This is a genomic window from Variovorax paradoxus (genome assembly GCF_000834655.1).
GTDB lineage: Bacteria > Pseudomonadota > Gammaproteobacteria > Burkholderiales > Burkholderiaceae_C > Variovorax > Variovorax paradoxus_F.
This window is the reverse complement of sequence record NZ_JXQQ01000015.1, coordinates 57,304-99,165: the sequence shown is the minus strand read 5'-3', so window position 1 is coordinate 99,165 and position 41,862 is coordinate 57,304. Positions and strand designations below refer to the sequence as shown.

General features: G+C 65.1%; 43 protein-coding genes and 1 pseudogene. 27 read left to right on the top strand and 17 right to left on the bottom strand.

Translation table 11 applies throughout. The features are described 5' to 3' along the window. Together RT97_RS08005 and RT97_RS08000 are read right to left on the bottom strand one after the other, a co-directional pair. Positions 1 to 391: pseudogene (locus RT97_RS08005) on the bottom strand (hypothetical protein); the annotation flags it as partial. A 3-nt stretch (positions 392 to 394) separates the two neighbouring features. After that, positions 395 to 706 carry a phosphopantetheine-binding protein gene (locus RT97_RS08000; protein ID WP_042578247.1) on the bottom strand — a complete coding sequence of 104 codons (312 nt, stop codon included), beginning with the start codon at positions 704 to 706 and terminating at the stop codon, positions 395 to 397. A gap of 101 nt (positions 707 to 807) precedes the next feature. Between RT97_RS08000 and RT97_RS07995 the strand changes: the two genes are divergently transcribed. Further along, complete coding sequence (locus RT97_RS07995; protein WP_042578246.1) at positions 808 to 2,325, top strand: helicase HerA-like C-terminal domain-containing protein; 1,518 nt, start codon at positions 808 to 810, stop codon at positions 2,323 to 2,325. Positions 2,326 to 2,355: 30 nt separating this feature from the next. Here RT97_RS07995 and RT97_RS07990 read toward each other — a convergent pair whose 3' ends face one another. Beyond that, complete coding sequence (locus tag RT97_RS07990) at positions 2,356 to 2,997, bottom strand: DUF1109 domain-containing protein (protein ID WP_042578245.1); 642 nt, start codon at positions 2,995 to 2,997, stop codon at positions 2,356 to 2,358. Then, positions 2,994 to 3,584, bottom strand: a complete 591-nt coding sequence (locus RT97_RS07985) for a sigma-70 family RNA polymerase sigma factor (RefSeq protein WP_042578244.1) — start codon at positions 3,582 to 3,584, stop codon at positions 2,994 to 2,996. The genes RT97_RS07990 and RT97_RS07985 overlap by 4 nt, the downstream gene beginning before the upstream one ends. A 112-nt stretch (positions 3,585 to 3,696) precedes the next feature. Between RT97_RS07985 and RT97_RS07980 the strand changes: the two genes are divergently transcribed. From RT97_RS07980 to RT97_RS07930, 11 genes are all read left to right on the top strand, one after another. After that, positions 3,697 to 4,116, top strand: a complete 420-nt coding sequence (locus RT97_RS07980) for a hypothetical protein (RefSeq protein WP_042578243.1) — start codon at positions 3,697 to 3,699, stop codon at positions 4,114 to 4,116. A 26-nt stretch (positions 4,117 to 4,142) separates the two neighbouring features. Next, a complete protein-coding gene (locus tag RT97_RS07975) occupies positions 4,143 to 4,610 on the top strand; it encodes a DUF6152 family protein (RefSeq protein ID WP_042578242.1) in 468 nt (155 codons plus the stop codon). 94 nt (positions 4,611 to 4,704) lie between these two features. Next, positions 4,705 to 6,045, top strand: coding sequence for a GTP cyclohydrolase II (locus tag RT97_RS07970; protein ID WP_042578241.1), 1,341 nt, complete (start codon positions 4,705 to 4,707; stop codon positions 6,043 to 6,045). After that, a complete protein-coding gene (locus RT97_RS07965) occupies positions 6,042 to 7,451 on the top strand; it encodes a URC4/urg3 family protein (RefSeq protein ID WP_042578240.1) in 1,410 nt (469 codons plus the stop codon). Before RT97_RS07970 ends, RT97_RS07965 begins: the two co-directional genes overlap by 4 nt. A gap of 40 nt (positions 7,452 to 7,491) precedes the next feature. Next, complete coding sequence (gene upp, locus RT97_RS07960) at positions 7,492 to 8,121, top strand: uracil phosphoribosyltransferase (RefSeq protein WP_042578239.1); 630 nt, start codon at positions 7,492 to 7,494, stop codon at positions 8,119 to 8,121. Positions 8,122 to 8,286: 165 nt separating this feature from the next. Next, positions 8,287 to 9,288 (top strand): BMP family protein, encoded by a 1,002-nt coding sequence (locus RT97_RS07955; RefSeq protein ID WP_042578260.1) that lies wholly within the window; start codon positions 8,287 to 8,289, stop codon positions 9,286 to 9,288. Positions 9,289 to 9,296: 8 nt separating this feature from the next. Beyond that, positions 9,297 to 10,244 carry a 5'-methylthioadenosine/S-adenosylhomocysteine nucleosidase gene (locus tag RT97_RS07950; protein ID WP_042578259.1) on the top strand — a complete coding sequence of 316 codons (948 nt, stop codon included), beginning with the start codon at positions 9,297 to 9,299 and terminating at the stop codon, positions 10,242 to 10,244. 136 nt (positions 10,245 to 10,380) lie between these two features. Then, on the top strand, positions 10,381 to 11,955 hold the full coding sequence (locus tag RT97_RS07945; protein WP_042578238.1) for an ABC transporter ATP-binding protein: 1,575 nt from the start codon (positions 10,381 to 10,383) through the stop codon (positions 11,953 to 11,955). Further along, on the top strand, positions 11,955 to 13,019 hold the full coding sequence (locus RT97_RS07940; protein ID WP_172672172.1) for an ABC transporter permease: 1,065 nt from the start codon (positions 11,955 to 11,957) through the stop codon (positions 13,017 to 13,019). The genes RT97_RS07945 and RT97_RS07940 overlap by 1 nt, the downstream gene beginning before the upstream one ends. 130 nt (positions 13,020 to 13,149) lie before the next feature. Continuing rightward, positions 13,150 to 14,073: an ABC transporter permease gene (locus RT97_RS07935; RefSeq protein ID WP_042578236.1), complete on the top strand. Its 924-nt coding sequence runs from the start codon at positions 13,150 to 13,152 to the stop codon at positions 14,071 to 14,073. A gap of 1 nt (position 14,074) precedes the next feature. Then, positions 14,075 to 14,527, top strand: a complete 453-nt coding sequence (locus tag RT97_RS07930; RefSeq protein WP_042578235.1) for a hypothetical protein — start codon at positions 14,075 to 14,077, stop codon at positions 14,525 to 14,527. A 17-nt stretch (positions 14,528 to 14,544) separates the two neighbouring features. Here the strand turns inward: RT97_RS07930 and RT97_RS07925 are convergent, their stop codons facing one another. Then, entirely contained in the window at positions 14,545 to 14,931 is a 387-nt protein-coding gene (locus tag RT97_RS07925; protein WP_042578234.1) for a hypothetical protein, read from the bottom strand. Positions 14,932 to 15,031: 100 nt separating this feature from the next. On the opposite strand from RT97_RS07925, the gene RT97_RS07920 reads away from it, so the two are divergent. Further along, positions 15,032 to 16,312, top strand: a complete 1,281-nt coding sequence (locus RT97_RS07920) for an amidohydrolase family protein (RefSeq protein ID WP_042578233.1) — start codon at positions 15,032 to 15,034, stop codon at positions 16,310 to 16,312. Positions 16,313 to 16,316: 4 nt separating this feature from the next. Then, on the top strand, positions 16,317 to 16,820 hold the full coding sequence (locus RT97_RS07915; RefSeq protein ID WP_042578232.1) for a GNAT family N-acetyltransferase: 504 nt from the start codon (positions 16,317 to 16,319) through the stop codon (positions 16,818 to 16,820). A gap of 66 nt (positions 16,821 to 16,886) precedes the next feature. Here RT97_RS07915 and RT97_RS07910 read toward each other — a convergent pair whose 3' ends face one another. The 9 genes from RT97_RS07910 to icd form a co-directional block, all read right to left on the bottom strand. Continuing rightward, positions 16,887 to 17,450: a GNAT family N-acetyltransferase gene (locus RT97_RS07910; protein ID WP_253278178.1), complete on the bottom strand. Its 564-nt coding sequence runs from the start codon at positions 17,448 to 17,450 to the stop codon at positions 16,887 to 16,889. Next, the gene (locus tag RT97_RS07905) at positions 17,437 to 17,877 is read right to left on the bottom strand and encodes a DUF3574 domain-containing protein (protein WP_052810604.1); all 441 of its coding nucleotides are present in this window, start codon (positions 17,875 to 17,877) and stop codon (positions 17,437 to 17,439) included. The genes RT97_RS07910 and RT97_RS07905 overlap by 14 nt, the downstream gene beginning before the upstream one ends. Positions 17,878 to 17,895: 18 nt before the next feature. Beyond that, complete coding sequence (locus RT97_RS34005; RefSeq protein ID WP_052810603.1) at positions 17,896 to 18,633, bottom strand: CatB-related O-acetyltransferase; 738 nt, start codon at positions 18,631 to 18,633, stop codon at positions 17,896 to 17,898. Between the two features lie 26 nt (positions 18,634 to 18,659). After that, positions 18,660 to 20,099 carry an exodeoxyribonuclease I gene (gene sbcB / locus RT97_RS07895; protein WP_042578230.1) on the bottom strand — a complete coding sequence of 480 codons (1,440 nt, stop codon included), beginning with the start codon at positions 20,097 to 20,099 and terminating at the stop codon, positions 18,660 to 18,662. After that, positions 20,100 to 21,545 (bottom strand): cardiolipin synthase, encoded by a 1,446-nt coding sequence (cls, locus tag RT97_RS07890; RefSeq protein WP_042578229.1) that lies wholly within the window; start codon positions 21,543 to 21,545, stop codon positions 20,100 to 20,102. Positions 21,546 to 21,660: 115 nt separating this feature from the next. Continuing rightward, positions 21,661 to 23,982: an ATP-dependent Clp protease ATP-binding subunit ClpA gene (gene clpA, locus RT97_RS07885; RefSeq protein WP_042578228.1), complete on the bottom strand. Its 2,322-nt coding sequence runs from the start codon at positions 23,980 to 23,982 to the stop codon at positions 21,661 to 21,663. A 67-nt stretch (positions 23,983 to 24,049) separates the two neighbouring features. Then, complete coding sequence (gene clpS / locus RT97_RS07880; protein WP_013541678.1) at positions 24,050 to 24,409, bottom strand: ATP-dependent Clp protease adapter ClpS; 360 nt, start codon at positions 24,407 to 24,409, stop codon at positions 24,050 to 24,052. Positions 24,410 to 24,754: 345 nt separating this feature from the next. After that, positions 24,755 to 27,340 (bottom strand): SIR2 family protein, encoded by a 2,586-nt coding sequence (locus tag RT97_RS32430; RefSeq protein WP_080898223.1) that lies wholly within the window; start codon positions 27,338 to 27,340, stop codon positions 24,755 to 24,757. Between the two features lie 908 nt (positions 27,341 to 28,248). Next, complete coding sequence (gene icd / locus RT97_RS07870; protein WP_042578226.1) at positions 28,249 to 29,508, bottom strand: NADP-dependent isocitrate dehydrogenase; 1,260 nt, start codon at positions 29,506 to 29,508, stop codon at positions 28,249 to 28,251. A 218-nt stretch (positions 29,509 to 29,726) separates the two neighbouring features. Between icd and RT97_RS07865 the strand changes: the two genes are divergently transcribed. From RT97_RS07865 to RT97_RS07855, 3 genes are all read left to right on the top strand, one after another. Next, entirely contained in the window at positions 29,727 to 30,050 is a 324-nt protein-coding gene (locus RT97_RS07865; RefSeq protein ID WP_042578225.1) for a hypothetical protein, read from the top strand. A gap of 147 nt (positions 30,051 to 30,197) precedes the next feature. Then, a complete protein-coding gene (locus RT97_RS07860; RefSeq protein ID WP_042578224.1) occupies positions 30,198 to 30,386 on the top strand; it encodes a hypothetical protein in 189 nt (62 codons plus the stop codon). Between the two features lie 95 nt (positions 30,387 to 30,481). Next, a complete protein-coding gene (locus RT97_RS07855; RefSeq protein ID WP_042578223.1) occupies positions 30,482 to 30,943 on the top strand; it encodes a DUF192 domain-containing protein in 462 nt (153 codons plus the stop codon). 79 nt (positions 30,944 to 31,022) lie between these two features. Here the strand turns inward: RT97_RS07855 and RT97_RS07850 are convergent, their stop codons facing one another. Continuing rightward, positions 31,023 to 31,604, bottom strand: a complete 582-nt coding sequence (locus tag RT97_RS07850; RefSeq protein WP_042578222.1) for a superoxide dismutase — start codon at positions 31,602 to 31,604, stop codon at positions 31,023 to 31,025. Positions 31,605 to 31,643: 39 nt separating this feature from the next. After that, positions 31,644 to 32,972, bottom strand: coding sequence for an exodeoxyribonuclease VII large subunit (xseA, locus tag RT97_RS07845; RefSeq protein WP_042578221.1), 1,329 nt, complete (start codon positions 32,970 to 32,972; stop codon positions 31,644 to 31,646). Between the two features lie 313 nt (positions 32,973 to 33,285). Between xseA and RT97_RS07840 the strand changes: the two genes are divergently transcribed. From RT97_RS07840 to adk, 6 genes are all read left to right on the top strand, one after another. Continuing rightward, a complete protein-coding gene (locus tag RT97_RS07840) occupies positions 33,286 to 33,918 on the top strand; it encodes a MotA/TolQ/ExbB proton channel family protein (protein WP_042578220.1) in 633 nt (210 codons plus the stop codon). A gap of 100 nt (positions 33,919 to 34,018) precedes the next feature. After that, the gene (locus RT97_RS07835; RefSeq protein ID WP_042578256.1) at positions 34,019 to 34,444 is read left to right on the top strand and encodes an ExbD/TolR family protein; all 426 of its coding nucleotides are present in this window, start codon (positions 34,019 to 34,021) and stop codon (positions 34,442 to 34,444) included. Then, positions 34,445 to 35,476 carry a tetraacyldisaccharide 4'-kinase gene (gene lpxK / locus RT97_RS07830; RefSeq protein WP_042578219.1) on the top strand — a complete coding sequence of 344 codons (1,032 nt, stop codon included), beginning with the start codon at positions 34,445 to 34,447 and terminating at the stop codon, positions 35,474 to 35,476. It abuts the gene before it with no gap. After that, entirely contained in the window at positions 35,457 to 35,639 is a 183-nt protein-coding gene (locus RT97_RS07825) for a Trm112 family protein (protein ID WP_007836935.1), read from the top strand. The genes lpxK and RT97_RS07825 overlap by 20 nt, the downstream gene beginning before the upstream one ends. Positions 35,640 to 35,647: 8 nt before the next feature. Beyond that, a complete protein-coding gene (gene kdsB, locus RT97_RS07820) occupies positions 35,648 to 36,421 on the top strand; it encodes a 3-deoxy-manno-octulosonate cytidylyltransferase (protein WP_042578255.1) in 774 nt (257 codons plus the stop codon). 124 nt (positions 36,422 to 36,545) lie between these two features. Beyond that, a complete protein-coding gene (gene adk, locus RT97_RS07815; protein ID WP_042578218.1) occupies positions 36,546 to 37,202 on the top strand; it encodes an adenylate kinase in 657 nt (218 codons plus the stop codon). Positions 37,203 to 37,228: 26 nt separating this feature from the next. Here adk and RT97_RS07810 read toward each other — a convergent pair whose 3' ends face one another. After that, positions 37,229 to 38,191 (bottom strand): asparaginase, encoded by a 963-nt coding sequence (locus RT97_RS07810; RefSeq protein ID WP_042578217.1) that lies wholly within the window; start codon positions 38,189 to 38,191, stop codon positions 37,229 to 37,231. 73 nt (positions 38,192 to 38,264) lie between these two features. Here RT97_RS07810 and lexA point away from each other — a divergent pair, with 73 nt between their 5' ends. The 4 genes from lexA (at position 38,265) to RT97_RS07790 (ending at position 41,723) form a co-directional block, all read left to right on the top strand. Further along, complete coding sequence (gene lexA, locus RT97_RS07805; RefSeq protein WP_007836939.1) at positions 38,265 to 38,948, top strand: transcriptional repressor LexA; 684 nt, start codon at positions 38,265 to 38,267, stop codon at positions 38,946 to 38,948. Positions 38,949 to 39,086: 138 nt separating this feature from the next. After that, complete coding sequence (locus RT97_RS07800) at positions 39,087 to 39,452, top strand: hypothetical protein (protein WP_042578216.1); 366 nt, start codon at positions 39,087 to 39,089, stop codon at positions 39,450 to 39,452. Between the two features lie 101 nt (positions 39,453 to 39,553). Then, the gene (locus tag RT97_RS07795) at positions 39,554 to 40,561 is read left to right on the top strand and encodes a D-2-hydroxyacid dehydrogenase family protein (protein WP_013541706.1); all 1,008 of its coding nucleotides are present in this window, start codon (positions 39,554 to 39,556) and stop codon (positions 40,559 to 40,561) included. Between the two features lie 4 nt (positions 40,562 to 40,565). Beyond that, complete coding sequence (locus tag RT97_RS07790) at positions 40,566 to 41,723, top strand: MFS transporter (protein ID WP_042578215.1); 1,158 nt, start codon at positions 40,566 to 40,568, stop codon at positions 41,721 to 41,723. Positions 41,724 to 41,862 lie beyond the last annotated feature (139 nt).

Here is a 41,862-nt window from a genome sequence, read left to right as displayed (position 1 = left end):
GCGTCGTGTAGGAAAGCATGTGCCCCTTGAGCGGATGCACGCGCTGCGCGAACTGCGTGATCAGCGGCAGCCCGCGTCCGCGCAGCGTGGAGCCGAACCAGCCGCACAGCGCGCCGTTGATGCCCACGTGCTGCAGCACATAAAGGCGGTTCGGGTCGCCCGCCTCACCCAGGAAGACGAGCGCGAAGCCGCCGATGCCCAGCGCCAGCGCCGCGGCAAAGCCCCAGCGACCGAACCAGCTGGCCGCGAAACCCATGGCCGCGAGCCAGAGCGGGCCGAGCAACACCACCACCGCCCACGGCTCGGTGGCGTGGAACAGGGTCATCCAATGAGAGAGGCCGGCATAGGCCACTCCCACCAGCAGCAGGAGCGCCAGTCGCCATCGTGACATGGGTCAGGAAGCGCTGCGATGCTGGGCGACGTGGGTCGCGAGCGTGCGCAGCGACTGGAAGATTTGCTGGTTGCGCTCGTCGTCCGAGCGCAGCTGGAAGCCGTAGCGCCGCGAGACTTCGAGCGCGACTTCGAGGATGTCGATGGAGTCGAGACCCAGGCCTTCGCCGTATAGCGGATCGGTGGGGACGATGTCCTCGGGTGCAACCTCGAGATTGAGTGCGTTCACTAGCAGTACGGCGAGTTCTTTTTCAATCGGCGACTGTTCGGACGCATCGCCAGTGGCGGGAATGGGGGGCTGAGCAGTCGATGACAAAAAAACCTCCTGAAAACTTTTTCCTGAACCTTCGTGCGGCCGTGGATTATAGGAGTGCTGCTTGATTAGACTGCCCGCTTCGATACGACCCGGAGCCCTCCATGGCAGACCCCCTTCTGATCGCCCGCCACGACAGCACCGAGTGCGCGCTCCTCCCCAGCCTCGCCAACCGCCATGGCCTGATCACCGGCGCGACCGGCACCGGCAAGACCGTCACCCTGCAGACCATCGCCGAGAAGCTCTCCAGCATCGGCGTGCCGGTGTTCATGGCCGACGTCAAGGGCGACCTGACCGGCATCAGCCAGAAAGGTGCCGTCGGCGCCAAGCTGGCAGCCACGCTGAAGGAGCGCGGCATCGAGGTGCCCGAGCCCTCCGCCTGCCCCGTCACGCTGTGGGACGTGTTCGGCGAACAGGGCCACCCGGTGCGGGCCACCGTCTCCGACATGGGTCCGCTGCTCCTGGGCCGCATGCTCGACGTGAACGAAACCCAGGCCGGCGTGCTGAACCTGGTGTTCAAGATCGCCGACGACAACGGCATGCTGCTGCTCGACCTGAAGGACCTGCGCGCCATGCTGCAGTACGTGGGCGAGAACGCGAGCCAGTTCACCACCCAGTACGGCAACATCAGCGCGGCCAGCGTGGGCGCCATCCAGCGCGGCCTGCTGCAGATCGAGACCCAGGGCGGCGACAAGTTCTTCGGCGAGCCGATGCTCAACATCGCCGACTTCATGCAGACCGTGGGCGGCAAGGGTGTGGTCAACGTGCTGGCCGCCGACAAGCTGATGAATTCGCCGCGCCTGTACGCGACCTTTCTCCTGTGGATGCTGTCGGAGCTGTTCGAGCAACTGCCCGAAATCGGTGACCCCGACCAGCCGAAGCTGGCCTTCTTCTTCGACGAGGCCCACCTGCTCTTCAACGAGGCGCCCAAGGCGCTGGTGGAGCGCATCGAGCTCGTGGTGCGGCTCGTGCGCTCCAAGGGCGTGGGCGTGTATTTCGTCACCCAGAACCCGCTGGACATTCCCGATACGGTGCTGGCCCAGCTGGGCAACCGCGTGCAGCACGCGCTGCGCGCCTTCACCCCGCGCGACCAGAAGGCCGTGAAGGCGGCTGCCAGCACCATGCGCCAGAAGCCGGGCCTCGATATCGAGACCGCCATCACCGAACTTGCGGTCGGCGAGGCGCTCGTGAGCTTCCTCGATGAGAAGGGCCGTCCGAGCGTGACCGAGCGCGTGTTCGTGTTGCCGCCGGGCAGCCAGCTCGGCCCGATCACGCCCGACCAGCGAAAGGCGCTGATCGCGAACTCGCTCGTCGCCGGCGTGTACGAGAAAACGGTGGACCGCGAATCGGCCTACGAAAAGCTCAAGGGCCGCGCCGAGTCCGCGCCCGATGCGCCAGCGGGCAAGACGCCCGTCGGCAAGGCCGGCGCCGAGGAAGCCGGCTCCGGCATGGGCGGCATGCTCAACGACATGATCTTCGGCAGCACGGGACCCCGCGGCGGCAAGCGCGACGGCCTGGTGCAGACCATGGCCAAGTCGGCGGTGCGCACCATGGGCACCTCGGTGGGCAAGGAAATCCTGCGCGGCGTGCTCGGCGGGATCTTCGGCAGCAAGAAGCGCTGAGGAAGCGCTGAGCGGCCGGCGCCGCCCGCCCTACCAGCGCAACAGGCGCGGGCCCAGTACGGCGCCCACCAGCACCGGCACCGCGATCCCGCTCACGTACCAGACCGCCAGGAACGGCGCGGTGAGTTCCATGCAGTGCAGCGCGTAGACCGCCGCGCCGACGCCGCCCGCCAGCGCTCCCGCCGCGGCGCCCGCCAGCGCGGGCCGCGTGGGCGCGAGCCCCTTGAGCGCCACCAGCGTGGCTGCAAAAACCGGCAGCGCCATCAGCCCGATGCTCGCCGCGCAGATGCGCCACGAATGTCCCATGAGCGAGGGCATCTGGTCTTCGGCAGGCATGGTGAACCAGGCAACCACGGCCAGCACCCAGATGCCGAGCACCGGCAGCGCCGCGCCGAACCAGGCGTGCCGCACGCGAACGCCCGGCCGCGCGAGCCGCTGCACCATCACAAAGCCGGCGGCCGCTATGCACAGCGGAAACAGCACCTTGACCCAGAACATCGGCCAGAACATGGCCTGCACCAGGTCGCGCCGCAGCCCGTACTCGGCGAAGAGGATGACGAACGACAGCGGCACGCCCAACAGCAGCGCCATGCCCAGGCGCCGGCTCGTCGCGCGTCGGGGCGCAGCGACGGGGCCGTTCGCGAGCATCGCGACCAGTTCGTCGGTCTTCATGCGGCGGCACTCCAGTGGTGGCCGAACCGGGCGGCCAGGGCTTTGAGCCCGCGGTGGATGCCGACCTTCACCGCCGACTCCGACATGCCCGTCAGGCTCGCGGTCTCGGCAACCGAGAGTCCCTCGATCTTCACGTGCACGATCGGCAGGCGCTGGCGTTCGGGCAGCGTCTGGAGCAGGCCGCCCAGGTCGCGCCTGGCATCGCTTGCTTCGGTGGCCGACTCGGCGAACACCGCCAGGTCGTCGTCCAGCGGGTCATGCAAATCTTCGCGGACCGACTTGGCGCGCAGCAGGTCGATCATCTTGTAGCGCGCGATGGCATGCACCCAGGCCGTCAGCGGCTGGTCGCTCTGGTAGGTGTGGCGCTGGTTGTGCATGGCGAGCAGGCATTCCTGGACGAGATCTTCCACTTCATCGGGCCAGCCAAAGAGACGTTTGCCCAGAAAGGCGCGCAGGTGCGCGCTGAGTTTCTGCAGGAATTCGCGGTAGGCCTTTGCGTCGCCGGCCAAGCCCCGAAGGAACAGGCTCCGCAGCGCCGCTTCGGCGTCGCTCGTCTGCTTCCTGCTACCTTCAGTGGTTCGTGCCATCGGGCTGGCTGGTTACAGCCTGGTCGAAAAATAGTGCGTTGGATTGTGCCGTGACACGGAAAGTGCCAGCGCCCGCAAGCCCTTGGCCCGCACCTTGGGCTAAGCTGCGCCGATGTTGAGCGGACTCGTCTCTCACCCCTGGGCCTATCCGGCGCTGGAGGTGGCACACATCGTCGGCATTGCACTGCTGTTCGGCGGGCTCTTCGTGTTCGAGCTGCGCGCCTTGGGCGTGGGGCGCGAACTGCCGGCGCCGCTCTTGGCGCGCCTGACGCTGCGCCCCGCCCTCGCCGGCTTCGGCCTGTGCGCGGTCACCGGACTCACGATGTTCTCGGGCCAGCCCGACGAGCTGCTGGCCAACACCGCCTTTCGCGTCAAGATGCTCCTCGTTGCGCTGGCCGGCGCCAACGCGGCGCTCTTTCACTTTCGCAGCGGCGTTGCGGCCCTGGACCGGTTCGCCAGGGTGCAATGCCTTCTCTCCTTGGGGTTTTGGCTCGCTGTCATCATCTGCGGGCGCTGGATCGCTTACCTCTGAACTTTCTGACACCGAAGGAGACCGAGATGATGCAAAGACGCCTTTTCGTTGCCGCCTCGACGAGCCTCGCATTGCCCGCCTGGGCGCACCATGGATGGAGCAGCTTTGACCAGGAGCGCCCGCTCTACCTGGAGGGACGCGCGACGAAGGTCATGTGGCGCAACCCGCATGGCGAACTGGAACTCGAGCTGCCCGAGAACCCGACGCTCCCCGCCGACCTGAAGCAACGTGCATTGCCGAAGCAGTCGACCGCCGTCGACGGCCCCGCGCTCCTGGCCAAGGCGCAATTGCCGACGCGGCGCGACCGCAAATGGCAGGTCGAGCTCGCGCCCCTCACGCGGCTGCAGGCCTGGGGCGTCGACGAGATCAAGCCCGGCACCCAGGTGGGCGTGCTCGGCTTCACCTTCACCGGCGAGAAAGGCGAGGCGGTGCTGCGCGCCGAGTACCTGTTCGTCGGCGGCAAGACCTACGGCCTGCGCTCCTCGCCGGCCTGAGCATCGCGTGCCGTTCGACGAGTCCGTGGCATGGTCCGCCCCGGCTTGCCAGCCGCACGCGTGATCGGTACATTGCATTTTTTGAGGGCCTGCAATGTCTGTAGATAGCACCGAGATCCCTTCCGCACTCCCGGCTGGCGCCACACCTTCTTCTCCTGCCTCACCTCTCCAGCCTTTTCCTGCGCTGCACCCCTCCTCCTCGACCGGCCACATCCGCCTGACCTCGCATGCCGGCGGCTTCGGCGCACTGCCCATCCAGTGGGGCGCGGCCACGGCCACCGAGCGCGGCCCCGTGGTCGGCACCACCACCAAGCGCGCGCACCGCAACGTCATCGGCACGCACAGCGGCTCGTACAGCGTGTACCGCGCGCTCGCGGTCGCATCGGGCGCCTTGAAGCGCGAGCACAAGGCCGACCTCACCAACACCTCGCCCACCGACGTGATCGGCCCCTATCCGCAGTGGGGCGAACCTGGCCGCATCGTCTCGCTCGACCCCTGGGGGGCGCTGGTGGCCGATGCGTTCTCGACCGAACTGGCCGCGGGCTACGACATCCGCCCGACCATCGCGATCACCAAGGCCCACGTGATCCTGCCCGAGGTGATCGAGGCGCTGCAGAGCGGGCGCCTGAAGGCCGACGGCCACTTCCTCACATCGGGCGGCGCCGCGATGGTGACCAAGGCGGCCATCGAACCCGTGTGGTACCTCCCCGAGGTGGCGCGCCGATTCGGCTGCTCCGAGACCGACCTTCGCCGCACGCTCTTCGAGGAGACCGGCGGCATGTACCCCGAACTCGTCACGCGCTCCGACCTGGAGGTGTTCCTGCCGCCCATCGGCGGGCAGACGCTCTACATCTTCGGCAACCCGCGCGACCTGGCCAACCCCGATGTGGAACTCACCGCGCGCATCCACGACGAGTGCAACGGCTCGGACGTGTTCGGCTCGGACATCTGCACCTGCCGCCCCTACCTCACGCACGCGATCGAAGAGTGCATCCAGGGCGCACAGCGCGGCGGCGTGGGGCTCATCGCCTACTCGCGCAAGGAAGGCCGGGCGCTCGGCGAAGTGACCAAGTTCCTGGTCTACAACGCCCGCAAGCGCCAGGTCGGCGGCGACACGGCCGACCAGTACTTCGCGCGCACCGAGTGCGTGGCCGGCGTGCAGGACATGCGCTTCCAGGAGCTGATGCCCGACGTCTTCCACTGGCTGGGCATCCGGAAGATCCATCGGCTCGTGTCGATGAGCAACATGAAGTTCGACGCGATCACCGGCTCGGGCATCGAGATCGGCGAGCGCGTGAACATTCCCGATGAACTGATCCCGGCGGACGCCCGCGTCGAGATGGACGCCAAGATGGCCGCCGGCTACTTCACGCCCGGCCCGGTGCCGGACGCCGAAGAACTGAAAAAGGCCAAGGGCCGCGGACTCAGCGAATGACGACAAGCCACAACACCGACCCCAACATGCCCGTCGACGGTTCCGGCAGCCTCGCGCCCGGCGGCGCCGGCAAGGTCGACCCCTCGATCGAATTCACCGTGGACACCGGTCACCCGGCCGGTGCGGCCTCGCTGCTGCGCACCACCGCCGCCATCCGCCAGCGCGCGGGCGCCCTGCTGGCGCGCGCGCGCCGCGGCGAATCGCAGTGGTTCCGCATCGGCAACGACGACGCGCTCGAAGACGCGGCACGCACCGTGGCCGAGGTCACGCGCGAGCGCTATCCGTGGGACACCATCCCGTACCACAGCCGTTGGCGCCACTTCGAGGCCGGCGGCACCGACCGGCTGAAGCAGCTCGACCAGCTGCTCGGCAAGGAGATCGATGCCCGCCAGCGCGCTCGCGCGCACATCGACCTCGTGCTGGTGAGCGTGCTGCTCGATGCCGGCGCCGGCCCCGACTGGCACTACACCGAGTCGGCCACCGGCGAGCGCTACACGCGCTCCGAGGGCCTGGGCGTCGCGAGCTTCCATGCCTTCACGAGCGGGCTCTTCTCGTCCGACCCCGCCCGTCCGCTGCAGGCCGATGCGGCCGGGCTCAAGGGTCTGGTGACCGACCGCCTGGGCGACGCCTTCCAGGTGAGCGAGGTCAATCCGCTGGTGGGCCTTTCGGGCCGCGCCACGCTGCTGCGCCGGCTCGGCGAGGCGATGAGCGAGCAGCCCGAGACCTTCGGCGACGACGGTCGGCCCGGCCGACTGTTCGACGCGCTGGTCGGCCCCTACGGCCCGGCCGCGCCGCCCACGGCCGAGATCACCGCGCACCAGATCCTCTCGCTGCTGCTGGAGATGCTCTCGCGCATCTGGCCTTCGGCCAACGCGGTCGACAGCATCGCCATCGACGGCAGCGACAGCGCCGGCGGCATCGGCTCGGGCGATCCCGCGCTCGCGCTGGGCGACTGCTGGCGCCACAGCGCGGTGCGCGGCCCCGGGCTCACCAACGGCTGGATGCCCTTTCACAAGCTCTCGCAGTGGCTCACCTATTCGCTGCTCGAGCCCTTCGAGTGGGCGGGCGTGAAGGTGCGGCACCTCGATGCGCTCACCGCCCTGCCCGAGTACCGCAACGGCGGCCTGCTGATCGACAGCGGCGTGATCGTGCCGAAGGACCCAGCCTTCCTCACCCGCCGCTGGAAGGCCAGCGACGAATTCATCGTCGAATGGCGCGCGCTCACCGTGGCGCTGCTCGACGAGGTGGCGCCGCGCGTGCGCAAGGTGCTCGACCGCACCGAGGAAGAGCTGCCGCTGGCTTGCGTGCTCGAAGGCGGCACCTGGGCCGCGGGCCGGGCGCTGGCACAACGCTTGCGAGACGGAGCACCACCGCTGCTGATCGAGAGCGACGGCACCGTCTTTTAGACTCCCGGGTTCACATTCAGCAACGCCAGAAAAAATTCCAATGAGCAACGTCCACCTCGTCGACCACCCCCTCGTCCAGCACAAGCTCACGCTGATGCGCCGCAAGGACGCCTCCACCAACAGCTTTCGTCGGCTCCTCAATGAGATCAGCATGCTCATGGCCTACGAGGTCACGCGCGACATGCCGATGCAGGACATCGAGGTCGAAACCCCGCTGGAGACCATGCAGGCCAAGGTCATCGACGGCAAGAAGCTGGTGCTGGTGTCCATCCTGCGTGCCGGCACCGGCATCCTGGACGGCATGCTGACCGTGGTGCCCGGCGCGCGCGTCGGCCACATCGGCCTCTACCGCGACCCCAAGACGCTCACGGCCGTCGAGTACTACTTCAAGATGCCCGGCGAAATGGAGAACCGCGACGTGATCGTGGTCGACCCGATGCTGGCCACCGGCAACTCCGCCGTGGCCGCGGTCGAGCGCCTGAAGGAGCTGAACCCGAAGTCGATCAAGTTCGTGTGCCTGCTGACCTGCCCCGAAGGCGTGGCGACGATGCAGATGGCGCACCCGGATGTGCCGATCTACACCGCGGCGATCGACCGCGAACTCAACAGCCACGGCTACATCCTGCCGGGCCTGGGCGACGCGGGCGACCGCATCTTCGGCACGAAGTAAGGCTCGCCCCCAGGCTGCGCGGCACTTCGTGTCCGCTTCGCCTTCCCCCTACCGGGGGCAACACCAGAGGCCCGGCGGAGCCGGTTCCTCGGTGTTTCCCGAAGGGAGCGGCGATCGGGCATGGCGCTTGCAGCGCTTGAATTTTTTACGACCCAGGAGAAGACCGTGACAGCACGCCGTCAATTGATCATTCGTTCCGTCGCCATTGCCGCAGCGCTCGCTGCAGGCGCGCCGGGCATCGCGCTCGCGCAGGCCAAGCTCAAGGTGGCGGCGGTGTACACCGTGCCGTTCGAGCAGCAATGGGTGGGGCGCATCCACAAGGCGCTCAAGGCGGCCGAGGCGCGCGGGGAGATCGAATACAAGGCCACCGAGAACGTCAGCAACGCCGACTACGAGCGCGTGATGCGCGAATACGCCACGGGCGGCAATCAGCTGATCCTGGGCGAGGTGTTCGGCGTGGAAGCCGCGGCGCGCAAGGTCGCGAAGGACTTTCCGAAGGTCGCCTTCCTGATGGGCTCTTCGCTCAAGCCGCAGGCGCCCAACTTCAGCGTGTTCGACAACTACATCCAGGAGCCGGCGTACCTGAGCGGCATGGTGGCCGGCGGCATGACCAAGAGCAACCGCATCGGCATGGTCGGGGGCTTCCCGATTCCCGAGGTCAACCGCCTGATGAACGCTTTCATGGCGGGCGCCAAGGAAACGAACCCGAAGGTGGAGTTCAGCGTGAGCTTCATCAACAGCTGGTTCGACCCGCCCAAGGCCAAGGAAGCGGCCTTCGCGATGATCGACAAGGGGGCCGACGTGATGTATGCCGAGCGCTTCGGCGTCTCGGATGCCGCCAAGGAAAAGGGCAAGCTCGCGATCGGCAACGTGATCGACACGCAGGGCCAGTACCCCGACACGGTGGTCGCCTCGGCCCTGTGGAACTTCGAACCCTCGGCCGACCGCGCGATCAAGCTCGTGAAGGAAGGCAAGTTCGCCGCAGAAGACTACGGCGTCTATTCGCAGATGAAGCACAAGGGCTCGGAGCTCGCGCCGCTCGGCACGTTCGAGAAGAAGGTGCCCGCCGACATCGTCGCCAAGGTGAAGGCCAAGCAGGCCGACATTCTCTCGGGCAAGTTCACCGTGAAGGTGGACGACGGCCAACCCAAGTCCACCGCAAAGTGAACAAGCCGATGACGATGCGCTGGCGCACTCTTGTCGCAGCCGGTGTGCTGGCCCTCGGGCTCACGGGCTGCGTCGGTGTCTACAAGGGCGCCGGCGCCAGCATCGACAGCAGCACGCGGCTGGACGACACGCCGCGCATCGCGGTGATCTCCGCGTTCGAGCCCGAGCTCAAGCTGCTGCTCGCGCGCCTGCAGGGCCCCGCGAAACACAGCGCGAACGGCGTCGAGTTCACCACCGGCACGCTCGAAGGCAAGCCGGTCGTGCTGTTCCTCTCGGGCATCAGCATGACGAACGCGACGATGAACACGCAGCTCGTGCTCGATCGTTTTCGCGTGACGGGCATCGTGTTCAGCGGCATCGCGGGCGGCGTGAACCCGTCGCTGCACGTGGGCGACGTGACGGTGCCCGCGCAATGGGGCCAATACCTCGAAGTGCTGATGGCGCGCGAAACCGCGCCCGGCAAGTACACCGCGCCGCCCTTCATCAAGGACGCCACCTTCCCCAACTTCGGCATGGTGCATCCGCGCCCGGTCGAGGTCCGTTCGGCGGCGAAGCCCGGCATCGAGCGCAAGTTCTGGTTCGAAGTCGATCCGAAGATGCTCGAGGTGGCCCGCAGCATCCGCACGGTCGACCTGGCCAACTGCAGCGCCGGCAAGTGCCTCACGCGCAAGCCCCAGCTCGTGATCGGCGGCAACGGCGTCTCGGGCCAGGCCTTCATGGACAACATGGCCTTCCGCCAGTACACGTTCAAGACTTTCCAGGCCAACGTCCTCGACATGGAAACCGCGGCGGTGGGCATGGTGGCCTACAGCAACGGCGTGCCCTACATCGCCTTCCGCTCGCTCAGCGACCTCGCGGGCGGTGGCGGCGGCGAGAACGAGATGGGCACCTTCATGGGCATCGCGGCCGACAACTCGGCCAAGGTGATGCTGGCGTTCCTGGCTGCATGGAAGTGATCCGGCCTTTGCTCCCTCCCCTTCCGGGGGAGGGCTGGGGTGGGGGCACGCGGCCTTCGATCGATCACCGTGGGGTTGCGGGCGCCGCTTGCCCCCATCCCAGCCTTCCCCCATTAGGGGAAGGAGCAAGACCTTCATGACTCCTACGACCGTGCTTCGCCTTCAAGGCATCACCAAGCGCTTCGGCACTCTCGTCGCCAACGACGCGATCTCCCTCGACCTGCAGGCCGGCGAAGTGCTCGCGCTGCTCGGCGAGAACGGCGCGGGCAAGTCCACGCTGATGTCGATCCTGTTCGGCCACTACGTCGCCGACGAAGGCGGCATCGAGGTGTTCGGCGCGCCGCTGCCGCCCGGCAACCCCAAGGCGGCGCTGGCCGCGGGCGTGGGCATGGTGCACCAGCACTTCACGCTGGCCGACAACCTCACCGTGCTCGACAACGTGATGATGGGCACCGAGCCGCTGTGGCGCCCGGTGTCGCGCCGTGCCGCGGCGCGCGCCAGGCTGCTCGAAGTGGCGCAGCGCTTCGGCCTGCCGGTACAGCCGGACGCGAAGATCGGCAGCCTCTCGGTCGGCGAACGCCAGCGCGTGGAAATCCTCAAGGCGCTGTACCGCGGCGCGCGCATCCTGATCCTGGACGAGCCGACGGCCGTGCTCACGCCGCAGGAGAGCGAGGCGCTGTTCGCCACGCTCGCGCAGATGGTGGCGCAGGGCCTGTCGGTGATCTTCATCAGCCACAAGCTGGGCGAGGTGCTGCGTGTGTCGCACCGCATCGCCGTGCTGCGCGGCGGCAAGCTCGTGGCAGAAGCACGCACGGCCGACACCACGCAGGCGCAGCTCGCGCTCTGGATGGTCGGCCATGCGGTCGACGCACCGCAGCGGCGGCCCGCCAAATCGGTCGGCGACGCGGTCTGCGTGCTCGACCATGTGAGCACAGCGTCCGCCAACGACGGCGGGCAGGACCGGCTGCGCGACGTGTCGCTCACGCTGCGCGCGGGCGAAATCACCGCCATCGCGGGCGTCTCGGGCAACGGCCAGGTCGCGCTGGCCGAACTGCTCTGCGGCACGCGCCGCGCCGTCTCCGGCACCGCCCAGTTGATGGGCCGCGCACTGCCGCCCTCGCCTGCCCGCCTGGTGCAGCGCGGCGTGGCGCGCATTCCCGAAGACCGGCATGCGGTCGGCGTGGTGGGCGACCTGCCGGTGTGGGAGAACGCAGTGTCCGAGCGGCTGCGCAGCCCGGTGTTCTCGCGCTGGTCCGTGTTCGTGCGGCGTGCGGCCGCCCGGCTGCATGCCCGGCGCATCGAAAAAGCATTCGACGTGCGCGGCGCAGGGCTCATGGCCCCGGCGCGCTCGCTCTCCGGCGGGAACATGCAGAAACTGATCCTGGGGCGCGCGCTGCTCGCCCCCGAGCACGCGGAAGACGCGGACAACAAGAAGTACCCCACGCGCGCGCCGCGCCTGATCGTCGCGCACCAGCCGACCTGGGGCCTGGACATCGGTGCCGTCGCCTACGTGCAGCAGCAGCTCATCGCCGCGCGCGATGCCGGCGCTGCGGTGCTGGTGATTTCCGACGACCTGGACGAAGTGCTCACGCTCGGCGACCGCGTGGCCGTGATGCACGGGGGGCACCTCGGCGAAGCGCGCCCGGCTGCGGCCTGGACGCGCGAAGCCATCGGCCTCGCGATGGCTGGCGCCACGAAAGGCGCCCCATGATGCGGCTCGAACGACGCCACGAAACCTCGCGCGCCGCGCTGGTGCTGGCGCCCATCGGCGCCGTGCTCTTCACGATGGTCGTGAGCGCGCTGCTCGTGCTGTGGGCCGGCGCGCCGGTCGGGCGCACCTACGCGCTGCTGCTCCAGGGCGGCTTCGGCTCGGTGTTCGCGTGGAGCGAGACGCTCACGCGCGCGATCCCGCTGATCCTCACCGGCCTCGCCGCAACGGTCGCCTTCAAGGCGCGGCTCTTCAACATCGGCGCGGAGGGGCAACTGTTTGCAGGAGCCCTTGCCGCCGTGGCCGTGGGCGGCATGCACGGCGGCACGGGCTTCGAACTCTCGCCCTGGGCGCTGTTCCCGCTGATGATGCTGGCCGCCGCCGTGGCGGGCGCCCTGCTGCTGCTGGGCCCGGCGCTCATGAAGAACAAGCTCGGCGTGGACGAGGTGGTGACGACGCTGCTCATCAACTTCATCGTGCTGCTCGGCGTCTCCGCGCTGCTCGACGGGCCGATGAAGGACCCGACCGCCATGGGCTGGCCGCAGAGCGTGTCGCTGCAGTCCGACCTCGAACTGGGCAAGCTCATCGCCCAGACGCGGGTGCACACCGGGCTGCTGTGGGCGGTGTCGCTGGCGGTGATCGTGTGGGCGATCTTCAAGTACACGGTGCTGGGCTTCGACATCCGCGCGGTCGGCGCCAATGCGCGCGCCGCCGCGTTCGCCGGCGTGCCGGTCACGCGCACCGTGGTGATGGTCGCGCTGCTCTCGGGCGCGCTGGCCGGGCTGGCCGGCGCCATCGAGGTGGCGGGCCGCACGAGCTACGTCACGCTCGACATGTCGCCGGGCTACGGCTACACCGGCATCGTGATCGCGATGCTCGCCGGGCTGCATCCGCTGGGTGTGATCGCCGCGGGCGTGTTCGTGGCCGGCGTGCTGGTCGGCGCCGACACCATGAGCCGTGCGGTGGGCGTGCCGACCTACATCGCCGACGTGATCGTCGCGGCCTCGCTGATCGCGGTGCTGGTGGCGACGCTGCTGACGCAATACCGCGTGCGGATGACGAAATGACGGCCTCCGCATCTTCGGTCTTGCTCCTTCCCCTTCCGGGGGAAGGCCGGGATGGGAGCATTGGCCTCCAGTGCGAGCGCCGCGTGCCCCCACCCCAACCCTCCCCCGGAAGGGGAGGAAGAAATTTCCAATGACGGATCTGCTGGACATTCTTTCCAACCCCGCCTTCTGGGTCGCGGTGCTGCGCATCGCCACGCCGCTCATCCTCGGCACGCTCGGCGTGCTGCTGTGCGAGCGCGCGGGCGTGCTCAACCTGGGCATCGAAGGGATCATGGTCGCGGGCGCCTTCACCGGATGGCTCGCGGTGTACGCCGGTGCGCCGCTCTGGGTCGGCGTCGGCGTGGCGGCGCTCACGGGCATGGTGTTCGGGCTGCTGCATGCCTTTCTCACCGTCGGGCTTGCGCTGTCGCAGCACGTCTCGGGGCTGGGCATCACGCTGCTGGCGACGGCGCTCAGCTATTTCGGCTACCGCGTGAGTTTTCCGAAGGTGAACACCCCGCCGACCATCACGCCGTTCGCGCCGATGGAGTGGCTGCCCGTCCCCATCCTCAACGCGCAGACCGCGCTCACGCTGTTCGCGCTGCTGCTCGTGCCGGCAGTCGGCTGGGTGCTGTACCGCACACCGCTCGGCCTGGCGCTGCGCATGGCCGGCGAGAACCCGCAGGCGGCCGAGAGCCAGGGCGTGTCGGTCGCGGCCACGCGCACCGGCGCCATCGTCGCGGGCTCGGCGCTGATGGGCATGGCGGGATCGTTCCTCACGCTCTCGGCCTTCAACGCCTTCTTCTTCAACATGGTCAACGGCCGCGGCTGGATCTGCGTGGCGCTGGTAGTGTTCGCCTCGTGGCGGCCCGGCAAGGCCCTGCTGGGGGCGCTGCTGTTCGCGTTCTTCGATGCGCTGCAGCTGCGGCTGCAACAATCGGGCGACGCCGTGCTGCCCTACCAGCTCTACCTGATGCTCCCCTACCTGCTGTCGATCCTCGCGCTCGTGCTGGTGGCGCGCAAGGCCAGCTATCCACAGGCGCTGATGAAGCCGTACCGCAAAGGGGAACGTTGAGATGATGAAGACGACTGCTGCAACCCTGCTCGCCGCCCTGCTCTCGCTCGGCGCGACCGGCGCCCATGCGCTGGGCAGCGACTACAGCTACGACACCTTCAAGACACCCGATGCGGTCACCTGGGTGCAGCTTTGCGGCACCTGGGGCAAGGATCACCAGGGCACCTACCGCGTGGTCCATGCGGACCAGTACGCGCAATCGTTCCTCTACGTGCAGTGGATGGCGCGCGATGCCAACGGCGGCCTCCATGCCGAGCACACGGTCGCCATCGCCGAACTCGACAACGACCACGCCGAGATCGCGCTCACCGACATCACCTGCCGCGCCACGCCGCGCGGCATCGTGGTGACGGCGAAGGCGTCGTCCGGGCATGACGACAAGCTGCGGCGAGTGACGATAGAGGTCGGCCCTGCGGCGGGCCAGTACCGTTATCGGGCGCAGCGCACGCGCTGAAGGAAGCCCGGGCGGGCTCAGCGCTTGAACGACGTCGCCAGGCCGTCGATGAACGTGCCGTACTTGCCGCAAGGAACGCCCTTGCGCGCGATGTGCTCCTTCGCCTTCTTGTCGGCCATGCCCATGACCTCGAAAAGCAGGGCGTCCTGCTCTTTCTCGGACGCAAGGCCACGCCGCTTCCCCTCCGTCCGCACGGCGTCGATCGACGCCCGGAAGAGCGGTTCGTGCTGCCCCTGCCAGGCCTTGAGGACAGGGCGGGTCGGGACCTTCTGCCTTTCGCAGTGATCGGACGCGAGGGACGCGTACTCGAAGTAGAGGAGGTTTTCCGTCGCAGCGCCGAGGGTCAGCGCGAAGCACATCGGCGCGCTGGCAAGCAACGCGGTCAGAACAAGGGCGGCTTTCATCGGGACCTTTGAAGTGTGGCGCGGGGATTCTCACGGAATCTCGCATGCCAAGCGCCATCGAGAAGGAAAATAGCGCTCACCCGATCTCACCGACCCCACGATGCTCGACCTCCTCATCACCAACGCCACCCTCCCCGACGGCCGCACCGGCATGTCGATCGCCGTGCAGGACGGACGCATCGCCGAAGTCACCGAAGGCCTGGCCGCCCCCGCGCAAGAAACCATCGACGCGCAGGGCCTGCTCGTCGCGCCGCACTTCGTCGATCCGCACTTCCACATGGACGCCACGCTGAGCTACGGCCTGCCGCGCGTCAACGAGAGCGGCACGCTGCTCGAAGGCATCGCGCTGTGGGGCGAGCTCAAGCCGCTGCTCACGGCCGATGCGTTGATCGAACGCGCCCTGGCCTACTGCGACTGGGCCGTGGCCAAGGGGCTGCTCGCGATCCGCACGCACGTGGACACCAGCGACCCCAGCCTGCTCGCCGTCGATGCGCTGCTCGAGGTCAAGCGACAGGTGGCGCCCTACATCGACCTTCAACTGGTCGCCTTTCCGCAGGACGGCGTGCTGCGCTCCCAGGGTGGCGTGGAGAACCTCACCCGCGCGCTCGACAAGGGCGTGGACGTGGTCGGCGGCATTCCGCACTTCGAGCGCACCATGGCCGACGGCGCCGCCAGCGTGAAGCTGCTGTGCGAGATGGCGGCCGAGCGCGGCAAGCTGGTGGACATGCACTGCGACGAGTCCGACGATCCGCTCTCGCGCCACATCGAGACGCTGGCCTTCGAGGCGCAGCGCCTCGGCCTGCAGGGCCGCGTGACCGGCTCGCACTGCACCTCGATGCATTCGATGGACAACTACTACGTGAGCAAGCTGCTGCCCCTGGTCGCGCAGAGCGGCGTGGCGGTCATTGCGAATCCGCTCATCAACATCACGCTGCAGGGCCGCCACGACACCTACCCCAAGCGCCGCGGCATGACGCGCGTGCCCGAGCTCATGGCCGCCGGCGTGAACGTCGCCTTCGGCCACGACTGCGTGATGGACCCCTGGTACGGCATGGGCTCGGGCGACATGCTCGAAGTGGCGCACATGGGCCTGCACGTTGCACAGATGACGAGCCAGGCCGGCATCCGCCAGTGCTTCGAAGCGGTGACGACGAACGCCGCGCGCGTGATGCACCTGGAGGGCTACGGCATCGCCGCAGGCTGCGACGCGAGCTTCGTGTTGCTGCAGGCGCGCGATGCGGTCGAGGCGATCCGCCTGCGCGCGACGCGGCTCAAGGTGTTCCGCAAGGGCAAGCTGCTGGCGGAAACGCCCGCCGCTACGGCTGGGCTGCACCTGCCGGGCCGGGCGCAGGCGACCAGCTGGATGACTCCCAAGGCTTGAGCCCATGCAGGGCTTCGCATTCCGGCCGATGCGGGCCTCGGACCTGCCGCTGCTGTGCGAATGGCTCGGCCGCCCGCATGTGGCCGAGTGGTGGGGCGCCGCGCCTTCGCAGGCCGAAGTCGACGAAGACTACCCGCCGATGCTGTCTCCGAAATCGACCGACCGTGCGTACATCGCCCTGCTGGACGGTGCGCCGATCGGCTACATCCAGTCCTATGTCGTCATGGGTTCGGGCAACGGCTGGTGGAGCGATGAGCTCGATCCGGGTGCGCGCGGCATCGACCAGTTCCTCGCGCATGCCGACCAGTTGAACCGCGGGCTGGGCAGCGCGATGGTCCGCGCATTCGTGGACCTGTTGTTCGAAGACGCGGCCGTGACGAAGGTGCAGACAGATCCTTCACCGGCCAATCACCGCGCGATCCGCAGCTACCGGCGCGCCGGCTTTCACGCCCAGGGCGAAGTGACAACGCCGGACGGCCCGGCACTGTTGATGGTGCGAGCCCGATGAATCGTCGCTGGAGACAAGCAGTCTGAAAGTGCACGGCGCGTGCCGTTGCGCCGCCATGGCGCCAGATCAGCCCCGCCCTGCCCCTCGGAGATCGCACCACATGTGCACCTTGGCCAGCAGAGAACCATCGACCGCAATGGCCAGCGGCTCGACACCGAAGACCTGGAAGCCGCAGTTGTCGTACAGCGTCTGTGCCGGCGCGTTGCCCTCGGTCACCGTGAGCTGCACCAGCCGCAACCCGCCGTGCGCACGCGCATGGTCGAGCACGGCATCGACCAGCCGGCGGCCGAAGCCCGCGCGACGTGCCGACGCCTTCACCGACATGCCGAACAACGTGGCCTTGTGGCGCGCCCGTTCGCGGTCCTCGAAGCTCAGGCCGGCGGCGCCGGCCAGCGCGCCCATATCGTCGAATGCACCGAAGACCACGCTCGGCGCATCTGCCTCGGCGCCCAGGCGCTTCTCCCACCAGCTCAATGGCAGGCCTTCGCGCTCGCCGACCGTGGAGGTGAAGGCACTGGGATGCGTCGCGTAGGCGTCGAGCATCAGGGCGCGGTAGGCGGCGGCGTCCGCGGCGGTCAGTCGGCGAACGAGGTTGCGGTCTTTCAGGGCGTTTTCTTCAGAAGCGGACACAGACGGATTGCCTTTCCTGCAGCACGGCCTCCTGGCCGAAATTCTTGCGGTACGTGTCGATGATGTTGGCGATGGCTGCGTCGTCCTTCGCGGTGCGCGGATGCAGCAAGACCACGAGCTTCAAGGGTTCGCGCACCACGCCGCCCGAGGCGCCGCGCCATTGGCCGACGGCATCGAGCACCGTGAGGCCCTGCGGGAATGCGGGGGTCACGGTGGCGTCGAGGAAGCCAGCCCACTGCGCGTCCGACACCTGCCCGCCTGCCGGTATGGCGCGGCCGAAGAAGAGTGTGTCGCGCTCGAAGGCATCGAAGCCGGGTCCGCAGGACTTGTCTGAGATCGCGCCGGGAGGCAAAGCACCGCAGCCCGCGAGCGCGCCAATCATGAAGGCGGACGCTACCGACCGGGCGCGGGAAGAAACGCTTGTCATGGCGTGCGCCCTCGACGTTCAACCCAGCCGGAAGACGAGCGGCGCAGGCGCGCCTTCTGTTTCCGGCGTACCGAAATCGAGCAGCCGCCATCCCGGCTCCCACCGCTGCACGCGCCCCTCGGCGATGGCGGCTTCGAGCACGGTCTGGGCTTCTTCGGGCTGCTGCCAGTTGAGCGCCAGGGCCCGCAGGTCCCAGTCCCACCACGGGCAGGCCCGGATGCGTTCGATGAGCGCATCCGGAAAGCGCTGGCGAATCACCCGCGCGGGCACGCCGCCGACGATGGTGAACGGCGCCACGTCCTTGGTCACGATGGCCCCGGCGCCGATCACTGCGCCATCGCCGATGGTCACGCCGCCACGGATGCTCACGCGCGAGCCGATCCACACGTCATGCCCGATGTTCACGCTCGTGTGCGACCAGAAACCGCCGACCGGTTGATGGCGGTACGGCGCCGGAAAATTCGGGGCAAAGCTCAGCATGTGCGTGGTGAACCAGTCGGAGGGGTGGTCCGACAGCACCTGCACGCCGTCACCGATCGAGCAATAGCGTCCCACATGCACCGCATTGAGTGCGCCGCCCGGCGAGAGCGTGGTGTACGCCCCCAGCGACCCACCGATGACGCGCACCGCATGCCAGATGCGTACCGGCGTCTCGAAGCGGAACGGGATCGACAACTGCACACCCGCCGAGAGAAACATCCCATGCGCCTCCAGGCCGGTGGACAGCTCGGGGGTGATGGTCAGGTTCTGGTCCATGGGATGGCGGTGGTGTGCTTGAAGGATCAGGCCTCGGGCGCGATGGCTTCGGCGTATTCGTAGAGCGCGCCGAGGATTTCTTCGCCGCGCTCGTCCGCGGTCTCGGAGAGCGCATCGACTTCGCTGAACAGTTGCTCGATGGTGCGCGCCCCACCCTCGCCATGGAAGAGGCGCGCCACGCGCAGCGCCTCCCAGCGTTCGGCTTCTTCAGGCGCGAGCGATTCGGGCCAGTTGCGCGCGCGGTAGCGGAACACGATCTCCTCGAGGCGGCCGTCGTCGAAGCCGGTGCGGTCCTTGGCAAGCTCGCCGGCCGAGAGGCCTCGAAGCTGGTTCAGGCGCCGGCGATCGGCGTTGCCGACGAAGCCGCCGTAGAGGTCCTCATCGACGTCGGGCGTGGCCTCCTTCGGCCGCGCGTACACCTGCGACCAGATGGCGCTCATGTCGGGCAGGTCGCGCGCGATGGCGGCGTGGCGCATGGCGGCGTCGAGGTCCACACCCCAGCGCTCGGCCATCGGCGCCGCGAGCGTGCGCAGGTTGCCGACCACCATCGGCGATTTGTTGAGGTGGATGCCTTTCACCGGCAGGCGCACCACGCCTTCGGGCAGGTCGGCGGTGCGGGTGAAGAGGCGCAGGCGCAGGGTCTCGACATCGATGTCCCGCAGCTCGCTCGGGTCGTGGGCGAGGTCCCAGGCGAGCAGCTCGTTCTTGTTGGTGGGGTGGCTCGCGAGCGGCCACATCACGGCGAGGCAACCGCGCTCGACCGGGAACATGCCCGAGACGTGCAGGAACGGCTTGGCGGTCTCGCGCATCGCAGGCAGGCCGAGTTCGCTCGCCACGCGGTCCTTCCTGTGCAGGCCGAAGGCGAAGTCGAAGAGCTTGGGCTGCCTGTCGCGGATGAGCCGCGCGAGCGCAATGGTCGCGCGCACGTCGGAGAGCGCATCGTGCGCGGACTCGTGCAGCAGGCCGTTGGCGCGCGCCAGGTCTTCGAGCTTGAAGCTCGGCTTGCCGTCTTCCTTCTTCGGCCACTCGATGCCTTCGGGACGCAGCGCGTAGGTCAGGCGCACCACGTCGAGCAGGTCCCAGCGGCCGCAGTCGTTCTGCCACTCGCGCGCATACGGATCGATCAGGTTGCGCCAGAAGAGGAAGCGCGTGACCTCGTCGTCGAAGCGGATCGTGTTGTAGCCCACCCCGATGGTGCCGGGCTGGGAGAAGGCGCGTTCGATCTGCGCGGCGAACTCGTGCTCGGGGATGCCGCGTTCCAGGCAAACCTGCGGCGTGATGCCGGTGATCAGGCAGGCCTCGGGGCTGGGCAGGTAGTCCGGCGCGGGCTTGCAATAGATCATCAGCGGCTCGCCGACCTCGTTGAGTTCGGCATCGGTGCGGATGCCGGCAAACTGCGAGGGCCGGTCGCGACGCGGCACGGCGCCGAAGGTTTCGTAGTCGTGCCAGAGGAAGGTGTGGTTCATTCAGAGCAAGGGTGAAAACAGGCGCGCAATGGAATCGCCGAGGCGGCGCCAGAAATTCTGCGACCGGTTGGCGCGCACCGCGCCGGAACTGTGCAGGTCGGTCTCGAACTGCGCAGCCAGCGGCCGGGCCAGCGCAGGACCGTAGACCACCGCGCAGACCTCGAAGTTGAGCCGGAAGCTGCGGTTGTCGAAATTCGCGGTGCCGATCATCGCGCAATGCTCGTCGACCACCAAGGTCTTGGAGTGCAGCATGCGCGCCTTGTACTCCCAGACCTTGACGCCCGCGGCGATCAGCTCGTCGAAGTACGAGCGCGCGGCGGCGCTCACGATGGCCGAGTCGCTGCGGCGCGGCACCAGCAAGCGCACATCGACGCCGCGCAGCGCGGCGCTGGTGAGCGCCATCAGCGCGGGCTCGCCCGGCACGAAATAAGGCGTGGTGAGCCAGGCCCGGTGCGTGGCCGAATGGATCGCCTCGACGTGCATGCGGTGGATGGGCTCGAGCATGTTGTCGGGGCCGCTGGTCACGATCTGCACGGGGATGTCGCCCGCATCGAGCTGCGGCAGCATCGCGGCCATCGTGTCGTCCATGCCGCGCGGGTCCTCGCCGGTGGCGTAGGTCCAGTCCTCGAGGAACGTCGTTTGCAGCCAGCGCACCGCGCTGCCCTCGATGCGCAGGTGCACGTCGTGGTACGCGTCGGGGTTGGTGCGCTTGTCTTCCTCGTCGGTGATGTTCACGCCGCCCGTGAAGCCCACGCGGCCGTCGCACACCACGATCTTGCGGTGGGTGCGGTAGTTGGTCACCGGGCGCAGGCGCCGGCCGATCTTGGTGTCATGGAAGAGCGCGACCTTCACGCCCGCCTCGTGCAGCGGCGCCATGAACTTGCGGCCGATGCGCTTGGAGCCCAGCGCATCGAGCAGCAGGCGGACGACGACGCCCTCCTTCGCGCGCTCGACCAGCAGGTCGCGCAGCGCGGTGCCGATCTTGTCGGGCTCGAAGATGTAGTACTCGAGGTGGACGTGATCCTTGGCCGCGCGCACGGCCTCGAAGATCGCGTCGAAGGTGCGTGCGCCGCCGGAGAGCAACTCCACGTCGGACACGCTCGACACCGGCAGCCCGCAGGCCGCAGTGCCCAGCCGCGCCATCTGCTGCAGCGCCGGCGGCGCGTTCTGCGCCGCATCGCGCAGCCGGGCGATATCAGCCTGCGCCGACGCCCCGGCGCGGCTGCGCAGACGCTTGATGCGCTGCTTGCGCAGGCGCTGCGGCCCGAGGAAGTAATAGACGACGAAGCCCGCGAAAGGCAGCAGCGCCAGCGACAGGATCCAGCTCATCGTGGACACCGGCGCGCGCTTCTGCATCACGATCCAGATCGACAGCACAGCGATGTAGCCGCTCCACGCCAGGGAGAGGCCGGTTTTCCATTCGGGGCTGAGGACGGGGAGGATCAAGGGAACGAAGATGGGTGATAGGTGTGGCCGCCCAAAGAAAAAGGCCGGCAGCGCGATGCTACCGGCCTTTGGAGGCGGTTCCGCGGCCTCATCGGCCACGGAATGCCCGGTTTCTTCAACCGGCTGCTGCTTCTTCCGCCTCTGGCTTGGACTTGCCTTCCTTCTTCGGAAGCGGCTGGATGTCCAGCAACACTTCGTCCTTGTCGTCGAGGTCGACTTCAAGGCGACCGCCGTCGGTCAGGCGACCGAAGAGCAGTTCGTCGGCCAGTGCACGACGGATCGTGTCCTGGATCAGACGCTGCATCGGACGCGCGCCCATCAACGGATCGAAGCCCTTCTTCGCCAGGTGCTTGCGCAGCTTGTCGCTGAAGGTGACTTCCACCTTCTTCTCGGCCAGCTGCGTTTCCAGCTGCAGCAGGAACTTGTCGACCACGCGCAGGATGATGTTTTCATCGAGCGCCTTGAAGTTGACGATGGCATCCAGCCGGTTGCGGAACTCGGGCGAGAACAGGCGCTTGATGTCGCCCATTTCGTCGCCCGCCTGGCGCGGGTTGGTGAAGCCGATGGTCGCCTTGTTCATGGTCTCGGCACCCGCGTTCGTCGTCATGATGATGATGACGTTGCGGAAGTCGGCCTTGCGTCCGTTGTTGTCGGTCAGCGTGCCATGGTCCATCACCTGCAGCAGCACGTTGAAGATGTCCGGATGCGCCTTCTCGATTTCGTCGAGAAGCAGCACCGAATGCGGCTTCTTCGTGACGGCCTCGGTCAGCAGACCACCTTGGTCGAAACCGACGTAGCCCGGAGGCGCGCCGATCAGGCGGCTCACCGCGTGACGCTCCATGTACTCCGACATGTCGAAGCGGATCAGCTCGATGCCCATGATGTAGGCAAGTTGCTTGGCCGCTTCGGTCTTGCCGACGCCCGTGGGACCGGAGAACAGGAACGAGCCGATCGGCTTGTCGCCCTTGCCCAGACCCGAACGCGCCATCTTGACCGCCGAGGCGAGCACTTCGAGCGCCTTGTCCTGGCCGAACACCACGCTCTTGAGGTCGCGCTCGATCGTCTGCAGCTTGCTGCGGTCGTCGTTGCTGACATTGGCCGGGGGAATGCGCGCGATCTTCGCGACGATTTCCTCGACCTCGGTCTTGCTGATGGTCTTCTTGCGCTTGCTCGGAGGCAGGATGCGCTGGGCGGCACCGGCTTCGTCGATGACGTCGATCGCCTTGTCGGGCAGGTGACGGTCATTGATGTACTTGGCGCTCAGTTCGGCGGCGGCCTGCAGGGCTGCCACTGCGTACTTCACGCCATGGTGTTCCTCGAAGCGCGACTTCAGGCCCTTGAGGATGTCGACGGTTTCCTGCACCGACGGCTCGACCACGTCGACCTTCTGGAAACGACGCGACAGGGCCGCATCCTTCTCGAAGATGCCGCGGTATTCGGTGAACGTGGTCGCACCGATGCACTTGAGCTGGCCGCTCGAGAGCGCGGGCTTCAGCAGGTTCGACGCATCGAGCGTGCCGCCCGAGGCTGCACCCGCACCGATCAGCGTGTGGATTTCGTCGATGAAGAGCACCGCGTTCGGCTTGTCCTTGAGCGACTTGAGCACGCCCTTCAGGCGCTGCTCGAAATCGCCGCGGTACTTGGTGCCGGCCAGCAATGCGCCCATGTCAAGGGAGTAGACCTGCGCCTCGGCGAGGATTTCAGGCACGTCGCCCTGGGTGATGCGCCATGCCAGGCCTTCTGCAATCGCGGTCTTGCCAACGCCGGCCTCGCCCACGAGCAGCGGGTTGTTCTTGCGCCGGCGGCACAGGATCTGGATGACGCGCTCGACCTCGTATTCGCGGCCGATCAGCGGATCGATCTTGCCGTCCTTGGCGAGCTGGTTGAGGTTTTGCGTGAACTGCTCGAGCGGCGATGCCTTCTCGTTGCGTTCGCCGCCGCCCTCTTCACCTTCGCCCTGAGGCGCTTCGCCACTGCCCTTGACGGCTTCCGGCGGATCGCTCTTCTTGATGCCGTGGGCAATGAAATTGACCACGTCCAGACGGGTCACGCCCTGCTGATGGAGGTAGTAGACCGCGTGCGAGTCCTTTTCTCCGAAGATCGCGACCAGCACGTTGGCGCCGGTGACTTCCTTCTTGCCGTTGCCGGTGGACTGCACATGCATGATGGCGCGCTGGATCACGCGCTGGAAACCCAGCGTCGGCTGGGTGTCTACATCGTCGGTACCCGCCACTTGCGGCGTGTTGTCCTTGATGAAGTTGGTGAGCGACGCCCGAAGGTCGTCGACGTTCGCCGAGCAGGCGCGCAGAACCTCTGCGGCGCTCGGGTTGTCCAGCAAAGCGAGCAGCAGATGCTCCACGGTGATGAACTCGTGGCGCTGCTGCCGGGCCTCGACGAAGGCCATGTGCAAGCTGACTTCCAGTTCCTGGGCAATCATGTGATTTCCTTTTGCCTTGCTGTAAATAAGTTCTCAGATGGGTTGGAGCTTGCGCAATTCAACAGGTTCACGCAACAGGCTCACTGACACATTGCAGCGGGTGCCCAGCCTGCTGCGCGGCCTCCATGACCTGATTCACTTTAGTGGCTGCCATGTCGCGGGAATAAACCCCACAGACGCCGCGGCCATCCAGGTGAATCTTCAACATGATCTGCGTCGCGGTTTCGCGGTCTTTGCTGAAGTACTCCTGCAGCACCACGATCACGAACTCCATGGGGGTGTAGTCATCGTTCAGCATGACCACCTGGTACATCTGGGGCGGCGCAGTTTTCTGCGGCCGGCGCTCCAGAACGACCGAATCTCCGTCATCCCCGGCCGGTTTTTGGGCCGGAGGGGTGGGGGGAGTCTTGGGAATTCTCGTTGCCATGAAAAAGATTCTATAGAGCGTGCAAGCACCGTGCCGACGCAGGAAGACTTGGTGGCGCGTATTCGACAAAACAAGAGGCATCGTTGAGATTGAAGCTCAACAAACTTCAAGGGGAAGCATTCGGAAAGAAGATTCAGTGCACCCTTCAGGGGCTCCGCACGGCACGGCTTAGCGCACGCGACGTGGTATCCCGAGTTCGGAAACGTCCTTCGCGCACAAGCGAAGTTCATGGTGGATGGCAAAGCATGCTCTGCACGCGCCAGAACAACGACCGCCAGTTGAGACGACGATACAGACGCGAAGGTCATGCGACCCATGCTCGACCACCGCATCACCTTCCCAGTGTCAACCCGACGAGCGATCGTCCGGACTTCTGTGTTTTCTTCTGCGGTTTCTATTTTTTGATTTCACCGCCATTTCCACTTCCTGTCCCGAATCCGCTTGCGCGCGCTCTCTTGCCAACTGAGCTTTCATCCACATTGATTTGAGATCCGCCAAACGCTTGCGACCAACTTCATTTTGAAAGCAGGCAGCATCCTTAGCGTTTCGCGTCCAGACACCCCAAAGCTCATTAATCGCAGTAAATTCGATATCTTCCGGCGGAAGCATTGTGACGAATCGTGCTGTCAACGAAAAAAAAGCGACGAACGGATGCTCAAAGGACATCCCAAGCCGCTCGGAAGCTCGTCTTGCACTGTCCAGCGAGTCGGTGCCCTCGAAGAATAATTCCTTCGCCTTTGTTTTTTCAATCATCGCAAGGCGAATACTTTCTTTAAGGCAAATCGTACCTAGCGTGGTAAATGCAAATGCATGCTTCTCCAGACTCACCGCATTGTGCGAAAAAGAATATGCTTTGTCGTAGTGCTCCAACTCATATTCAAGCAAAGCGCGCTGATCCCAAAATCTAGAACTCCAACCATACGCATACTCCAAATCATCAAAAATAATCGGCGCCCTTATTCCAACGTCCCTAACCAAAGCCTCTTGATCCAGCAACTCCCTAACAATTCTGTGCGGTTTTGATTTGGAGATAATTGTGGAGGGGTTTATAAGCGGCGCCAGATTCTTAGCAACCATTACCACCGAAGCATATCGCTCCTCGGACGTCAAGACACTTTCCCAAACGTATTCACTAATTATTCGATGGCGCAACCTGACTCCGTGTGAATCTCGGATGATTAGGCTTTCTGAATCGGAATCTTTTGCCAAAGAGATTTTTAGGGACTCAAATCCACCAGCCCGTGAAAGAGCGAGAGTTAGGGGAAGAGCATGTCCAAATCGATGCGTACATGCAATTGCGGCAATCAATTCGCGATTGGCGCCAGCATTTAGCTCAGAGGCGACATATCTCGCAACTCGAGAACGAAAACCTTCGCCGAACTCAATTTGGGATAGGCATTCGACAAGTTCCGCTCGCCAAGACTCTTTCATCAAATGCTCAATATCGACGTTCTTTCGTTGAGCATATTTTCCTAACCGCCCCGCCAATCGTCGAGTTCGGACAATTTTTCGCATATCCAGGGGAGTTAGCGTTCGATATGGAAACTCAACTCTGAATTTATCCTCGACATCTAAGCGCAGACCACGCATTCGACTAATCCGCTCGGTTGCATAAATGCGGCACGGCAACCCTCTTTCTGCGCAACTTTGAACGAGGCGCCCAATGGCAGCACTATGATCTGCCGCGTCATCGAATAGGAGAACAACCTCTGGCGTCAAGTCCATAAAAGATAACGCACTTGTTACGTCAATTGCATTTTCATTCCTAAATAGGTACGGCCTCAGCCCCAGCGATAACGCAGCTTTGGCCAACCGAAGAATGCCTGTCGATTTGCCAGTAGCGAACGCGCCATACAACAAACCCACGAAATTCTTGCGCGCCACCATGAGTTGCGCCGCATGAAAAGTTTTGCTCAACTCTACATCTCGATCTGCCTGAACATCGCTCCAAGAGGGTTGGTCGCCGCTATAAAAGTCACCCTCGACTCTAAATGCGACATCCGTATGAAGCAACTCTCTAAACTGCCCCACAAATCGCTCGATAACGCCCGGAGGGTATTTTTTTATTTTCTCTTCATTATTTTTTCTATACTTATTTAAGTCAGCATGAACAGCATCGAAAAAGGCTTCGCCGGTCGCACTAACGGGAATCAACCCAAAGCGCTGCAATTTAGCGGCCTGAGCGACGCTAAACCCCGGCGTCACAATCAGCGAAGGAATGCCGGCCGAGGTCATTGATTGATTACTCATTCTTGTGGCAACAATAAAATCAGGCTCCTCCGAAAATTTTGCGCCGCAAATGATAAATGGGTCTTGCACATAGCTTGACTGAAAAGCGGCGTGCCAAGGTGGCAGTGCCTGAGTGACCTCGGAATACTCAAGCGGAGAAAAAACAACATCATCTTTGTAGTTCTTTAAACGCTCCGCAATTCCATGCAAATGGACAATCTGGAGCTCCTTGTCCGATACCGCGACCGGCCGCAGAGGTTCGCGCCATGAAATGCTTGACAGCTTTCCGTATTGGAACCGGTTTTTTATGTCTTCAAAGGCAACTTCTAGAACATCGTCAATATTCAACGTCCAAATACGCCGCCAGTAAATTTGCAGAATTTTTATCTGCCAAGTTGGCTTGCAGCCAGTAAATCGGCGTAGGAGAAATTCCCTGAGCGTGCGCTCTTCGTTAGCTTTCGCTTCTTCGTAGACAAAAGACAAGTTATCAAGCTCATCTTGTTCAAAATTAAATTTGCAAACTTTGGCTATATCTTGGGAAGTTTTTTTCGCGAGCTGAAGTTCAACGCCGTCTCCTCCTGGAGCCCCCAGACTAACTCCAGCACCACACATGAGTTGGTACTGCCCCTCTGCGATACCTCGAATAATTGTTTGGGCGGTTTTTCTTTCAACTCCCAACGCTTCAAGCTCACTCGCTACCATTTTTAATTCCTAGTAATAGACTTTGCGACGTTTGGTCTCGCAATCGCGAACCTTACGCTGCTCTCAACTGCTGGGGCCACGAGAGAGCAAACTATCGTTACATTCTCGTCGCCACATGTCCATGCGTGATAGCGCGATGTATCCAGAACTCGACGAAAGTGGCGCGCCATCGACCCATCACTTCGAGTGAAAGCGTGTCACAACGTAGGCCTGCCTAAAGGGGTCTCCTCTACGTCGCGAACTTGAGGCCGAAAGCTGGACCTCTTGTTCTCAAGTGAAGTCCTACTTAGATTCATCATGTATGCGAACGTATGTGGCGTTGTTTATAGGCTCTCGCGAGGCCGTCAGGTTCGCTATCACTCTGCCCCTTTTGGCCTGGATCCTTGATACAGCCGCCAGTCCTGCAAACCATGCATCAGGGCGACTTGGGTAAGTACCACCTCCAACCTTTAAGCGTCGAAAAATTAAAAGCTCGCGCGCATCTTCCACATGCTCCAGAACGACATATTGAAAACGTCCTAAGGCAAGTTCATCGATCACTAACGACAAACGTCCGACTCCCATAATGTGAGCTTCCTTAACAGCAGTTTTTCGACCCTCATTTTTAGATCGAAATTCCGTTTATGAGTGTCGCCAATCGTCTCGTAAGGAGCTCATCTGCGCCGTAACTTTTCGCGCGCTGCCGCCACGGGCATTGACAAGTTAAGGCTAGCTCTTAGTCCAGGGCATCAGGCTCTAGGGATTCAAGTAGCTATGTAGAAAGACCGCAAAGAACTTGCAAGGCTTGATTCCTCGCTTATTGGTAATGCGCGCATCCACGCGCCCAAGAAAAAGCCCTCGAATTCCTTTGGAAATTCGAGGGCTCGATGCAGCAACGTCTTATGACGTCAAAGCGCTTTACGTATTGACTACATGTGCTCGATCATGACCTGTCCAAACCCCGAGCAGCTCACCTGCGTCGCACCTTCCATCAGGCGCGCGAAGTCATAGGTCACCCGCTTGCTGGCAATCGACTTTTTCATCGCGCTGATGATCAGGTCAGCCGCTTCGGTCCAGCCCATGTGGCGCAGCATCATTTCGGCCGAGAGGATTTCGGAGCCGGGGTTCACGTAGTCCTTGCCCGCGTACTTGGGCGCCGTGCCGTGCGTGGCTTCGAACATCGCGACGGTGTCGCTCAGGTTCGCGCCCGGGGCGATGCCGATGCCGCCGACCTGTGCGGCCAACGCGTCGGACACGTAGTCGCCGTTGAGGTTGAGCGTGGCGATCACGCTGTATTCGGCGGGACGCAGAAGAATCTGCTGCAGGAACGCATCGGCGATGCTGTCCTTGACGGTGATGTCCTTGCCCGACTTCGGGTTCTTGAACTTCATCCACGGACCGCCGTCGATCAGCTCGGCGCCGAACTCCTTGGCGGCCAGGGCGTAGGCCCAGTCACGGAAGCCACCTTCGGTGAACTTCATGATGTTGCCCTTGTGGACGATGGTCACGCTGGGCTTGTCGTTGTCGATGGCGTACTGGAAGGCCTTGCGCACCAGGCGCTCGGTGCCTTCGATCGACACGGGCTTCACGCCGATGCCGGAGGTATTGGGGAAGCGAATCTTCTTCACACCCAGCTCGTCCTGCAGGAACTTGATGAGCTTCTTGGCCTTGTCGCTCTCGGCTTCGAACTCGATGCCGGCGTAGATGTCTTCCGAGTTCTCGCGAAAGATGACCATGTTGGTCTTGTGCGGCTCGCGCACCGGGCTGGGCACGCCTTCGAAATACTGGATGGGGCGCAGGCACACGTAAAGGTCGAGTTCCTGGCGCAGCGCGACGTTCAGCGAGCGGATGCCGCCGCCGACGGGCGTGGTAAGCGGGCCCTTGATGGAGACCACATAGTCGCGCACCGCGTGCAGGGTTTCCTCGGGGAGCCAGACATCGGGGCCATAGACCTTGGTCGACTTCTCGCCGGCATAGACCTCCATCCATTGGATCTTCTTCTTGCCACCGTAGGCCTTGGCCACCGCGGCGTCCACCACCTTGAGCATCACCGGCGTGATGTCGAGCCCCGTCCCGTCGCCCTCGATGAAGGGAATGATCGGTTGGTCAGGCACATTCAGCGAGTTGTCGGCGTTGACCGTGATCTTCTGGCCTTCGGCCGGGACTTTGATGTGCTGATAGCTGGGCATGAGGGCGAAGGCTCCGGGAGTGGTGTAATTTTGACGACTGTCAGCGAATTCAGACAGCGAGGGGGTTCCGGTGTACAAACGGCTAACAAATCGCTGTACATTTTAGACGCTGCCCATCAGCTGGCGTTTGTCAACCACGGGGCCAATGGGCTCGTTAGTGGCTGACCTTCTGCTCGCCGGGAGGCGTTTCCAACCAATTCTCGATAGAGGAATCTTCAATGAGCAAAATTCTCGCAGTCATGATCGCTGGTCTGTTCGCAGCTGGCGCCTATGCCCAAAACCCGGCCGGCGCCACGCCCGAACAAGGGAACGCAACCAACAGCAAGCCGCAAGCACGTGCTGAAGCCAAGAAGGAAGCCAAGCCCGCCGGTCAAGTGGCTGCTCCCGCTGGCGACATCGCCAAGACGCCTGAAGGCGGTGCTGTCGGTACCGACAAGGCTGCAGCCTCTGGCGAAAAGCGCGCCGAAACGCGCGACCAGCGTCGTCGCAACAAGGACGGCAGCGTCAAGCGCAAGTCGACCCAAGGCGGCACGCCCAAGTAATTTGGCGTCCCCTGAAAAAGCGCTCCTCGGAGCGCTTTTTTTTCGCCCGCCGCCAGCGAAGTACTGTCAACCGCGTGCAATGGGCTTCGTTGAATGTGCACCTTCCACAGGGAGGTGATCCAAATCAACGATATCAAAGGATTTCTCATGAACAAGCTGCTCGCAGCCCTGGTCGCCGGTCTTTTCGCTGCCAGTGCATTTGCCCAAACCGCTGAACCCGCCGCTGCCGCCCCGGCCGCACCTGCTGCCCAGAAGGCCAAGGCCAAGCACGCAGTCAAGAAGCACAAGGTTCGCCACGTTGCCAAGGCCCACACGGCTGCCGCCAAGAAGGTGTAAGCTTTCAAGCCCACCCGGCAATGCCCGCATCAGCGGGCATTTTTTATTGGTTACGGGCCGGGCCACTGCGGCCCTTGCCTTGAAAGAGTTGTCCGATGTTTCAGCGTTTAGCCGCCCTGCTCCTGCTGTCCGCCTCCTTCGTGATGCCGACGCATGCCCAACAGCAGCAACCCCAGACCGACCTTGCGCGCACGCAGCTGTCGGTCGGCTTGTACAAGATCGACACCCAGATCGCCCAGACGCCCCAGCAGCGTGAAATCGGCCTGATGTTCCGCAAGACCATGCCGCAGGCCGAGGGCATGATCTTCGTGTTCGAGCAGCCCGCCACGCAGTGCTTCTGGATGCGCAACACCCTGCTGCCGTTGACCGCCGCCTTCGTTGCCGACGACGGCCGCATCGTCAACCTGGTCGACATGCAGCCACTGACCGAGAACTCGCATTGCTCCGAGGAGCCTGTGCGCTATGTGCTCGAGATGAACCAGGGCTGGTTCGCCAAGAAGAACATCAAGAAAGGCGCCAAGCTCGGCGGCGAGCTGTTCTCAGCCGTCAAGCGCTGAGTTTCTGCTGGCTGTAGCCCATATACAGCCCACAAAAAAGCCGACCCGAGGGTCGGCTTTTTTCGTGCACAAACCTGGCTCAGCCGAAGTTCTTGGCAACGAAGTCCCAGTTCACCAGCTTGGCGAGGAAGGTCTCGACGAACTTCGGGCGCAGGTTGCGGTAGTCGATGTAATAGGCGTGCTCCCAGACGTCGACAGTCAGCAGCGCGGTGTCTGCAGTCGTCAGCGGCGTGCCGGCAGCGCCGGTGTTCACGATGTCCACCGAACCGTCGGCCTTCTTCACGAGCCACGTCCAGCCCGAGCCGAAGTTGCCGACAGCCGACTTCACGAAGGCTTCCTTGAAGGCGTCGTAGCTGCCCCACTTGGCATCGATGGCCTTGGCCAGCGCGCCGGTCGGTGCGCCGCCGCCTTGCGGCTTCATGCAGTTCCAGAAGAAGGTGTGGTTCCAGATCTGGGCGGCATTGTTGTAGATGCCGCCGCTGGCCTTCTTGATGATTTCTTCGAGCGTGAGGGCTTCGAACTCGGTGCCCTTCTGCAGGTTGTTGAGGTTCACGACGTAGGCGTTGTGATGCTTGCCGTAGTGGTACTCGAGGGTTTCCTTCGAATACTCGGGTGCCAGCGCGTCGAGGGCGTATGGCAGGGGTGGGAGCACATGTTCCATGGTTTTTTCTCGTGGGTTGGTTGTGGGGAATAAAGGATTTTAGGAACTAATTTTTGGAGGCGCGTCGGACGTGTTCCCGTCGTTGCCCCCTCCATGCGTCACGGTCAGGTCCACCTCGCCATCGGCGAGCCGTGCGACCACCGCATCGCCTGCATGCAGCTTCTTCGCGCTGACGACTGCGCGGCCCGAGCCATCGGTGAGCCAGGCGTAGCCACGCTGCAGGACCAGTGCCGGATCGAGCAGCCGCAAACGCAGCGCCACGCGCTCCAGGCGTTCGCGCCGTTGCACCAGCGCGCGGTCGAACTTCAGCGGGAAATCGGCGGCCATGGCACGGGGCACCTGCGCCAGGCGCGCGGCCCTCGCGACTACCGCGTAGTGCAGACGCTGTGCGTGATGCGCGAGCCGCAGCTGTTGGCGCGCGACGAGGTTCGAGGGCCGGCCAAGCCGCCCCGCCGCCTGGTCGAGCCGCTGGCCGAGTGCATCGAGGCGTGCGCCCAATGCGTCGCCCAGACGTTCATCGAGCAGGTCGATGGCTCCAAGCCACAGGTCGCGCGGCGCGCTGACGAGTTCGGCCGCCGCAGTAGGCGTGGGCGCGCGCAGGTCGGCGCAGAAATCGGCAATGGTGAAGTCGGTTTCGTGCCCGACGCCGCTCACCACCGGGACCGGACTCTGCACGATGGTCCGCGCCAGCGTCTCGTCATTGAAGGCCCAGAGGTCCTCGATCGAGCCGCCGCCACGCACCAGCAGGATCACATCGACGGCGGGTTCCATCGCATAGAGCGATTGCAGCGCACGCACGAGTTCGGCCGGCGCATTCGCGCCCTGCACCGCTGCCGGCGACAGCACCACGGGGATGTGCGGCACACGCCGCCGCAACGCGGTGACGACGTCGTGCAGCGCGGCGGCACCCAATGAGGTAACGACGCCCACTGCGCGCGGCATGGTGGGCAGCGCACGCTTGCGCGCCGGATCGAACAAGCCTTCGGCTTCGAGTCGCGCCTTGCGCTGCAGGAACTGTTCGAACAGCGCACCCTGCCCTGCACGCCTCAGGCTTTCGACAACCAGTTGCAGGTCGCCGCGCGGCTCGTACACCGCAAGCCGGCCGCGCACCTCTACCTGGTCGCCGTCGCGGGGCGAAAAATCGAGCAATCCGGCGGCGCGACGGAACATGGCGCAGCGCAACTGGCCGGATTCGTCCTTGAGCGAGAAGTAACAATGTCCGCTCGAAGCACGCGAAAAACCCGATATCTCGCCGCGCACCGCCACCGGATTGAAACGCGCGTCCAACGCATCGGCGACCGCCCGGCACAACGCCCCGACCGCCCAGATGCGCGGCCCGGGCGCGACATTCGTTTCACGCGAGTTCACAAATCATGCGAGCGGCCGAAAGCCACTCTTCCACAACAGACCCGGCACCCCTTGCCCGAAGCCCCCCATGCGGGGCAGGCGCACGGTTTCTCGTGCAAGTAGTTGATTTGATTCAAAAAAGTACTGCTCAAAATTCAATCGATCTAGCGAAAAGGCCCGCCCGTGCGGGCTCGGGCGCGTTGCGAAGCAGGTTAATCACAAAGTTATCCACAGAATCTGTGCGTCCTTGCTGACACGCAAACAAGCCGCATGCCGATGGTGGGCTCGGTGGATAATCGCCGCGCATTTGCAGTCTACGGGCCGGAGGATTTTCTTGTTTTCCATCATTGTTGCTGCGGGCTGGCCGATCTGGCCGCTGCTCGCCTGTTCGGTTGTCGCGCTCGCGCTGGTTATAGAACGTTTCACGAGTCTGAAGACCGTGAAAGTATTGCCGCCGAAATTGCTCGACGAAACCATCACCGTCTCGCGTGGGTCCGTTCCCGGACCGGACATCGTGACCAAACTCGAACGCAACTCGATGCTCGGCCAGGTGCTGGCCGCGGGCCTGCGTGCGCTCAACGCCAACCCGCGCTGCACCGAAGACGACCTTCGCGCCGCCATGGAGGCCTCGGGCCGCACCATCGCGCACAAGCTGGAGCGCTACCTGCCGGCACTGGCCACCATCGCTTCGGCCGCGCCGCTGCTGGGCCTGCTGGGCACGGTGATCGGCATGATCGAGATCTTCGGCTCCCAGTCGCCCGGAAGCGGCGCTGTCGGCTCGGGCAACCCGGCGCAGCTGGCGCACGGCATCTCGATCGCCCTGTACAACACCGCATTCGGGCTGATCGTGGCGATTCCGACGCTGATCTTCTGGCGCTACTTCCGCAGCCGCGTCGACGAGTACCTGCTGAACCTCGAACTCTCGGGTGAGCGCTTCGCACGCCACCTGAACGCGCTGCGCAAATGAAGACCCCCACGCTTGCCACTGCGTGTGCTGCGCTGCCCCACGAGGGGGCCGCCGCCTCCTTGGGGCGGCCCTGCGGAGGCTCGTCATGACCCGCGCCCGCATGCAGTTTCGCCACGGGGCGCGCGACGAGCCGGAGATCAACCTGATCCCGTTCATCGACGTGCTGCTGGTCATCCTGATCTTCCTGATGCTGTCGACCACCTACAGCAAGTTCACCGAGATGCAGCTGCGGCTCCCGACGGCGGACGCCGACGCGCAGCGCGACTATCCGAAGGAAGTGATCGTCACGGTCTCCGCCGATGGCCGCTACACGGTCAACAAGGCTGCGGTGGCAGATCGAAACGTGAACACCGTGGCCGCAGCACTCGGCGCCGCAGCCACCGGCGGCAAGGACAGCGTGGTCATCATCAGCGCCGACGCGAGCAGCCCGCACCAGGCCGTCGTCACGGTGATGGAAGCCGCTCGCCGCGCCGGCCTGATGCAGATCACCTTCGCCGCCCAGTCGACGGCGCAAGCCGGGCACTGAGTGCCATCACGGGGCCGCAGCAGCACGGGCGCATCCGGCGCATCCGCCTCGCGGCTGCAGGACGCCTGGTTGCACCGCGGCCTGCTGGCCTGCCTGCTGTGGCCGCTGTCGCTGCTGTACGGCGCGCTCTTCGCACTGCGCGGCTGGCTTTATCGAATCGGATGGCTCCGGGCCGAACGCGTGCCTGTTCCCGTGATCGTCGTCGGCAATGTGATTGCGGGCGGCGCGGGCAAGACGCCTGTCGTTATGGCCATCGTCCGGCATCTGCAGGCTCGGGGACTCCAAGTCGGCGTCGTGTCGCGCGGCTACGGTCGACGCACCGACGATTGCCGCGAGGTGCTCGACGGCAACGATCCCCATGATGTCGGTGACGAGCCGGCCCTGATTCGCCACGCCACAGGCGCCCCGGTTTTCGTCGCGCGACGCCGCGTCGAGGCTGCGCGCGCCCTCCTGCAGCGGCATCCGACCACGCAGGTGATCGTGAGCGACGACGGCCTACAACACTTGGCGCTGGCGCGCGACATCGAGATCTGCGTGTTCGACGATCGAGGCATCGGCAACGGCTGGCTGCTGCCGGCGGGCCTGTTGCGCGAGCCCTGGCCGCGTCGCTGCGATCTGGTGCTCCACAGCGGCGAGCGGCCTGCCTTTGCCGGCGGCTACACAGCCACGCGCAGCCTAGCGCAGGATGCGATCACGAGCGACGGGAAGCGCGTTCCGCTGGAGACCCTCGCAGTCAAGCCGTTGATCGCGCTGGCGGCCATCGCGCGGCCCGAGGGATTCTTCGACATGCTGCGCGCCCGCGGCCTCACGCTCGCCGAGACCATCGCGCTGCCCGACCACCATGACTTCGACGCATGGCAGCGCCCGTCCGGCAGCGAATACACCCTGCTTTGCACCGAGAAAGATGCAGTCAAGCTGTGGCGCCAAGCGCCTGACGCGCTTGCGGTGCCGCTGCACTTCGAGCCGGCTCCGGAATTCTTCGCCGCGCTCGACGCAAAGCTATCATCGACCGATGGATACCAAGCTGCTTGAACTGCTCGTCTGCCCCGTGACCAAGGGCCCCCTCACCTGGAATCCCGAGAAGCAGGAGTTGTGCTCCCGCAGCGCGCGCCTGGCCTACCCGGTTCGCGACGGTATCCCGGTGCTGCTCGAGAACGAGGCGCGCACGCTGTCCGACGAAGAGCTGGGTCTGTGACCGGACCCGTGAACTTCACCGTCCTGGTACCAGCGCGCCTGGCCTCCACCCGGCTGCCAGACAAGCCCTTGGCCGACATTGCAGGCCTGCCGATGGTCGTGCGCGTCGCTCAACGCGCCAGCCAGTCCGGCGCATCGCGCGTGGTCGTGGCCGGCGACGACGCTTCCATCATTTCTGCATGCAGGGCGCATGGCGTCGAGGCCATCCTGACCCGTCAGGACCACCCGAGCGGCACCGACCGCCTGGCCGAGGCCTGTGAGCAACTGGGCCTCGATGGCGAAGAGATCGTCGTCAACGTGCAGGGCGACGAACCGCTGATCGACCCCGAACTGATCGATGCCGTAGCGGCAGCGCTGGCCCTGCATCCCGAAGCGGCGATGAGCACTGCGGCCCACGAGATCGATTCGCTGGGCGACTTCATGAATCCGAACGTGGTGAAGGCGGTGCTCGACGCGCAGGGCAACGCGCTCTACTTCAGCCGCGCGCCGATTCCCTGGTGGCGCGATGGCTCGTCTGGTGGCGCGGCGCCGACGGTGCTGCCCACGCCCGCGCCGCTCCGGCACATCGGCATCTATGGCTATCGCGCGGGCTTCGTGCGGAAATTTCCGTCGCTGCCGCCGGCGCCCGTCGAGGCGACCGAAGCCCTCGAGCAATTGCGTGCGCTGTGGCATGGGCATCGCATCGCGGTGCATGTGAGCCATGTCGCGCCCGGGCCTGGCATCGACACGCCCGAGGATCTGGCGCGCGTGCGTGCCGTCTTTGCCACCGGGTCAGCCTCTTAAGACGTGCGCCACGGAGGGAATTCCCTACGGGGGCGCATGCTATCCTCGACGTGAAATCCGCCTTGCCCAGCCCTCGGGCCGACGCTGGGCGTGACACAAAATCTAAGAACCGTCCGAGGACACCATGAGACTAATTTTGCTGGGCGCGCCCGGGGCGGGCAAAGGCACGCAAGCAGCCTTCATCTGCCAGAAATACGGCATCCCCCAAATCTCGACCGGCGACATGCTGCGCGCCGCAGTCAAGGCCGGCACGCCGCTCGGACTGCAGGCCAAGGCCGTCATGGACGCAGGCGCGCTGGTGAGCGACGACCTGATCATCAACCTCGTGAAAGAGCGCATCGCCCAGCCCGACTGCGCCGGTGGTTTTCTCTTCGACGGTTTCCCTCGAACCATTCCACAAGCCGATGCCATGAAGGCCGCAGGCGTCAAGCTCGACTACGTGCTCGAGATCGATGTGCCCTTCGGCGACATCATCGAACGCATGAGCGGCCGCCGCTCGCACCCCGCGTCGGGCCGCACCTACCACGTTAAGTTCAATCCGCCCAAGACCGAAGGCAAGGACGACGTGACCGGTGAAGACCTGATCCAGCGCGAGGACGACAAGGAAGAAACCGTCGGCAAGCGGCTCGACGTGTACAGCCAGCAGACGCGGCCGCTGGTCGACTACTACTCGGCCTGGGCCAAGGCCGATCCGGCTGCAGCGCCGAAGTACCGCGCCATCAAGGGTGTCGGCACGGTCGACGAAATCACGCAACGTGCTTTGGCGGCACTGAGCAGCTGATCCCCCGCCGCCCTTCGACAGGGTGGCTATTTCCCCAGCAGTTCCAGCATCAGCGCGATGCGCGCCTTCACCGGCGTGAGCGCGCCTGCGTCACGCAGTCGGTCATCGGGCTTCGGCAAGATGCGGCCACTGGTGCAACGCGTTGCGCGCAGCACCGCAATGCCCGCGTCTTGCGCCTTGAGCGCCGCGGCCTCCAGCGCGTGATGCACGGTGCCATTGCCGGTGGTTGCGAGGACCAGCCCGCGGACAGGCTCCTCTGCGCCCTCGCGCAGGAGCGCATCGATGATCGCGCCACTCGCGCCGGCATGGCTCATGACGATCTCGACGCGGGGCCAGGGTCCCGGTGCGCTCAGCGCCTTCGACGACGGGGACAACGGCCCAGCCGGCCATTCCCTCACGCGCCGCACCGCGCCCTCTTCCACATAGCCAATAGGTCCGGCATCGCCGGATGCAAAAGCATCCAGCCGGTAGGTGTGCACCTTCTGCACATCCACTCCGCTGTGGACCGTACCGGCACACACCGCCATCACACCCTGCGCGCCCGCGGTCGCCGCTAGCGCGATGGCGTCGCGCACGTTCTGCGGGCCATCGGGCGAGAGCGCCGTGGCCGGGCGCATCGCGCAAGTCAGCACCACGGGCTTCGCTGTTGCGAGAACCGAGTGAAGGAAGAAAGCCGTCTCCTCGAGCGTGTCGGTGCCATGGGTGATCACCACGCCGGCCACGTCGGGCTGTGCGAGCCAATGCACGCAGCGTTGCGCGAGCTTGTGCCAGACGTCGAAGGCCATGTCCTTGCTGTCGAGTTGTGCGACCTGCTCCGCGAGCAGTTTGATGCCCGCGGGCGCTTCGATGCCGCCCAAGAGGTCCGCCACGCCCACCTGCCCCGCGGTGTAGCCGATGTTGTCACCGCTGCTTGACGCCTTTCCGGCGATGGTCCCGCCGGTCCCCAGAACCACCACTCGACGCACTTCCGGCAACGGGGAATTGGCCATGACTTGTCAACTTCCAAAAACTGGTTAAAAATACAGGTACTGGATATCTAGCCAGTGCCGCAAGGAACCACATATGCAGTTCGCCGTAAAGCTTACCGCCCGCCAGCAGCAGATCCTCGACTTGATCCAGAGCGCCATCGCGCGCACCGGTGCGCCGCCCACGCGCGCCGAAATTGCCACCGAGCTGGGGTTCAAGTCGGCCAACGCCGCCGAAGAACACCTGCAGGCGCTGGCTCGCAAGGGCGTGATCGAACTCGTCAGCGGCACCTCCCGCGGCATCCGCCTCAAGGGCGATGCGCTGCGTTCGCTCAACGAAACGCGCCATCGCGAAGGTGGCCAGTTCTCGCTCTCCTTGCCCGGCATGGCACAGCTGGCGCTGCCGCTCATCGGTCGCGTTGCTGCCGGTTCGCCCATCCTCGCGCAAGAGCACGTCGACCAGACCTACTACGTGGAGAACACCCTGTTCCAGCGCCAGCCCGACTACCTGCTCAAGGTGCGCGGCATGTCGATGCGCGATGCCGGCATCATGGACGGCGACCTGCTCGCGGTGCAGGCCACCAAGGAAGCGCGCAACGGCCAGATCGTGGTGGCGCGCCTGGGCGACGAAGTCACCGTCAAGCGTCTGAAGCGCAACAAGCAGGTGATTGAGCTGCACGCCGAGAACCCCGACTACCCGACCATCATCGTCCAACCCGGCGAGCCCTTCGAAATCGAGGGCCTCGCGGTCGGCCTCATCCGCAACACCATGCTGATGTAGGCCCTGCAGCCTGCTTGCAGCAGCACCCCATCCGGCCGCAACAGGTGGCGGGCGTATGGCGCGAAGTCGCCATCACCCTGTCGCGGCCGATTCAAGAAATCCTGCCTGTGTTCAACCTCAGACTTTTTTGGAGTTCACATGGGAATCGCCCTCCTCGCCATCGCTGATTTCTGGATGCCGCTGCAATCGCTTGCAAGCCGCCTGATGCCTGCCCGCCGCCCTCGCCGCAGGGACAGTGGCGACACTGCGGCCGGACTGCGCTACGTAGCTGTGCGCCCGGCCTGCACTGCGCGCGCCGCAAGCACACCTGCACCAGCGGCAACCGTCGCAGCGCCTGCACGCCCGCTGCGCGTGGTTCGTGTGATCGACGGGCAAAGCAAGGACCGCAATCGCATGGTGATCTCCGGCCGCATGGCCGATGTCTGCGCGGAACTCGACCGTCTGGCGGCGCTCGAGGCGGCGGAAAGCTTGAGTTCGGCGCTCCGCTCCACGCGCCTGCACTGACACAATTTCCCGCGAGGAACCGCTCCAGGAGCGCCCCCGGGGTGGGTATCCAAACGTTCACTGGCGCGACATCCCAATGCTGCGAGGCACAATGGCACGCCATGAACATTGTGATCCTCGACGATTACCAGGACGCCGTGCGCAAGCTGCGCTGCGCCGCCAAGCTGGACGCGTACGCGGCCAAGGTCTACACCAATACGGTCAAGGGCATCGGGCAACTGTCGGTTCGCCTCAAGGACGCCGACGTGATCGTGCTGATTCGCGAGCGCACCCAGATATCGCGCCAGCTGATCGAGAAGCTGCCCAAGCTCAAGCTCATTTCGCAGACCGGGCGCGTCGGTGGCCACATCGACGTCAATGCCTGCACCGAGCGCGGCGTGGCGGTGGCCGAGGGCTCGGGTTCCCCGCAGGCCCCCGCAGAACTCACTTGGGCGTTGATCATGGCGGCCATGCGCCGGCTGCCGCAGTACATCAGCAACCTCAAGCACGGAGCGTGGCAGCAGTCGGGCCTCAAATCGGCCTCGATGCCGCCCAATTTCGGCCTCGGCTCGGTGCTCAAGGGCAAGACGCTCTGCATCTGGGGCTATGGCCGCATCGGCCAGCTGGTGGCGCGCTACGGGCAGGCCTTCGGCATGCAGGTGGTGATCTGGGGCCGGGAGGCGAGTTGCGCGAAGGCGCGCTCCGATGGCTTCCAGGTCGCGCAGAACCGCCACGAGTTCTTCGCCGCAGCCGATGTTCTCTCGGTGCACCTGCGGCTCAATGAGGAAACCAACGGTCTCGTCACGCTCGAAGACCTCTCGCGCATGAAGCCGACAGCGCTCTTCGTGAACACCTCCCGTGCCGAACTCGTCGAAGCCGATGCGCTGCTCGCCGCGCTCAATCGTGGACGCCCCGGCCTCGCAGCCATCGACGTGTTCGAGAGCGAGCCGCCGCTGCAGGGCCACGCGCTGCTGCGGCTGGAAAACTGCATCTGCACGCCGCACATCGGCTACGTGGAGCAGGACAGCTATGAGAGCTACTTCGGCCAGGCTTTCGACAACGTCGTAAGCTTCATCAAGGGCAACCCCACCAATATCGTGAATCCCGGCGCGCTGCAGGTTCGCCGGTGAATCCATGAGCCGGCCTGCGCCCCGGGGCGCGCTCTGGGCGCTGCTGGCCGGCAATTTCGTGATCGGCACCGGCGTGATGGTGGTGCCCGGCACGCTCAACGAGATCAGCGTCTCGCTTTCTGTCGCGGTCGCGACAGCGGGCCAATTGATCACCGCAGCAGCGATCGTCATGTGCCTAGGTGCCCCGCTGCTGGCAGCCGTGGTCGCGGGCTGGGACCGCCGCCAGCTCCTCGCCCTCACGCTCCTCTGGTACGCCACTGGGCACGCCATCTGCGCACTGATGCCAAGCTTCGGCGCCCTGCTGCCCGTGCGCATGCTCACGGTGATTGCGCCGGCAATCTTCACGCCGCAGGCTGCGGCCTGCGCCGGCCTGCTGGTGCCCCCGGAACACCGCGGGCGCGCCGTCACCTTCGTCTTCCTTGGCTGGTCGATGGCGTCTGTGCTGGGCCTGCCGATCGGCGCGCTGATCGGCGGCCACCTCGGCTGGCGCATGGCTTTCATCGCTATCGCAATGTTGAGCGTCGTGAGCGCCGCCTCGATCTGGCTCACGCTTCCCACCGGTATCCGGCCTGCCGCGCTCACGGCCGCCGCATGGTCGCGCGTGCTGCGCAGCCCGGTGCTGATGGGCATCGTGTCGGTCACGGCGCTGCAAGGCTCGGGGCAGTTCGTGCTGTTCAGCTATTTCGGCCCCATCCTCAAGCAGAGTTTCGGCGCGGACGCCAACACACTGAGCCTGATGTGGGCCCTGTTCGGCGCCTTCGGGCTGATCGGCAACATGGTGGTCAGCCGCTACATCGACCGCATCGGCGCCGGCCGCATGGTGCTGCTGACGAGTTCGCTGATCGCGCTCAGCCTGTTCGTCTGGCCGTTCGCGAGCACGCTCGCGTGGCTGGCGGTGGTGATCGTGCCCTGGGGCCTGGGCTGCTTCGCCACCAATTCGGCGCAGCAGGCGCGGCTGGTGGGCCTGGCGCCCGCGCTCGCGCCGGGCTCCGTCGCGCTCAACAGTTCGGGCATCTACATCGGCCAGGCCGTCGGTGCAGGCTTGGGCGGCTGGCTGCTGGCGAACGACGCGGCGCCGTGGATGAGCCGGGTCGGCCTTGCCCTGCTGCTGGTCGCCATCGGCCTGAGCGTGGCCATCGACCGCAGCCGTCGACCGGCCTGAAAAAAAGCGGGCCCCGCGTAAGACCCGGGACGCATCGCCTGCGCGAGATTGCAAAATCGGAGTCTGTCGACGCTCGCCAGGCACTCCCCGGCCAGCACCTGCGCGTCAGGCCCTCACACCAATCAACCAGCGAAAATCT

Bases quoted from the DNA above. Each gene is read 5' to 3' on its own strand.
- RT97_RS07995 (WP_042578246.1), top strand. From the start codon at position 808: ATGGCAGACCCCCTTCTGATCGCCCGCCACGACAGCACCGAGTGCGCG.
- RT97_RS07990 (WP_042578245.1), bottom strand. From the start codon at position 2,997: ATGAAGACCGACGAACTGGTCGCGATGCTCGCGAACGGCCCCGTCGCT.
- RT97_RS07985 (WP_042578244.1), bottom strand. From the start codon at position 3,584: ATGGCACGAACCACTGAAGGTAGCAGGAAGCAGACGAGCGACGCCGAA.
- RT97_RS07980 (WP_042578243.1), top strand. From the start codon at position 3,697: ATGTTGAGCGGACTCGTCTCTCACCCCTGGGCCTATCCGGCGCTGGAG.
- RT97_RS07975 (WP_042578242.1), top strand. From the start codon at position 4,143: ATGATGCAAAGACGCCTTTTCGTTGCCGCCTCGACGAGCCTCGCATTG.
- RT97_RS07970 (WP_042578241.1), top strand. From the start codon at position 4,705: ATGTCTGTAGATAGCACCGAGATCCCTTCCGCACTCCCGGCTGGCGCC.
- RT97_RS07965 (WP_042578240.1), top strand. From the start codon at position 6,042: ATGACGACAAGCCACAACACCGACCCCAACATGCCCGTCGACGGTTCC.
- upp (WP_042578239.1), top strand. From the start codon at position 7,492: ATGAGCAACGTCCACCTCGTCGACCACCCCCTCGTCCAGCACAAGCTC.
- RT97_RS07950 (WP_042578259.1), top strand. From the start codon at position 9,297: ATGACGATGCGCTGGCGCACTCTTGTCGCAGCCGGTGTGCTGGCCCTC.
- RT97_RS07945 (WP_042578238.1), top strand. From the start codon at position 10,381: ATGACTCCTACGACCGTGCTTCGCCTTCAAGGCATCACCAAGCGCTTC.
- RT97_RS07940 (WP_172672172.1), top strand. From the start codon at position 11,955: ATGCGGCTCGAACGACGCCACGAAACCTCGCGCGCCGCGCTGGTGCTG.
- RT97_RS07935 (WP_042578236.1), top strand. From the start codon at position 13,150: ATGACGGATCTGCTGGACATTCTTTCCAACCCCGCCTTCTGGGTCGCG.
- RT97_RS07930 (WP_042578235.1), top strand. From the start codon at position 14,075: ATGATGAAGACGACTGCTGCAACCCTGCTCGCCGCCCTGCTCTCGCTC.
- RT97_RS07925 (WP_042578234.1), bottom strand. From the start codon at position 14,931: ATGAAAGCCGCCCTTGTTCTGACCGCGTTGCTTGCCAGCGCGCCGATG.
- RT97_RS07920 (WP_042578233.1), top strand. From the start codon at position 15,032: ATGCTCGACCTCCTCATCACCAACGCCACCCTCCCCGACGGCCGCACC.
- RT97_RS07915 (WP_042578232.1), top strand. From the start codon at position 16,317: ATGCAGGGCTTCGCATTCCGGCCGATGCGGGCCTCGGACCTGCCGCTG.
- RT97_RS07905 (WP_052810604.1), bottom strand. From the start codon at position 17,877: ATGACAAGCGTTTCTTCCCGCGCCCGGTCGGTAGCGTCCGCCTTCATG.
- RT97_RS34005 (WP_052810603.1), bottom strand. From the start codon at position 18,633: ATGGACCAGAACCTGACCATCACCCCCGAGCTGTCCACCGGCCTGGAG.
- sbcB (WP_042578230.1), bottom strand. From the start codon at position 20,099: ATGAACCACACCTTCCTCTGGCACGACTACGAAACCTTCGGCGCCGTG.
- clpA (WP_042578228.1), bottom strand. From the start codon at position 23,982: ATGATTGCCCAGGAACTGGAAGTCAGCTTGCACATGGCCTTCGTCGAG.
- clpS (WP_013541678.1), bottom strand. From the start codon at position 24,409: ATGGCAACGAGAATTCCCAAGACTCCCCCCACCCCTCCGGCCCAAAAA.
- RT97_RS32430 (WP_080898223.1), bottom strand. From the start codon at position 27,340: ATGGTAGCGAGTGAGCTTGAAGCGTTGGGAGTTGAAAGAAAAACCGCC.
- icd (WP_042578226.1), bottom strand. From the start codon at position 29,508: ATGCCCAGCTATCAGCACATCAAAGTCCCGGCCGAAGGCCAGAAGATC.
- RT97_RS07865 (WP_042578225.1), top strand. From the start codon at position 29,727: ATGAGCAAAATTCTCGCAGTCATGATCGCTGGTCTGTTCGCAGCTGGC.
- RT97_RS07860 (WP_042578224.1), top strand. From the start codon at position 30,198: ATGAACAAGCTGCTCGCAGCCCTGGTCGCCGGTCTTTTCGCTGCCAGT.
- RT97_RS07855 (WP_042578223.1), top strand. From the start codon at position 30,482: ATGTTTCAGCGTTTAGCCGCCCTGCTCCTGCTGTCCGCCTCCTTCGTG.
- RT97_RS07850 (WP_042578222.1), bottom strand. From the start codon at position 31,604: ATGGAACATGTGCTCCCACCCCTGCCATACGCCCTCGACGCGCTGGCA.
- RT97_RS07835 (WP_042578256.1), top strand. From the start codon at position 34,019: ATGCAGTTTCGCCACGGGGCGCGCGACGAGCCGGAGATCAACCTGATC.
- RT97_RS07825 (WP_007836935.1), top strand. From the start codon at position 35,457: ATGGATACCAAGCTGCTTGAACTGCTCGTCTGCCCCGTGACCAAGGGC.
- adk (WP_042578218.1), top strand. From the start codon at position 36,546: ATGAGACTAATTTTGCTGGGCGCGCCCGGGGCGGGCAAAGGCACGCAA.
- RT97_RS07810 (WP_042578217.1), bottom strand. From the start codon at position 38,191: ATGGCCAATTCCCCGTTGCCGGAAGTGCGTCGAGTGGTGGTTCTGGGG.
- lexA (WP_007836939.1), top strand. From the start codon at position 38,265: ATGCAGTTCGCCGTAAAGCTTACCGCCCGCCAGCAGCAGATCCTCGAC.
- RT97_RS07800 (WP_042578216.1), top strand. From the start codon at position 39,087: ATGGGAATCGCCCTCCTCGCCATCGCTGATTTCTGGATGCCGCTGCAA.
- RT97_RS07795 (WP_013541706.1), top strand. From the start codon at position 39,554: ATGAACATTGTGATCCTCGACGATTACCAGGACGCCGTGCGCAAGCTG.
- RT97_RS07790 (WP_042578215.1), top strand. From the start codon at position 40,566: ATGAGCCGGCCTGCGCCCCGGGGCGCGCTCTGGGCGCTGCTGGCCGGC.